50 protein-coding genes and 3 tRNA genes (1 of these 53 cut by a window edge) are annotated in these 55,621 nt (G+C 73.5%); 30 read left to right on the top strand and 23 right to left on the bottom strand.

Annotated elements, in window-relative coordinates:
* Both ACGF07_RS28055 and era read left to right on the top strand, forming a co-directional pair.
* Positions 1-120, top strand: the 3' portion of a protein-coding gene (locus ACGF07_RS28055; protein WP_392903135.1) for a hypothetical protein. It extends 39 nt beyond the left edge of the window; only the last 120 of its 159 coding nucleotides appear in the window; the start codon falls outside the window, past its left edge; it ends in the stop codon at positions 118-120.
* 58 nt (positions 121-178) lie between these two features.
* Positions 179-1,108, top strand: coding sequence for a GTPase Era (era, locus tag ACGF07_RS28050; protein ID WP_350741391.1), 930 nt, complete (start codon positions 179-181; stop codon positions 1,106-1,108).
* Between the two features lie 144 nt (positions 1,109-1,252).
* Here era and ACGF07_RS28045 read toward each other — a convergent pair whose 3' ends face one another.
* Both ACGF07_RS28045 and ACGF07_RS28040 read right to left on the bottom strand, forming a co-directional pair.
* Positions 1,253-1,519: a protealysin inhibitor emfourin gene (locus ACGF07_RS28045; protein ID WP_350749078.1), complete on the bottom strand. Its 267-nt coding sequence runs from the start codon at positions 1,517-1,519 to the stop codon at positions 1,253-1,255.
* A gap of 106 nt (positions 1,520-1,625) precedes the next feature.
* Entirely contained in the window at positions 1,626-2,648 is a 1,023-nt protein-coding gene (locus ACGF07_RS28040) for a M4 family metallopeptidase (RefSeq protein WP_392903131.1), read from the bottom strand.
* A 333-nt stretch (positions 2,649-2,981) separates the two neighbouring features.
* Here ACGF07_RS28040 and leuA point away from each other — a divergent pair, with 333 nt between their 5' ends.
* The 4 genes from leuA (at position 2,982) to ACGF07_RS28020 (ending at position 7,525) form a co-directional block, all read left to right on the top strand.
* Complete coding sequence (leuA, locus tag ACGF07_RS28035; RefSeq protein ID WP_392903128.1) at positions 2,982-4,778, top strand: 2-isopropylmalate synthase; 1,797 nt, start codon at positions 2,982-2,984, stop codon at positions 4,776-4,778.
* 235 nt (positions 4,779-5,013) lie between these two features.
* Positions 5,014-5,685 carry a TerB family tellurite resistance protein gene (locus ACGF07_RS28030; protein ID WP_350749069.1) on the top strand — a complete coding sequence of 224 codons (672 nt, stop codon included), beginning with the start codon at positions 5,014-5,016 and terminating at the stop codon, positions 5,683-5,685.
* Between the two features lie 255 nt (positions 5,686-5,940).
* Entirely contained in the window at positions 5,941-6,687 is a 747-nt protein-coding gene (gene recO / locus ACGF07_RS28025) for a DNA repair protein RecO (RefSeq protein ID WP_350749066.1), read from the top strand.
* A 4-nt stretch (positions 6,688-6,691) separates the two neighbouring features.
* The gene (locus ACGF07_RS28020) at positions 6,692-7,525 is read left to right on the top strand and encodes an isoprenyl transferase (RefSeq protein ID WP_350749063.1); all 834 of its coding nucleotides are present in this window, start codon (positions 6,692-6,694) and stop codon (positions 7,523-7,525) included.
* A 189-nt stretch (positions 7,526-7,714) separates the two neighbouring features.
* Here the strand turns inward: ACGF07_RS28020 and ACGF07_RS28015 are convergent, their stop codons facing one another.
* From ACGF07_RS28015 to ACGF07_RS28000, 4 genes are read right to left on the bottom strand one after another with little or no spacing between them, the layout of a single operon-like run.
* Positions 7,715-8,125 carry a Fur family transcriptional regulator gene (locus ACGF07_RS28015; protein ID WP_350746150.1) on the bottom strand — a complete coding sequence of 137 codons (411 nt, stop codon included), beginning with the start codon at positions 8,123-8,125 and terminating at the stop codon, positions 7,715-7,717.
* Between the two features lie 35 nt (positions 8,126-8,160).
* The gene (locus ACGF07_RS28010; RefSeq protein ID WP_392903123.1) at positions 8,161-9,171 is read right to left on the bottom strand and encodes a metal ABC transporter permease; all 1,011 of its coding nucleotides are present in this window, start codon (positions 9,169-9,171) and stop codon (positions 8,161-8,163) included.
* Positions 9,168-9,932 (bottom strand): metal ABC transporter ATP-binding protein, encoded by a 765-nt coding sequence (locus ACGF07_RS28005; RefSeq protein WP_350746145.1) that lies wholly within the window; start codon positions 9,930-9,932, stop codon positions 9,168-9,170. Before ACGF07_RS28005 ends, ACGF07_RS28010 begins: the two co-directional genes overlap by 4 nt.
* A gap of 14 nt (positions 9,933-9,946) precedes the next feature.
* Positions 9,947-10,981: a metal ABC transporter substrate-binding protein gene (locus ACGF07_RS28000; protein ID WP_392903121.1), complete on the bottom strand. Its 1,035-nt coding sequence runs from the start codon at positions 10,979-10,981 to the stop codon at positions 9,947-9,949.
* A 182-nt stretch (positions 10,982-11,163) separates the two neighbouring features.
* Between ACGF07_RS28000 and ACGF07_RS27995 the strand changes: the two genes are divergently transcribed.
* Complete coding sequence (locus tag ACGF07_RS27995; protein ID WP_350746140.1) at positions 11,164-12,546, top strand: glycine--tRNA ligase; 1,383 nt, start codon at positions 11,164-11,166, stop codon at positions 12,544-12,546.
* Between the two features lie 137 nt (positions 12,547-12,683).
* Here the strand turns inward: ACGF07_RS27995 and ACGF07_RS27990 are convergent, their stop codons facing one another.
* Positions 12,684-13,769 carry a hypothetical protein gene (locus ACGF07_RS27990; protein WP_392903118.1) on the bottom strand — a complete coding sequence of 362 codons (1,086 nt, stop codon included), beginning with the start codon at positions 13,767-13,769 and terminating at the stop codon, positions 12,684-12,686.
* A 165-nt stretch (positions 13,770-13,934) separates the two neighbouring features.
* On the bottom strand, positions 13,935-14,513 hold the full coding sequence (locus ACGF07_RS27985) for an NADAR family protein (protein WP_350746134.1): 579 nt from the start codon (positions 14,511-14,513) through the stop codon (positions 13,935-13,937).
* A 137-nt stretch (positions 14,514-14,650) separates the two neighbouring features.
* Between ACGF07_RS27985 and tsaA the strand changes: the two genes are divergently transcribed.
* The 5 genes from tsaA (at position 14,651) to ACGF07_RS27960 (ending at position 19,085) form a co-directional block, all read left to right on the top strand.
* Complete coding sequence (gene tsaA, locus ACGF07_RS27980) at positions 14,651-15,067, top strand: tRNA (N6-threonylcarbamoyladenosine(37)-N6)-methyltransferase TrmO (RefSeq protein WP_350746131.1); 417 nt, start codon at positions 14,651-14,653, stop codon at positions 15,065-15,067.
* Positions 15,068-15,221: 154 nt separating this feature from the next.
* The gene (locus ACGF07_RS27975; RefSeq protein ID WP_392903116.1) at positions 15,222-16,154 is read left to right on the top strand and encodes an alpha/beta hydrolase; all 933 of its coding nucleotides are present in this window, start codon (positions 15,222-15,224) and stop codon (positions 16,152-16,154) included.
* Positions 16,155-16,187: 33 nt separating this feature from the next.
* Positions 16,188-16,901 (top strand): helix-turn-helix transcriptional regulator, encoded by a 714-nt coding sequence (locus ACGF07_RS27970; protein WP_392903113.1) that lies wholly within the window; start codon positions 16,188-16,190, stop codon positions 16,899-16,901.
* Positions 16,902-17,088: 187 nt separating this feature from the next.
* On the top strand, positions 17,089-18,360 hold the full coding sequence (locus tag ACGF07_RS27965; RefSeq protein ID WP_392903110.1) for an MFS transporter: 1,272 nt from the start codon (positions 17,089-17,091) through the stop codon (positions 18,358-18,360).
* The gene (locus ACGF07_RS27960) at positions 18,357-19,085 is read left to right on the top strand and encodes an SDR family oxidoreductase (RefSeq protein WP_392903108.1); all 729 of its coding nucleotides are present in this window, start codon (positions 18,357-18,359) and stop codon (positions 19,083-19,085) included. Before ACGF07_RS27965 ends, ACGF07_RS27960 begins: the two co-directional genes overlap by 4 nt.
* Before the next feature lie 97 nt (positions 19,086-19,182).
* Here ACGF07_RS27960 and ACGF07_RS27955 read toward each other — a convergent pair whose 3' ends face one another.
* From ACGF07_RS27955 to ACGF07_RS27945, 3 genes are all read right to left on the bottom strand, one after another.
* Entirely contained in the window at positions 19,183-19,770 is a 588-nt protein-coding gene (locus ACGF07_RS27955) for a DUF5825 family protein (protein ID WP_392903106.1), read from the bottom strand.
* A gap of 1 nt (position 19,771) precedes the next feature.
* Positions 19,772-21,616: a RiPP maturation radical SAM C-methyltransferase gene (locus ACGF07_RS27950; RefSeq protein ID WP_392903104.1), complete on the bottom strand. Its 1,845-nt coding sequence runs from the start codon at positions 21,614-21,616 to the stop codon at positions 19,772-19,774.
* Between the two features lie 248 nt (positions 21,617-21,864).
* Positions 21,865-22,659 (bottom strand): ferritin-like domain-containing protein, encoded by a 795-nt coding sequence (locus ACGF07_RS27945; RefSeq protein WP_392903102.1) that lies wholly within the window; start codon positions 22,657-22,659, stop codon positions 21,865-21,867.
* A 296-nt stretch (positions 22,660-22,955) separates the two neighbouring features.
* On the opposite strand from ACGF07_RS27945, the gene ACGF07_RS27940 reads away from it, so the two are divergent.
* Both ACGF07_RS27940 and ACGF07_RS27935 read left to right on the top strand, forming a co-directional pair.
* On the top strand, positions 22,956-23,885 hold the full coding sequence (locus tag ACGF07_RS27940; RefSeq protein ID WP_392903099.1) for a phosphatidylinositol-specific phospholipase C: 930 nt from the start codon (positions 22,956-22,958) through the stop codon (positions 23,883-23,885).
* 28 nt (positions 23,886-23,913) lie between these two features.
* Positions 23,914-24,507: an alpha/beta hydrolase gene (locus ACGF07_RS27935; RefSeq protein WP_392903097.1), complete on the top strand. Its 594-nt coding sequence runs from the start codon at positions 23,914-23,916 to the stop codon at positions 24,505-24,507.
* A 64-nt stretch (positions 24,508-24,571) separates the two neighbouring features.
* Here the strand turns inward: ACGF07_RS27935 and ACGF07_RS27930 are convergent, their stop codons facing one another.
* The 3 genes from ACGF07_RS27930 to ACGF07_RS27920 all read right to left on the bottom strand — a co-directional run bounded on the left by ACGF07_RS27930 (position 24,572) and on the right by ACGF07_RS27920 (position 26,953).
* Positions 24,572-24,997 carry a type II toxin-antitoxin system VapC family toxin gene (locus ACGF07_RS27930; protein WP_392903095.1) on the bottom strand — a complete coding sequence of 142 codons (426 nt, stop codon included), beginning with the start codon at positions 24,995-24,997 and terminating at the stop codon, positions 24,572-24,574.
* Positions 24,994-25,287 (bottom strand): type II toxin-antitoxin system Phd/YefM family antitoxin, encoded by a 294-nt coding sequence (locus ACGF07_RS27925; RefSeq protein WP_392903093.1) that lies wholly within the window; start codon positions 25,285-25,287, stop codon positions 24,994-24,996. Before ACGF07_RS27925 ends, ACGF07_RS27930 begins: the two co-directional genes overlap by 4 nt.
* Positions 25,288-25,501: 214 nt before the next feature.
* A complete protein-coding gene (locus ACGF07_RS27920) occupies positions 25,502-26,953 on the bottom strand; it encodes an MFS transporter (protein WP_392903091.1) in 1,452 nt (483 codons plus the stop codon).
* A 110-nt stretch (positions 26,954-27,063) separates the two neighbouring features.
* On the opposite strand from ACGF07_RS27920, the gene ACGF07_RS27915 reads away from it, so the two are divergent.
* Complete coding sequence (locus ACGF07_RS27915) at positions 27,064-27,942, top strand: helix-turn-helix transcriptional regulator (protein ID WP_350745600.1); 879 nt, start codon at positions 27,064-27,066, stop codon at positions 27,940-27,942.
* 371 nt (positions 27,943-28,313) lie between these two features.
* Here ACGF07_RS27915 and ACGF07_RS27910 read toward each other — a convergent pair whose 3' ends face one another.
* Positions 28,314-28,871: a hypothetical protein gene (locus ACGF07_RS27910; protein WP_392903089.1), complete on the bottom strand. Its 558-nt coding sequence runs from the start codon at positions 28,869-28,871 to the stop codon at positions 28,314-28,316.
* Positions 28,872-29,006: 135 nt separating this feature from the next.
* Between ACGF07_RS27910 and ACGF07_RS27905 the strand changes: the two genes are divergently transcribed.
* From ACGF07_RS27905 to ACGF07_RS27880, 6 genes are all read left to right on the top strand, one after another.
* The gene (locus ACGF07_RS27905) at positions 29,007-30,239 is read left to right on the top strand and encodes a histidine kinase (RefSeq protein ID WP_392903087.1); all 1,233 of its coding nucleotides are present in this window, start codon (positions 29,007-29,009) and stop codon (positions 30,237-30,239) included.
* Positions 30,227-30,871: a response regulator transcription factor gene (locus ACGF07_RS27900; protein WP_350745578.1), complete on the top strand. Its 645-nt coding sequence runs from the start codon at positions 30,227-30,229 to the stop codon at positions 30,869-30,871. The genes ACGF07_RS27905 and ACGF07_RS27900 overlap by 13 nt, the downstream gene beginning before the upstream one ends.
* Complete coding sequence (locus tag ACGF07_RS27895; protein ID WP_350745575.1) at positions 30,868-31,650, top strand: DUF4097 family beta strand repeat-containing protein; 783 nt, start codon at positions 30,868-30,870, stop codon at positions 31,648-31,650. The genes ACGF07_RS27900 and ACGF07_RS27895 overlap by 4 nt, the downstream gene beginning before the upstream one ends.
* 83 nt (positions 31,651-31,733) lie before the next feature.
* The gene (gene dusB / locus ACGF07_RS27890) at positions 31,734-32,903 is read left to right on the top strand and encodes a tRNA dihydrouridine synthase DusB (protein WP_350745573.1); all 1,170 of its coding nucleotides are present in this window, start codon (positions 31,734-31,736) and stop codon (positions 32,901-32,903) included.
* Between the two features lie 564 nt (positions 32,904-33,467).
* Complete coding sequence (gene ppdK, locus ACGF07_RS27885; RefSeq protein ID WP_392903084.1) at positions 33,468-36,176, top strand: pyruvate, phosphate dikinase; 2,709 nt, start codon at positions 33,468-33,470, stop codon at positions 36,174-36,176.
* Positions 36,177-36,405: 229 nt separating this feature from the next.
* The gene (locus ACGF07_RS27880) at positions 36,406-36,912 is read left to right on the top strand and encodes a ribonuclease (RefSeq protein ID WP_392903082.1); all 507 of its coding nucleotides are present in this window, start codon (positions 36,406-36,408) and stop codon (positions 36,910-36,912) included.
* 55 nt (positions 36,913-36,967) lie between these two features.
* Here ACGF07_RS27880 and ACGF07_RS27875 read toward each other — a convergent pair whose 3' ends face one another.
* A complete protein-coding gene (locus tag ACGF07_RS27875) occupies positions 36,968-37,963 on the bottom strand; it encodes a hypothetical protein (RefSeq protein ID WP_350746302.1) in 996 nt (331 codons plus the stop codon).
* 113 nt (positions 37,964-38,076) lie between these two features.
* Between ACGF07_RS27875 and ACGF07_RS27870 the strand changes: the two genes are divergently transcribed.
* Complete coding sequence (locus ACGF07_RS27870) at positions 38,077-39,339, top strand: ADP-ribosylglycohydrolase family protein (RefSeq protein WP_392903079.1); 1,263 nt, start codon at positions 38,077-38,079, stop codon at positions 39,337-39,339.
* Here ACGF07_RS27870 and ACGF07_RS27865 read toward each other — a convergent pair.
* Positions 39,329-40,063 carry a GNAT family protein gene (locus tag ACGF07_RS27865; protein WP_350746296.1) on the bottom strand — a complete coding sequence of 245 codons (735 nt, stop codon included), beginning with the start codon at positions 40,061-40,063 and terminating at the stop codon, positions 39,329-39,331. The genes ACGF07_RS27870 and ACGF07_RS27865 overlap by 11 nt on opposite strands.
* A gap of 676 nt (positions 40,064-40,739) precedes the next feature.
* Between ACGF07_RS27865 and ACGF07_RS27860 the strand changes: the two genes are divergently transcribed.
* From ACGF07_RS27860 to ACGF07_RS27840, 5 genes are all read left to right on the top strand, one after another.
* Complete coding sequence (locus tag ACGF07_RS27860) at positions 40,740-41,684, top strand: PAC2 family protein (protein ID WP_392903077.1); 945 nt, start codon at positions 40,740-40,742, stop codon at positions 41,682-41,684.
* A 191-nt stretch (positions 41,685-41,875) separates the two neighbouring features.
* A complete protein-coding gene (locus tag ACGF07_RS27855) occupies positions 41,876-42,871 on the top strand; it encodes an SGNH/GDSL hydrolase family protein (RefSeq protein WP_392903075.1) in 996 nt (331 codons plus the stop codon).
* Positions 42,872-43,065: 194 nt separating this feature from the next.
* Positions 43,066-44,376 carry a deoxyguanosinetriphosphate triphosphohydrolase gene (locus tag ACGF07_RS27850; protein WP_392903072.1) on the top strand — a complete coding sequence of 437 codons (1,311 nt, stop codon included), beginning with the start codon at positions 43,066-43,068 and terminating at the stop codon, positions 44,374-44,376.
* Positions 44,377-44,501: 125 nt separating this feature from the next.
* A complete protein-coding gene (gene dnaG / locus ACGF07_RS27845) occupies positions 44,502-46,406 on the top strand; it encodes a DNA primase (RefSeq protein ID WP_392903069.1) in 1,905 nt (634 codons plus the stop codon).
* 154 nt (positions 46,407-46,560) lie between these two features.
* Positions 46,561-47,751, top strand: a complete 1,191-nt coding sequence (locus ACGF07_RS27840; RefSeq protein WP_392903067.1) for an RNA polymerase sigma factor — start codon at positions 46,561-46,563, stop codon at positions 47,749-47,751.
* On the opposite strand, the gene ACGF07_RS27835 is transcribed toward ACGF07_RS27840, so the two are convergent.
* The 4 genes from ACGF07_RS27835 to ACGF07_RS27820 form a co-directional block, all read right to left on the bottom strand.
* Positions 47,739-48,950, bottom strand: coding sequence for a DUF2690 domain-containing protein (locus ACGF07_RS27835; protein WP_392903065.1), 1,212 nt, complete (start codon positions 48,948-48,950; stop codon positions 47,739-47,741). The two genes, ACGF07_RS27840 and ACGF07_RS27835, sit on opposite strands and share 13 nt — an antisense overlap.
* A 389-nt stretch (positions 48,951-49,339) precedes the next feature.
* Complete coding sequence (locus tag ACGF07_RS27830) at positions 49,340-50,743, bottom strand: glutamate decarboxylase (RefSeq protein ID WP_392903062.1); 1,404 nt, start codon at positions 50,741-50,743, stop codon at positions 49,340-49,342.
* A 194-nt stretch (positions 50,744-50,937) separates the two neighbouring features.
* The gene (locus ACGF07_RS27825) at positions 50,938-52,374 is read right to left on the bottom strand and encodes an FGGY family carbohydrate kinase (protein ID WP_392903060.1); all 1,437 of its coding nucleotides are present in this window, start codon (positions 52,372-52,374) and stop codon (positions 50,938-50,940) included.
* Positions 52,375-52,481: 107 nt separating this feature from the next.
* On the bottom strand, positions 52,482-52,787 hold the full coding sequence (locus ACGF07_RS27820) for a hypothetical protein (protein ID WP_392903058.1): 306 nt from the start codon (positions 52,785-52,787) through the stop codon (positions 52,482-52,484).
* 229 nt (positions 52,788-53,016) lie between these two features.
* On the opposite strand from ACGF07_RS27820, the gene ACGF07_RS27815 reads away from it, so the two are divergent.
* Positions 53,017-53,089: transfer RNA gene (locus ACGF07_RS27815), tRNA-Asn, on the top strand.
* Between the two features lie 62 nt (positions 53,090-53,151).
* Positions 53,152-53,224: transfer RNA gene (locus ACGF07_RS27810), tRNA-Asn, on the top strand.
* Between the two features lie 163 nt (positions 53,225-53,387).
* On the opposite strand, the gene ACGF07_RS27805 is transcribed toward ACGF07_RS27810, so the two are convergent.
* Complete coding sequence (locus ACGF07_RS27805) at positions 53,388-54,134, bottom strand: trypsin-like serine peptidase (RefSeq protein ID WP_392903055.1); 747 nt, start codon at positions 54,132-54,134, stop codon at positions 53,388-53,390.
* Positions 54,135-54,306: 172 nt separating this feature from the next.
* Positions 54,307-55,167 carry a trypsin-like serine peptidase gene (locus ACGF07_RS27800; RefSeq protein ID WP_392903053.1) on the bottom strand — a complete coding sequence of 287 codons (861 nt, stop codon included), beginning with the start codon at positions 55,165-55,167 and terminating at the stop codon, positions 54,307-54,309.
* Positions 55,168-55,359: 192 nt separating this feature from the next.
* Here ACGF07_RS27800 and ACGF07_RS27795 point away from each other — a divergent pair.
* Positions 55,360-55,436: transfer RNA gene (locus tag ACGF07_RS27795), tRNA-Ile, on the top strand.
* Positions 55,437-55,621: the final 185 nt, after the last annotated feature.

The following is a 55,621-nucleotide window of genomic DNA, read 5'->3' as shown; positions in this document are numbered from 1 at the left end:
GTGATGGGGATGGGCAAGTGGCAGGAGACCGGCTCCCCCGCCTGGCTCTGGGGTTCGATCGGCTTCCTGGTGCTGCTGGTGGTGTTCTCGCTGACCGGGCGTGGCGGTGACCGGGGCTGAGCGGGGTGCGCACCGGGCCCGGACGGCGCCGCTCCGGTGATCAGGGAGAATGGAGCCCATGAATGCCCCTTCCTCCTCGTACCGCTCCGGGTTCGCGTGCTTCGTCGGCCGCCCCAACGCGGGCAAGTCGACCCTGACCAACGCCCTGGTGGGGACGAAGGTCGCGATCACCTCCGACCGCCCGCAGACCACCCGGCACACCGTGCGCGGCATCGTGCACCGCCCGGACGCCCAGCTCGTGCTGGTCGACACCCCCGGCCTGCACAAGCCGCGCACCCTGCTCGGCGAGCGCCTCAACGACCTGGTGCGCACCACCTGGGCCGAGGTCGACGTGATCGGCTTCTGCCTCCCCGCCGACCAGAAGATCGGCCCCGGCGACAAGTTCATCGCCAAGGAGATCGCCGGGATCAAGAAGACCCCGAAGGTCGCCATCGTCACCAAGACCGACCTGGTCGACTCCAAGCGCCTGGCCGAGCAGCTCATCGCGGTCCAGCAGCTCGGCGTCGAGCTGGGCTTCGAGTGGGCCGAGATCATCCCGGTCTCGGCGGTCGGTGACAAGCAGGTCGAGCTGGCCGCCGACCTGCTCACCAAGCTGCTGCCGGAGGGCGGCCAGCTCTACCCGGAGGGCGACCTCACCGACGAGCCCGAGCAGATCATGGTGGCCGAGCTGATCCGCGAGGCCGCGCTGGAGGGCGTGCGGGACGAACTCCCGCACTCGCTGGCCGTCGTGGTCGAGGAGATGCTGCCGCGCGAGGGCCGCCCGGCGGACCGCCCTCTGCTGGACATCCACGCCAACGTCTACATCGAGCGGCAGAGCCAGAAGGCGATCGTGATCGGCGCCAAGGGCGCCCGGCTCAAGCACGTCGGCAGCACCGCCCGCAAGCACATCGAGGCGCTGCTCGGCACGCCCGTCTACCTGGACCTGCACGTCAAGGTGGCCAAGGACTGGCAGCGCGACCCCAAGCAGCTGCGCAAGCTCGGCTTCTGACGCGAGGTCGGATGGGGGGCTCGCGAGGGCCCCGGAGGAACACCCGCAGGCCCGCCCGGACGTCGTGCGTCCGGGCGGGCCTGCGCCGTCGCCGGCCGGCGGGCGCCGGCGCGCGGGAGGCCCGCACCGGCCCGGTGCGCCGGCTCAGGCGCCCTCGCGCAGCACCAGCGACACCAGTTCGCGCTGCGAGTCGGTGAGCTTGGGGTCGGCGCAGTACACCGTCCGGCTGTCGACGGTGATCTCGTAGTGGAAGCCGTCCGGCACCCCGTACGAGGGGGCGCGCAGCCCGCCCGCGACGGCCTCGCGGGCGAGCGCGTGGACGTGCGGGGCGTCCACCCGGTCGGCGGTGTCGAGCTCCGCGCTGCGGACGATGCCGGCAAGGCCGCCGGTCCGGGTCACCTGGATACGCATGGTGTCCATGGTGCTACCCGGCGGGGGCCGGTGCGGCGCTTTTCCCGGACCGTGACCTTCGGGCCCGCGCCCGGAGGCACGGTCCGCGCCCGCGCCGGTGGTGCGGTCAGCCGGGGCTGATGCCCACCTGGGCCCAGGAGGCCGTCACGGTGTCCGCGACCGAGGAGTCGTCGGGGTAACGGGCCCTGGCGGCGGCCACGGTGGCCCGGGCGAAGGCGGTGAAGTCGGCGTCGGAGGGCAGCCGGCCGCCGGTCAGCGCGTCGTACCAGATCCGGCCGGCGCGGTCCCAGGACCGGCCGCCGAGGGCGGTGGCCAGCAGGTAGAACGCGTGGTTGGGGATGCCGGAGTTGATGTGCACGCCGCCGTTGTCCTCCGAGGTCCGCACGTAGTCCCGCATGTGCGCGGGCTGCATGTCCTTGCCGAGCCGCGGGTCGTCGTAGGCGGTGCCGGGCGCCTTCAGCGAGCGCAGCGCCACGCCCTGGACGCCGGGGGCGAGCAGTCCGGCGCCGATCAACCAGTCGGCGTCGGCGGCGTCCTGGTGCAGCACGTACTGCTTGACCAGCGAACCGAAGACGTCGGAGACCGACTCGTTGAGCGCGCCGGGCTGGTCCCGGTACTCCAGGTTGGCGGTGAACTGGGTGACGCCGTGGGTGAGTTCGTGGCCGATGACGTCGACGCAGGCGGTGAAGTCGCCGAAGACCTCGCCGTCGCCGTCGCCGAAGACCATCCGCCGGCCGTTCCAGAAGGCGTTGTCGTAGTCGTGGCCGTAGTGCACGCTGGCGTCCAGGCGCAGCCCGCGGCCGTCGATCGAGTCGCGGCCGAAGACGTCGGCGTACAGCGCGAAGGTGTCGCCGAGGCCGTCGTAGGCGTGGTTGACGGAGGTGTCGGCGACCGGGGCCCGGCCCTCGGTGCGGGCGGTGCGGCCGGGCAGCCGCTCGCTGTGGCCGCAGTCCGCGATCACCCGGTGGAGGTCCGGGTGCGAGGCGGCGGGCGGGGGAGGGGCCAGGCGGGCCGCGCGGTGCGCGGCGTCGAGGGCGAGGGAGCGGACGGCGGGTTCGTGACCGGCCTCGGCGAGGCGGTCCAGGACGTACGGCGGGACGATCGCGCAGACCGGTACCGATTCGTTCATGTGGCCCAGAGTGACGCTTCGATGACTCTTTGTCACTAGCTCGGACGTGACCAGCCACCGTCTCAAGGGGTGGAACGGAAGCCCGGATCACTTCGGGGGCGCGCGGCGCTGGGTTACGCTGGGGCATCATGCGCAACGGGCTGCTTCTTCTTAGCTGCCGCGTCGAGGGCCTGTAGTCCACAGGGCCGGCTCCCTCGCCGCGGGGAACGAGCTGTGCGCGGAATTCGGCGGTGCGACGGCGCATCGCGAGCGGCAGCAGAGGCCGGCCAGTCGGTGTTGATCCCTCCCGACCCGCCCGCACCACGCACCCACAGGAAGCCGAGAGTTTTCTCCATGACCGAGCAGACCTCCGCCGCGTCCGTCCCCGCCGCTCGCGCCTTCGTCGACCGGCCCACCCCGATCACCGCCTCCACCGTCCGCCAGCAGCCCTCGGGCATGCGGTACGGGCGCTACCTGCCGTTCGGCACCGTCGACCTGCCGGACCGCACCTGGCCGGAGAAGGTCATCACCAAGGCGCCGCGCTGGCTCTCGACCGACCTGCGGGACGGCAACCAGGCGCTGATCGACCCGATGTCCCCGGCCCGCAAGCGCAAGATGTTCGACCTGCTGGTGCGGATGGGCTTCAAGGAGATCGAGGTCGGCTTCCCGTCCTCCGGCGCCACCGACCACGCCTTCGTGCGCTCGCTGATCGAGGAGGGGGCGATCCCGGAGGACGTCACCATCTCGGTGCTGACCCAGGCCCGCGAGGAACTGATCGAGAAGACCGTGGAGTCGCTGGTGGGCGCCCCGCGGGCGACCGTCCACCTGTACAACGCGACCGCGCCGCTGTTCCGCCGGGTGGTGTTCCGCAACGACAAGGCGGCCACCAAGGCGATCGCCGTCGACGGCACCCGGCTGGTGATGGAGTACGCGGAGAAGCTGCTGGGCGAGGACACCGTCTTCGGCTACCAGTACTCGCCGGAGATCTTCGTCGACACCGAGCTGGACTTCGCGCTGGAGGTCTGCGAGGCGGTGATGGACGTCTGGCAGCCCGGCGAGGGCCGCGAGATCATCCTGAACCTGCCGGCCACCATCGAGCGGGCCACCCCGAACGTCCAGGCCGACCAGTTCGAGTGGATGTCGCGCCACCTGTCCCGCCGGGAGTTCGTCTGCCTGTCCGTGCACCCGCACAACGACCGCGGCACGGCCGTGGCCTCCGCCGAACTGGCCTACATGGCCGGCGCGGACCGGATCGAGGGGTGCCTGTTCGGGCAGGGCGAGCGGACCGGCAACGTCGACCTGGTGACGCTGGGGATGAACCTGTTCTCGCAGGGCATCGACCCGCAGATCGACTTCTCCGACATCGACGAGGTGCGCCGCACCGCCGAGTACTGCAACCAGATGGAGGTGCACCCGCGCCACCCGTACGCCGGTGACCTGGTGTACACCTCCTTCTCCGGCTCGCACCAGGACGCCATCAAGAAGGGCTTCGACGCCCTGGAGGCCGACGCGAAGGCGGCCGGGGTGCCGGTGCAGGAGCACACCTGGGGCGTGCCGTACCTGCCGATCGACCCGAAGGACGTCGGCCGCACCTACGAGGCGGTCATCCGGGTCAACAGCCAGTCCGGCAAGGGCGGCGTGGCGTACGTCCTGAAGAACGACCACAAGCTGGACCTGCCGCGCCGGATGCAGATCGAGTTCTCCCGGATCATCCAGGCCAAGACCGACGCCGAGGGCGGCGAGGTCACCCCGGCCGAGATCTGGCGGGTCTTCGAGGACGAGTACCTGCCCACCCCGGCCAACCCGTGGGGCCGGCTGTCGCTGACCGGCTCGCGCACCCTGACCACCGAGGACGGCCGGGACGCGCTGACCGCCGAGGCCGTGGTGGACGGCGTGACGGTGACGCTGAACGGCACCGGCAACGGCCCGGTCTCGGCCTTCGCGGACGCGCTGGCGCGGATCGGCGTGGACGTCCGCGTGCTGGACTACGCCGAGCACGCCCTGAGCGAGGGCGGCGACGCCCAGGCGGCCGCGTACGTGGAGTGCGCGGTGGACGGCAAGGTGCTGTGGGGCGTGGGCATCGACGGCAACACCGTGCTGGCCTCGCTGAAGGCGATGATCAGCGCCGTCAACCGCTCGCAGCGCGGTTAATTCGTACGGGTGGTACCCGAAGGGCCGTCCCGTGGGGCGGCCCTTCGTCCGCGCCCCCGCTGTGGCCTGCGCCACATTTTTTCGGGTCCCGAGCCGTTCGAGGTACTGACACGTGCCGGTAACCATGGCAACATCGATCCACCGGAAAGCCGGGTCGATGGGACGGCCTCGGTGTCCGGTCGCGTGACCTGCCCATAGTTGTGCAGGCCGCCTGCCATGTCTGGGGAGTGGCGCCGTGACCAGGTTGTGGGGTGTCCGCCCGCGGTGGCGGACTGACGTTCTCGGTGACTTCTTCTGCCCCGGCTGCGGCGGGGACCGCAACTACCGCCGCCAGCACGGCCGGCGGTGGCTGAGGCTCCTCGGCGCCCCGGTGCTCCCGCTCGGACCGGTGATCGGCAGCGTGCAGTGCACCGGCTGCCACGGCCGGTACGGCGTCGAGGCCCTCGAGCAGCCGACCAGCGTCCGCCTCGGCGGCATGCTGCGGGACGGCCAGTACACCGTCGCGCTGGCCCTGCTCGCGGCCGGCGGCACCGCCCACCGGGCGGCCCGCGAGGCGGCCTGCGCCACGGTGCGCGAGGCCGGCTTCGAGGACTGCGGCGAGGCCCAGGTGCTGGCCGCGCTCGCCGCGCTGTCCGGGCTCGGCGGCGAGCTCCACGACGCCCACGGCATGGCCGGCGGCCTCACCGTGGAGCTGCACGCGGTGCTCGAACCGCTCGCCCCGCACCTGGCCCGCGAGGGCCGGGAGCGCCTGCTGCTGCAGGGCGCCGCGATCGCCCTGGCCGACGGGCGGTACCTGCCGCAGGAGCGCGAGGCGCTGGCCGCGGTCGGACGCTGCCTGGACCTGCCGCAGTCCCGGGTCACCGCGCTGCTGGAGGCGGCGACCCGGGCGCCGTACGAGAACCTGTAGCGCCCCGGGCACCCGCCGCGCCTGCCGGCCCCCGCCGAGAAGGCTTTCCGAATCCCCCACAAACGGGCCCGACCCCGCCCCCCGGCCCCCGGCCGGGTGGCGCCCCCCCACCCGGGCCCGCCGTGACCCGCACCGCAGTGGTCCTCCCCCACGGCCCCGGTGCGGGCAACACGGCTGCCCGGCACCGGGCGCTGCGTCCGGCCCCGGCGAGCGGGGGAGACCGGCGGCCCCCGCGACTGGGGGAGAATGGACCCCATGAGTCTTTTCCGGGACGACGGCGTCGTGTTGCGGGCGCAGAAGCTCGGCGAGGCCGATCGGATCATCACCCTGCTGACCCGCCAGCACGGCAAGGTACGGGCGGTGGCGCGCGGGGTGCGCAAGACCAAGTCCAAGTTCGGCGCCCGCCTGGAACCGTTCTCCCACGTGGACGTGCAGTTCTTCAGCCGGGGGAGCGAGCTGGTCGGGCGCGGTCTGCCGCTGTGCACCCAGGTGGAGACCATCGCCCCGTACGGCGGTTCGATCGTCACCGACTACGGCCGCTACACCGCCGGTACGGCGATGCTGGAGACCGCCGAGCGCTTCGCCGAGAACGAGGGCGAGCCGGCCGTGCAGCAGTACCTGCTGCTGGTGGGCGGCCTGCGCACGCTGGCGGCCGGGCTGCACGAGTCGCACCTGGTGCTGGACGCCTTCCTGCTGCGCTCGCTCGCGGTGAACGGCTACGGCGCGAGCTTCACGGACTGCGCCAAGTGCGGCCTGGAGGGGCCGAACCGTTTCTTCTCCCTCCCGGCGGGCGGGGTGCTCTGCGCGGACTGCCGAGTGCCCGGATGTGCCGTACCCTCCCCTGAGACACTGGTACTGCTCGGGGCGCTGCTGTCGGGGGACTGGCCGACGGCCGACGCCTGTGAGCCGCGGTACTGGCGGGAGGGCAGCGGCCTGGTCGCGGCCTATCTGCAGTGGCACCTGGAGCGGGGCATCCGCTCGATGAGATACGTGGAGAAGTGAGCACATGGCAGCGCGACGGCTCTTCGGCGGTGGCAAGCAACGGGAGTACGTTCCCCCGGCCCCGCACCCCAGCGGCGCACGGCCCCCGAAACTCCCCGGCGAGCTGGTGCCCAACCACGTCGCCATCGTGATGGACGGCAACGGCCGTTGGGCCAAGGAGCGCGGACTGCCGCGCACCGAGGGCCACAAGGTCGGCGAGTCCGTCGTGCTCGACGTCCTCAGGGGGGCGATCGAGCTCGGCGTCAAGAACATCTCGCTGTACGCGTTCTCCACCGAGAACTGGAAGCGCTCGCCCGACGAGGTGAAGTTCCTGATGAACTTCAACCGGGACGTCATCCGCCGCCGCCGCGACGAGATGGACGCGATGGGCGTGCGGATCCGCTGGGCGGGCCGGATGCCCAAGCTCTGGAAGAGCGTCGTGCAGGAACTGCAGGTCGCCGAGGAGCAGACCAAGGGCAACGACGCGGTGACGCTCTACATGTGCGTCAACTACGGTGGCCGGGCCGAGCTGGCGGACGCGGCGCAGGCGATCGCCCAGGACGTCGCGGCCGGCAGGCTGGACCCGAAGAAGGTCAACGAGAAGACCCTGGCCCGGTACATGTACCACCCGGACATGCCGGACGTGGACCTCTTCCTGCGCCCCAGCGGCGAGCAGCGCACCTCCAACTTCCTGCTCTGGCAGTCTGCTTACGCCGAGCTGGTGTTCCAGGACGTGCTCTGGCCGGACTTCGACCGCCGCGACCTGTGGCGCGCCTGCGAGCAGTTCGCGATGCGCGACCGGCGCTTCGGCGGGGCGATCCCGAACGAGGTCACCACGGGGCTGCCCACCCAGCGTTGACGCCGCTGCGCCGGTGCTCGCCGCGCCGCGGCGCACGAGCACCGGCGTTCGTGCGCCGGCGTCCGCTGCACCGGCGTCGGCGCACCGGCGCCGTGAACGGCGCAGGGCCCGCGGGGACGATCCCGCGGGCCCTGCGCCGTTCTTTCGCCGTGGCGTCGTCCGTACGGGCTGCCCCCGCACGGGCCGCCGTCAGGCCTTCTTCGCGCACTCCGCGCAGGTGCCGAAGATCTCCAGGGTGTGCGCGATGTCGCTGAACCCGTGCTCGGAGGCGACGGAGTTGGCCCAGCGCTCCACCGCGGGGCCCTCCACCTCGACGGTCGCGCCGCAGTGCCGGCAGACCAGGTGGTGGTGGTGCCCGCTGCTGCACCGGCGGTAGACGGCTTCGCCGTCGGCGGTGCGCAGCACGTCCACCTCACCGGCGTCGGCGAGCGACTGGAGCGTGCGGTACACCGTGGTGAGACCGACGGAGTCCCCGCGGTGCTTGAGCAGGTCGTGGAGCTCCTGCGCGCTGCGGAAGTCCGCGATCTCGTCCAGGGCCGCCGATACGGCGGCACGCTGCCGGGTCGATCGGGCGCGCGGCGACGGGCCTGCGGTGGTCACCGTGGGTCCTCCTGGGGTCGTGGGCGTCTCGCACCTCATTGTGCCAGTCCGGCCCGTCGCTCCGGAGTGCCCGCGTCGGAGGGGGTGTTTTCGGCGGTCAGGTCGGGCATCCGGTCCCGGGTCCGGCCGCCGCTCCGGTCCGCCGCCCGGTCGACCGTCCGGTCGCGGGTCGGGCCGGGGATCCGCACGTCGCAGACCGTCGGCCCGCGGGCGGCGTCACCGCGGCGGCGGTGGCGCCGCCGGGCCAGCGGTGCGGCGATCACGCTGAACACCGCGAAGACCGCGATGGCGAGCAGCACGATGGCGGGGCCGGACGGCACGTCGAGCTGGTAGGAGCCGGTGACGCCGGCCAGCGAGACCCCCACGCCGAGCGCGACGGCGGCGGCCTGGGTGGCGGCGAAGGAGCGGGTGAGCTGCTGGGCGGCGACCACCGGAACCACCATCAGGGCGCTGACCAGCAGCAGTCCGACCACCCGCATGGCGACGGTGACGGTGACGGCGGCCATCACCGCGAGCAGCAGGTTCAGGGTGCGCACCGGCAGGCCGGTGACCCGGGCGAAGTCCTCGTCCTGGCAGATCGCGAAGAGCTGGCGGCGCAGGCCGACGGTGACCGCGATGACGACCGCGCCGAGCACCGCGATGGCGCTGAGGTCCGCGGGGGCGACGGTCAGGATCGAGCCCCACAGGTAGCTCTCCAGCGAGCCGGCCCCGGCCTGGGCGGAGAGCGAGACGAGCAGCTTGCCGCAGGCCATGCCGCCGTAGAAGAGCATCGCCAGGGCGATGTCGCCGCGCTGGTTGCCGCGCGAGCGCACCAGCTCCATGGTGACCGCGCCGAGCACGCAGACCAGCACGGCCATCCAGACCGGGCTGGTCTGGAAGACGAAGCCGAGGCCGACCCCGGTCATCGCGACGTGGCCCATGCCGTCGCCCATCAGGGCCTGGCGGCGCTGCACCAGGTAGATGCCGACGGCGGGGGCGGTGATCCCGACCAGCACGGCGGCGAGCAGGGCGCGCTGCATGAAGTCGTAGGAGAGCATCTCGGTCATGCGAGCAGCCTCGGCGGGGTGAGGTCGGCGTGCGGGTGGACGTGGTCGTGGCCGGGCAGGGCGTGCAGGCCGGTGTTGGGCACGGGCGGCCCGTCGTGGGCGACGCAGCCGTCCCGCAGCACCACGACGCGGTCGATCAGCGGCTCCAGCGGCCCGAGTTCGTGCAGGACGAGGAGGACGGAGGCGCGGCGGGCGACCTCCCCGCGCAGGATGTCGGCGAGCACCTGCTGGCTGGCCGCGTCCACGCCGGCCATCGGCTCGTCCATGATCAGCAGGTCGGGCCGGCCGACCAGGGCGCGGGCGATCAGCACCCGCTGCTGCTGGCCGCCGGACAGGTCGGCGACGCCGTCCCCGGCCCGCTCCAGCATGCCGACGGCGGCCAGCGTGCGGTCCACCGCGTGGCGGTCGGCGCGCCGGAAGGGCAGCAGCCGGTGCTGCGGCAGCCGGCCGGTGGAGACCACCTCGCGCACCGTCGCCGGGACGCCGGAGGCGGCGGTGGTGCGCTGGGGGACGTACCCGATCCGGTGCCAGGCACGGAAGGAGGCGTACGGCGTGCCGAACAGCTCCAGGGCGCCCTGCTCCAGGGGCACCGCGCCGGTCACGACCTTGACGGTGGTGGACTTGCCGGAGCCGTTGGCGCCGAGCAGCGCGACGACCTCGCCGGGTTCGACGGTGAGGTCGACGCCGCGCAGCACCGGTCGGCCGCCGCGGGAGGCGACGGCGTTCCGCAGGCGGACGGCCGGGGGCATCGGATCGGTCATGGTGCCGCCTCCTGTCAGCTGGTCGCGGTCGCGGTCGCGGTCGCGGTCGCGGTGGCGCCGGTGGTCGCGTCGGTGGTCGCGGTGGCGCCGAGGGCGGCCTGGAGGTTGGCCAGGTTCTGCTTCATGACGGTGAGGTAGTCGTCCTTGGACGGGTCCTTGACGCCCTCCAGCGGGTCCAGCACGGCGGTCTTCAGGCCGAGGTCCTTGGCGACGGTCTCGGCGAGCTTGGGGCTGACCAGGGTCTCGAAGAAGACGGTGGTGACGCCGTTGTCCTTGGCGGCCTTCTGCACCTCGGCGAGGCGGGCCGGGGTCGGCTCGGACTCGGGGTCGACGCCGTTGACGGCGACCTGGGTCAGGCCGTAGTGGTCGGCGAGGTAGCCGAAGGCGGCGTGGCTGGTGACGAAGGTCCTGGTCCTGGTGGACTTCAGCCCGTTGGCGAAGTCCTGGTCCAGCGCGGTGAGCTTGGTGACCAGCTCGTCGGTGTTCTTCCGGTAGTCCTCGGCGTGGGAGGGGTCGGCCTTGGCGAACTCGTCGCCGACGCTCCTGGCGATCGCGGCGTAGCGGGTCGGGTCGAGCCAGACGTGCGGGTCACCGGCCGGACCCTCGCTCTGGTGGCCGTCCCCGGAGGTCTCGGCGTCGAGGTGGTGGTCGACCAGCGGGCTGACGGCGGTGGCATCGACCTTGTGCTTGCTGGAGGACTGGCCGACGGCCTGGTCGACGGTGGGCTGCAGGCCCTTGAGGTAGAGGATCGCGTCGGCCTTCTGGACGGTCGCCACCTGCTTGGCGGTGAGCTCCAGGTCGTGCGGCTCGACGCCGGGCGCGGTGAGGTCGGTGACCGAGACGTGGTCCTTGCCGATCTGCTGGGCCAGGAACTCCATCGGGTAGAAGGACGCGACGACGTTCAGCTTGCCGTCCGTGCCCTCGGCGCTGCTGCTGCCGCCGCAGGCCGTCAGGGCGAGGGAGGCGGTCAGGGCGGCGGCGGCCAGGGCCGCGGTGCGGCGGGCACGGAGGGTGCGACGGCGAGACTGTCCGATCATCATGAAAATCATTCTCAACTTATTTGGGAATGATTGTCAACTCACTCCGACGGGTGAACGGCGGGTGGCCGGGAGCGGGGGCCGGCGGACGATACCGATTTGAACCCCGTACCCATCAGGCCGGTAACCTGAGGTATTCGGGTACGCGCAACCAGCCGTGCCCTGACCGTGCCGTACGTACTGAAGAGAGCACTGTGGCCGCCGACAAGATCGACACGATCGTCAGCCTGAGCAAGCGCCGTGGCTTCGTCTACCCCTGCAGCGAGATCTACGGCGGCACGCGTGCCGCCTGGGACTACGGGCCGCTGGGTGTCGAGCTCAAGGAGAACATCAAGCGCCAGTGGTGGCGCGCGATGGTGCAGGCCCGTGAGGATGTCGTCGGACTCGACTCGTCGGTGATCCTCGCCCGTGAGGTCTGGGAGGCCTCCGGCCACGTCGCCACCTTCAACGACCCGCTGACCGAGTGCCTCTCCTGCCACAAGCGCCACCGGGCGGACCACCTGGAGGAGAAGTACGAGGCCAAGCACGGCTTCCCGCCGCCGAACGGCCTCAAGGACGTCAACTGCCCCGACTGCGGCACCAAGGGCCAGTTCACCGAGCCCAAGGACTTCTCGGGCATGCTGAAGACCCACCTCGGCGTCACCGAGGAGGCCAGCGGCCTGGCGTACCTGCGCCCCGAGACCGCCCAGGGCATCTTCACCAACTTCAAGGCCGTCCAGACCACTTCGCGCAAGAAGCCGCCGTTCGGCATCGCCCAGACCGGCAAGAGCTTCCGCAACGAGATCACGCCCGGCAACTTCATCTTCCGCACCCGCGAGTTCGAGCAGATGGAGATGGAGTTCTTCGTCAAGCCGGGCGAGGACGAGCAGTGGCACGAGTACTGGCTCCAGCAGCGCTGGGACTGGTACGTCGACCTCGGTCTGCGCACCGAGAACATGCGCTTCTTCGAGCACCCGAAGGAGAAGCTGTCCCACTACGCCAAGCGCACCGTGGACATCGAGTACCGCTTCAACTTCGGCGGCTCCGAGTTCTCCGAGCTCGAGGGCATCGCCAACCGCACCGACTACGACCTGACGGTGCACAGCAACGCCTCCGGCCAGGACCTGAAGTACTACGACCAGGAGAGCGGCGAGCGGTACTTCCCGTACGTCATCGAGCCGGCGGCCGGCCTCAACCGCGCCATGCTGGCCTTCCTGATCGACGCCTACTTCGAGGACGAGGCGCCGAACGCCAAGGGCGTCATGGAGAAGCGCGTCGGCATGCGGCTCGACCCGCGCCTGGCCCCGGTCAAGGTCGCCGTCCTGCCGCTGTCCCGCAACGCCGAGCTCTCCCCGAAGGCCCGCGGCCTGGCCGCCGACCTGCGCACCGCGTGGAACGTCGAGTTCGACGACGCCGGGGCGATCGGCAAGCGCTACCGCCGCCAGGACGAGATCGGCACGCCGTTCTGCGTCACGGTCGACTTCGACACCCTCGAGGACAACGCGGTGACCGTCCGCGACCGCGACAGCATGTCGCAGGAGCGCGTGTCGCTCGACCAGGTCAAGGCCTACCTGGGCGCGCGGCTCATCGGCTGCTAGTCCGGTCCTGCCGGCTCGGGGAGCCCCCGTCCGCCCTGGTCTCCGGGGCGGACGGGGGCTTCCTGCTGCGCGGGGAGCGGACAGCGGGGAGACGCGAGGGTGCCGCCTGCCGCAGGCCGCCTGCCGTACCGACCGTCCTACCGCCGGCCCCAGCGGGAGCGGGGGGTGGCGGGCGGCGCGGTCGGAAGGCCGGCGGTGCGGAGGGCGGCGAGGGTGGTCCGGTGGCGGCCCCCGTCGGCGAGCAGGGCGCCCAGCAGGTGGCCGTAGAGGTCCGGGGCGTCGGCCAGGGCCGCGGCCAGGCGGACCACTTCGGCGGGCGGCCGCAGGGCCGCCAACTCGGTCAGCAGGAGGGCGGCGAGCGCGGCCGGGAGTTCGACGACGAGGTCGGCGAGGTCGGCGGTGGGACGGCCGGCGGCCTGGCGGAGCAGGGTGCGGACGTCGCCGGAGCGGCCGCACTGCTGGAGGCAGGCCGCGAGGGCGGTCAGTTCGGCGGTCGGGGCGGAGCCCCACTCCCAGAGCAGGGTCGCACCGTCCGCGTGCAGCCCGGCCCGCTCCAGTGCGGCGAGGAGGTCCGGTACCGCGGCCGCCGGATAGGCCCAGAAGGCGTGGAACAGTTCCGCCGCCTCCTCGCCCAGCCCCAGTTCGCGCAGCTCCGCCAGTACCGCGACGGCGTGGTCCGGGGCGCTGCGGGCGCTGCACCCGGCGAGGTGCAGCGAGGCACCGGTCGGGCCGCGCTGGGCGAGCATGCCGACCAGGAGGGCGGTGTCGGCGGGTTCGAGGTGGGCGGCGGCCCGGTTCAGCAGTTCCTCGGCCTCGGGGACGGAGCCGCCGCGGTGGAGGGCCGTGATCCGCTCGGTGAGGCCGCCCAGGTCGGGCCTGGCGGGCGGTGGTGGCGGCGGGGCCTGCCACGCCTGTGGCGCCGGTTCCTCCGGGGAGGCTTGCCGGCGTCTGAGTCGAATCTCCAACGCCTCCAGCTCATCGCTCAGTCGGAGGCAACGGGCGCCCAGGCCGGCGCGGAGGGTGCGCACCTGGGCGAGCTGCCGCAGCAGGTCCCCGTCCGGACGCCGACGGCCCGGGGCCGCCCGTATCGCCTCGTTCAGCCGCCGTTCGCGTTGGCTCGCGTAACGGCTCGCTCGGAGTAACTCGTCCAGCTCGGCCCGGAGTTCGGCGGCCCCGAGCTCGTCCTCCGGCTGCTGCCCCGTGGATCCTTCCGTCGACCGCATGCGCATGATCGCCCCAACCCGTCCATCCAGACCCTGATTGCGGGACATCCTCGCGTCGTTATGTGGCTGGGGAGTTAAGGGAGCACGACCAGTCGTGTGCGAGTGGTGTCAAGGGGCGCGCAAGGGGCGGATGTTGTGGAAAGCGCGCCGGTGGGTCTCCGGGCGTCACCGCGCCAGCCGCGCCCGCGCCTCCATCAGGGCGAAGCCGAGCAGGTTCAACCCCCGCCACTCCACCGGCCGTTCGGCACGGACGTCGTCCGCGGCCAGCCCGATGCCCCAGATCCGGTCCAGCGGACTGGCCTCGACCAGGACGCGGCCGCCGGTGCCCAGCAGGTAGGCGCGCAACGCCTCGTCCTGGCTGAACTTCGCGACGTTGCCCTCGACCACCAGGTCGAACCGTCCGGCCGCCCACACCTGGTCGTCGAAGCCCCTGACCAGTCGGCCCAGCTTCTTCGCCTCGGCGGGCGTGCGGGCCGCGAGGATGCGCTGCTCGACGGCCTCGTCGCCGAACATCCGGGCCTTGCCGGCCATCATCCAGTGCTCGGCGGACGGGTACGCCACCCCGTCGACGGTGAACCGGCAGGGCCACCACTGGCTCAGGCACTCCTGGTTCGTCCCACCGCCCTTGCGCGGGGTGTGGCCCCAGAACATCACCCACTTCGGCTGCGCCCCGGCGGCCATCAGGGCGGCCAGGTCCTCGCGGTTGCGGACGTCGGCGAGCTCCCCCGCGTACTGATCACTCATATCGTCATTCTGACACGAAGCCCGGTGGCGGCCCACCGGATTTCGGGTGGGGCCGCCGGTGAGCCGGTGCGATGATCGGCGGAGGAGCGGAGCGGCACCGAACGGAACCGGCACCGGTGAGGGACGGGAGGAGCGCGATGGCGGACCAGGACTACCGGGTCAGGGTGATCGGCCGGGTGGAGTCGCCGCTGACGGACCGGAAGGACGCCCCCAAGCAGGGCGACGAGGGCGGACCGGACGCCTGGCTGGTGTTCGACCCGGCGGTCGAGCGGGCCCTGCGGGACCTGGCCGAAGGACAGCAGGTGCTGCTGCTGACCTGGCTCGACCGGGCCGACCGCACCGTGCTCGCCGTCCACCCGCGCGGCGACCTCTCCCGGCCGGAGACCGGCGTCTTCGCCACCCGCTCGCCCGACCGCCCCAACCCCATCGGCCTGCACCCGGTGACCATCCTCGCCGTGGACGGCCTGCGGATCCACGTCAGCGGTCTGGAGGCGATCGACGGCACGCCGATCCTGGACGTGAAACCCGTGCTGCCCCGCGGCGGCGAGCGCTGACGGCCGGCGAGCGCCGACGGCCGGCGGTGGCGGGTGGTCGGCCGGTCGCGGCGGGCCGGCCGGTGGCGGGTGGTCGGCCGGTGGCGGCGCTGTGGCGCAGGTCACCGGAAAAGGGTGACACGGCGTTGTCGCGGACTACCGCCACCATCGACGCATGATGATCACCGACGAAGACCTCCTCACCGAAACCCTCGCCTTCAACGCCCGGTTCGAGGCGGCCGTCGCCCTCCGGCCGGCCCGTGACCGGCCCCTCGATGCGGCCACCATGGCGGAACTGCGCCGCAACAGGCTCGGCGGAGACGCGCCCCCGGTGCGGCTGGCCCAGGGGCAGGACCGCGTCCTGCCCTCCGGAGTGGCGGTCCGCGCGTTCGTGCCCCCGCGCGTCGAGGGCGTCTACCTCCACATCCACGGCGGCGGCTGGGCGTTCGGCTCGGCGGACGGGCAGGACGAGAAGTTGTGGCGGCTCGCCGAAGGAGCCCGACTGGCCGTGGTGAGCGTCGACTACCGCCTGGCGCCCGAGCACCCGTTTCCCGCCGGCCCCGACGACTGCGAGGCGGCCGCCCGGTGGCTGGTCGAGCACGCCGAAGCCGAGTACGGCACCCGCCGGCTGCTGATCGGCGGCGAATCGGCCGGCGCCCATCTGTCAGTGCTGACCCTGCTCCGCCTGCGCGACCGGCACGGCGTCACCGGTGCTTTCCGCGCCGCCCACCTGGCCTTCGGCCCGTACGACCTGTCGATGACGCCGAGCCAGCGGCTGTTCGGCTCGCGGCCGCTGCTGAGCAACTCCGACTCGCTGCGCCGCACCTACGAACTCTTCACGCCGGGACTGACCTCGGAGCAGCGCCGCGACCCGGAGGTCTCTCCGCTGTTCGCCGACCTGCACGGCCTGCCACCCGCCCGGATCGTGGTCGGCACCGAGGACCCGCTGCTGGACGACTCGCTCTTCCTCGCCCAGCGGTGGAGGGCCGCCGGGGCGCCCGTACAACTCGATGCCGTCGCCGGGGCGATGCACGGCTTCACGCTGTTCCCGCTGGCCGTCACGGCGCGCGAACAGCGGAGGGAGCAGGACTTCCTGGCCGGCGCGTGAGGGCGCTCGGCTCGTGCGGGTAGCGTCGTCCGCATGAACCGCACGCCCCGGCTCTACGCCCTGGTCGAAGAGTTGCGCGCGGCGGCGCCGCGATCGTTGACGGTCGCCGCGCTCGCCGCGCGGTTCGAGGTGAGCACCCGCACCGTCCAGCGGGACCTCCAGGCACTGATGGAGTCGGGCGTCCCCGTGCGCGCCGTCACCGGTCGGGGCGGCGGCTGGGCCATCGATCCGGCGACGACCCTCCCACCGATCCGGTTCACCCCCGAGGAGGCCTCCGCCCTGGTCGCCGCGCTCGCCGTGGCCGACTCCTCGGCCCCCTACGCCGGCGCCGTCCGCACGGCCGCCCAGAAGATCGCCGCCTCGATGACCGGCCCCGCCTCGTCGGCGGCCCAGGACCTCGCAGGCCGGATCGTCGCTCTGCCGCCCCGTACCGGGGAGCCGGTCCGCACCGCCGTGGAACGGGCCCTCACCGACGGCACCGTGCTGCGGCTGTCCTACGCCGACGCGGCCGGGCGGGAGAGCGACCGCACGGTGGAGCCGGCCGGGCTGCTCACCGCGGACGGCAAGTGGTACCTCATCGCCTGGTGCCGCACCCGTCAGGCGGGCCGTGGCTTCCGCCTGGACCGCATCACGGCCGCCACCCCGACCCCCGAACCGGCGCCGCCCCACGACCTGGCAGCCCTGCTGCGCGGTTCCGCCGGCGCCGCCGCGCTGCGGCCCACCGCTCTGGGCCCGCTCGCGCCCTGAGCGGTCGGCCTCCGGGAGTGGCGGGCTCACGGCCCTGCCGGCCTCGTCCGCCGATTCCCCGGTTCCGGGCCGGATCCCTTCCTCCGGGCCGGTGCTCCTTCTCCTCCGCGCTCGACCGTGGTCCGGCCGAACCGCCCGGGCGGGTGCGTGCTTCTGCGCCTCGGCGTGATGAAGTAGCTTGGGGGACATGACAGATGAGGATGTGGGAACCGTCCCGGTGGCCGCTCCTCCCTCTCCGTCCCGCAGAGCCGTCCCCGCCCTGATGTTCTCGCAGGGGGTCAGCGTGGCGGGTACCCAGGTCACGGCGCTGGCGCTGCCGACCCTGGCGATCCTCCTGCTGGGCGCGGGCCCGCTCGCCGCCTCGCTGCTGTTCGCCCTGGAGTACGGGGTGCAGGGCCTGACCGGGCCGTTCGCCGGGGTGCTGGTCGACCGGGTCCCGGCGCGGCGGCGGCTGCTGGTCACCGTCGACCTCGTCCAGCTCGTGCTGATCGCCACCGTGCCGCTGGCGCACGCCGCCGGCGCGTTGACGCTGGTCCACCTGTACGCGGTGGCCACGCTCTCCGGTGCGCTCGGCGGGCTGTCCGCCATCGCGGTGCCGACGGTGGTGCCCGCCTTCGTGCCCGCCGAGGGCCTGGTCGCCGCCAACGCCAAGCTGGCCGGGGCGCGTTCGGTCGGCCAGATCGCCGGCCCGGGGCTGGCCGCGGGGCTGGTGCAGGCGGTGGGTGCGGCCACCGCGATGGTGGCCGACGCGGTCAGCTACGGGTTGTCCGCGCTGGCCCTGAGCCTGCCCAGACTCCGGCGCGACCCCGCCCCGGATGCCCCGGCCGCGCGGCCGGGGATCGCCGAGTCCCTGCGTGAGGGCGTCGGGGTGCTGCGCGACCAGCCGGTGCTGGCGCGGCTCGCCGTGGCCGCCGCCGCCCTCAACTTCGGCGGGGCCGGGCTCGGCGGCCTGTACGCGTACTTCGCCTACGAGGTCGCCGACCTGGGCCCCGGCGAGGTCGGGGCCAGTACGGCCGCCTTCAGCGTGGCGGCGGTGACGGCCGTCCTCACCGCCAGGAAGGTGATCGCGCGGGTCGGTCTGACCAGGGTGATCCCGCTCTTCGGCCCGGTCGCGGCCGCCGCCCTGTTCCTGATCCCGGTGGCCTCGCTCGGCTTCGCGCTGCCGGTGCTGATCACCTACCAGCTGGTGTTCGGCTTCTGCGCGACGGTCTGGGCCGTCAGCTCGGTGACGCTCCAGCAGCTGCTCTCCCCGCCGGACCAGCTCGGCCGGGTGCTCGGCCTGTCCCGCTCGCTGGGCCAGCTCGTCATGCCGGTCGGCGCGTTGCTGGGCGGCACCCTGGCCGGCGTGGCCGGCACCACCGGGGCGCTGGTCGTCTTCGCCTCGGTCGCCCTGGCCGGGACCCTCGTGGTCGCCACGACCCGGCCCCGAACCGTTCTGCCGGAGGAGAACCGGACATGACCAAGCGCAGGACCGCCCTCGTCACCGGTGCCACCAGCGGCATCGGGCGCGCCACCGCCGTGCACCTCGCCGGACGGGGCTACGACATCGCGGCGGTCGGACGGCGGGGCGACCGGCTGGCCGCCCTGCGGGGCGAACTGCCCACCGCGTGCCTGCCCTTGCCCGGGGACCTGAGCGAGGCGGGGGTCGCGGAGCAGGTCGTCTGCGAGGCGCTGGAGGCCTTCGGCGGCCTCGACGTGGTGGTCGCCGCGGCCGGGCACGGCCGGGGGTACGGGCCGGTCGGCGAGGCCGACCACCGGGTGTGGCCGGCCGCCGTCGCCCTCAACCTCACCGCGGCCATGCAGCTCACCGCGGCGGCCGCCGAGCCCCTGCGCGGCAGTGGCGGGACGCTGGTCCTGATCGGCTCGGTCTTCGGGGTGGACCCGGCCCCCGACTACGCCGCGTACGCGGCCGCCAAGCACGGACTGCGGGGCTTCGCCCGGTCGGTGCGCCGGGAGAAGGGGATGGACGGGGTGCGGATCTGCCTGATCAACCCCGGCACGACGAACACCGAGTTCGCCTCGGTGATCCGCGGGGACGGCGAGCCCATGGTGCACGACCCCTCGGTGTGGGGTTTCGAGCCGCTGCTCCCGGAGGACGTCGCGGCGGCGGTCGGCTGGGTGGTCGACCAGCCGGCGCACGTGAACGTCGAGGAGCTGACCCTGCGGGCGACCCGGGACCGCTGACGGCGGCGGGCCGGTCCGTCGGGGCCGGTCCGCCGGGTGGCCCGGCGCCGCGGCCGGGCCACCGCACGGCCGGCCGCGGCCCGGCCGGCGCGCCCGCTCAGACGGCGATGTACGGCACCGGCCAGTTCCGCATCCGATACGGCAGCACCAGCACCGTGTCGTCCGCGACGACGGCGAGCTCCGCCTCCACCGCGTCGTCCACCGCCGCCCGCGCCGCCGGGTCGAGGTCCGCCAGGGTGGTGGCCCGGGCCATGGCGAGGAAGTGCTCGGAGCCCTCGTCGATCACCAGCCGGCCCATCTCGTGCTCGGGCCGGACGTCCTTCACGGCGACGAAGCCGGGCCCGTGCCGGTAGTAGAACAGCCCGTACCGGTACTCGCCCGCCCAGGCCCGTGCGTAGCGTTCGGCGTCGGCCCCGACTCCGCCTTCCGGGGGGACGAGGTGCGCCAGGGTGCCGACGGGCAGGTGCGGGACCCCGCCGAGGGTCCAGCGCAGCCGGACGGCGTGGCTGGTCGCCTCCCGGAGCAGGCGCAGCCAGCGCAGGTCGCGGGCGGGGGACACGCCGAACGGGATCGGCTCGGGCACGTGGACGACGCGGGTGGACAGCGCGGCCGGTTCGACGCCGCGCAGCGCGAACTCCTCGTGGTCGAGCGCGAGCCGGGTCGCCGGCAGGGTGGTCGCGGCCATCTCAGACCGCCACCTTGATCGGCTCGATCGAGGTGGCGAGGGTGATCCAGCGCCCGTGCTCCTCGAACACCAGCCCGTCGTCGGCGAGTCGGCCGAGCCACTCGGCCAGTCGGTCGGGGGCCACGTGGTGCCCGAGTTCGGCGAGCCGCTCCCGCAGGGCGGGCGCGGACCGTCCGGCCTCGAGTTCCCGGTAGGCGGCGACGAACTCCGGCGCCTCGATCCGGTGCGTCCGCTCCGGCCAGCCGGTCCGCCGGTCCTCGACGACCAGCGCGCCGTCGCACTCCGTGCAGGACAGCGAGCTGTCGTGGTAGGCGTCCGACCAGGCGTTCAGCTGGTCGTGCAGGGCCTTGACCTGCTCGTCGGTGATGCCGGCCGGCTCGGTGTCGAACAGGTACACCATGTCCTGGAGCCGTTCCTCCGGCAGCGCGTACACGTGCCGGTAGGCGGCGGCGGTGGTGCGCCCGGGGAAGCCCAGCTCCGGCCGTTCGAAGTACGGGCTGAAGCGTTCCAGCAGGATGCGTGCGGCGCCGGCGGGCGGTTGGAGGTGCACCAGCGCGGGCAGTTGGGCGATCACCCGCTCGTAGTCCTGGATCCGCTCGTGCGGGAAGCCGTAGAGCCAGTTCCACGACACGGTGAGGCCCTGGGACTCGCAGTCGCGCAGGGTGCGGACGTTCTGGACGCCGGTGACGCCCTTGTCCATGATCTTCAGGACGGGGGAGACCAGCGACTCGATGCCCGGCTGCACGTGGACGGCGCCGACCCGGCGCAGCGCGGCGATCTCGGCGGGCCGGAGGTTGGACTTCACCTCGTAGTGGATCCGCAGGTCCCAGCCGCGCTCCTCCAGCATCGGGAGCACCGTCCTGAAGTACCGGTTGTCGATGATGTTGTCGACCATGATCACGTCGAGCACCTGGTGGCGCTCGATCAGCGAGCCGATCTCGTCGACGATCGTCTCCGGCCGCTTGGAGCGGAACTCCATCAGGGTGCCGTTGAGCCCGCAGAAGGTGCAGTGGTGCTTCTCGCCCCACCAGCAGCCGCGAGCCGCCTCCAGGACGAGCTTCGGCTCCACGAAGGACTGGACGGCGGACTCGTCGAGCCGGGCGAACCAGTCGTCGAAGTCGGGCACCAGCAACTCGCCCGGTGCCAGTGGGCGCGGCTGGGGGTTGACGGCCTGGCTGCCGTCGTGGGCCCACCAGCACAGGCCCGGGACCTCCGACAGGTCCGAGCCGTCGTCCAGTGCCGCCAGCAGCGCGGGGAAGGCCTTCTCGCCCTCGCCCCGGACCACGTAGTCGACGTACGGGAAGTTGCGCTGCAGCGCGGCCCCCATCGGGCCGTCGCAGTTGCCGCCGCCGAACAGGACGGCGATCTCCGGCGCGCGCGCCCTGAGCCGCCGGGCGACCGACAGGCTGGGAACGTTCTGCATGAAGGTGGTCGAGAAGCCGACCAGGTCGGCCTCCAGCGCGAGGAGCTCCTCCACCACCAGGTCGACGAACGCGTCCGCGTGCTCGCGCATCTCCCGGACCAGCCCGATGTCCAGGCCGCGCTCCGTCGCGTACGCCTCCAGCGCGGCGACCCCGAACTCCGGGTCGTCGTGCAGGACTCCCGCGAACGCCCAGTCGCCCAGGCCGTGGAACAGTCCGTTCTCGGCGATCTCGTGGTAGTCGGCGACACCGATCGCGCCGTCGGTGCGCTCCATCAGGAACTCCGCCCAGCGCAGGTTCCCGTAGTACGTCATCGGCGCCTCCCGCCCCGCGCGGACGGCGGCGCTGCGCAGCAACCCCAGTGGCAGGGAGGGGGATTCCAGGGACTGCCAGGGCATCGACACCAGGCAGACGGCGAGCGCCACAGCCGACCAACTCCATCGTGAACGGGTGAACTGGTGAACGGGGCAACGGGTGAGCGGGGGCAACCGGCGGGCGTACGGACGGAAGCGCCGGACGCCCGGGCGGGGCGGCGGGCCCCGCGGCGCGGGGCGTCGGGCGGCGCGGGAGGGCTCCCGCCCCGCCCGACGGCCCCGTCCGGGTCACTTCTGGGTCGAGACGACGTACTTGCAGGTACCGGCTGTGACCTGCTTCAGAACCACCTTCTTGATCTTCATGTCGATTCACCCCCCTCCGTGGCCTCGACGGTGATCGCGTGCAGACGGGCCGCCTTGAGGCGGGCCCGGTGACGGCGGACGAACCATCGCTCGACGGTCTCCGCGTCACGTCCGACCAGGGGGCCGAAGAACCGCGAGATGGGCTCCAGCGAGCAGAGGGCGAACCCGGTCCGGTGCCACTGCTCGCCGTGCGCCTCGAATTCCTCCCGCCGCCCGGGTGTCCGGGTGGCCCGGCCGAGGTAGTTCAGGCCGATCGCGACGTGCCGCACCTCGTCCCTGCGGACGTGGTGGTAGATCCGACCCAGCGAGTCGCCGGAGAAGACCTTCTCCAGCAGGAGGAACTCGTCCGCCGCCGCCCCCTCGAGGATGGTGTGGACGAGCATCCGGCCCATGTGCGGCAGCTCGGTGAGCGTCCGGTCGAGCGGTTCGAGGAGTTCGGCGCACGGCTCCAACTCCCGGTCCAGCGTGCGGGCGTACTGGTAGAAGGCGTCCGCGTGCCGGGCCTCGTCGCCGACGGCCGTGGCGAACGCCAGGCGCAGCGGGGCGTCGTCCGTCGCGGCCGCCAGCGTGGCGGCCGCGACCAGCCCGGCCTGTTCCGCGTAGTAGCCGCGGGAGGCGACCCGCCAGGCCAGTTCGGCCCGCTCGTCGTCCGCCGGGGTGACCCCGAACTCCCGGATCAGCCGTTCCGCCCGCCACGGCTCCTGGTCCCGGCCGAGGCCGAAGATCCGGTACCCCAGCGCCTCGGTCTCCAGTGCCTCAGGACCTATCAGGGCCACCTGTCGCCATCCCATGGGTCGTTCCCGTCAAGTACCGTCGATCGCCGACTACTTGACCGGAGGCCGTCAATGGTTGCGCGTTCTCGATGGTACGCGGCGGGCCATCCCCGTCAAGGTCACCAATGGAACAGCCGGCCGATGTCGATTCAGCCGCGATTCGGACCCGGACCGTCCGGTACCGGCACCGGGAGCGCTGCGGCGTCCCGTCGCGTCCCAGGGGTTTCGCGACCGGTCGACCGGAGCAAACCCGATGGAGCACAAGCCAGTTGGAGGACACGCCCGTACGAGCTCGGCCGAGCCGAAGGAGCGCCATGAGCAGCCCCACCCGTCGAGACGTCCTGCGTTGGGGAGCCGCCGCCCTGCCGGCCGCCGGCGGACTCCTCCGGCCGGCAACGGCCCGAGCCGCCGCCGTGGACCCGTCGGCCTGGATGGCCGCCCTGGGCGACGCCACCCCGCTGACGGCCCTGACCATCCCCGGCACCCACGACTCCTGCTGCACCGACCCGTGGCACGGCACCGAGTGGTCCCACACCCAGAACTGGGGCGTGCCCGAGCAACTCCTGCGCGGCATCCGCTTCCTGGACATCCGCTGCAACGGCCTGGCCGGCACCGCCGACGAACTCGGCATCTACCACAGCGACGCCTACCAGTACCTGCGCCTCCAGGACGTCCTCGACCAGTGCCGCGCCTTCCTCGCCGCGCACCCGGGCGAGGTCCTGGTCATGCGGCTCAGGAACGAGTACGCGGGCGGCAACCGGCTCGAGGCACCCGAGTTCCAGCGCCGGGTCAGCCACTACCTGGACGACCTCGGCTACCGCCCGCTGTTCTGGACCGCCCCCTCCTGGCCCACCCTCGGCCAGGCCCGCGGCCGCGTCGTGCTCGCCGCGGACTTCGCCAACCCGTGGTCGGTCATCCAGTGGTCCAGCGGCACCAACCCGTGGTTCGCGACCCAGGACACCTTCCAGGGCATCAGCCTGGCCGCCAAGGCCCGGGCCGTCACCGACTGGTTCGACCGCGCCTACGGCGACCAGGGCTCGGCGCGGATGTACGTCGACTTCACCAGCTACGCCAACGGCGGCTGGCCCAAGGTCAACGCCGACGCCATCCTCCCGCCCGTGCGCGACTACCTCGCCGCCCGCAGCCGGCAACCCGCCCACCTCGGCATCGTCCCGATGGACTTCCCGGACTTCCACACCGACGTGCTGCAGCTGCTCCTCGACAAGAACTTCGTCCCCCGCTGACCGCCCGGCCCGCGGGTACCATGCGGCCATGCCCGACTCCGCTCCGTCGAGCCTGCCCACCCGTTTCGCCGGTGACCCAGCCCGTGTCGCACTCGTCCTGCCCGGCGGCGGCTACTCGCCCGCCCGGCCGCTGCTGCACTTCGCCCGCGCCGTGCTGCTCCGGCACGGCTGGACGGTCCAGGAACTGTGGTGGCAACTCCCGGACGGTTTCACGGACTTCGGGGCGGACGGGCAGGTCGCCTGGGTCGAGCGGCAGGTCGCCGAGGCCGTCGACGCCGAGCGCGGCGCCTGCCGGCTGCTGGTCGGCAAGTCCCTCGGGTCCTTCGCCGCCGGTCCGGCCGCGGACCGGGGGCTCGCGGCGGCCTGGCTGACGCCCGTTCTCACCCTCGACCACGTGGCCCGCGCCCTCGGCCGGGCGCAGGCGCCGACCCTGCTCGTCGGCGGCGGCGCCGACCGGCTGTGGGACCGCCGGACCGCCGACGCGACCGGGCACGAGGTGCTGGAACTGCCCGGCGCCGACCACGGTCTGGAACACGACGGGGATCCGCTCGGCTCGGTCGACCTCCTGCGGCAGGTCGTCGAGCGGCTGGACCGCTTCGTCGGCTCGCTCGCCGACCGCTGAGCCCCGGGCCCGGAGCGGCGGCCCGGGACGCCCCTGGCGTACAGCGGTCCGGCGGCGCCCCAGCTCATGCCTCCTGGGTGGCGACCGAAACCGAGCCCGGCGAGATCACCGGCAGATCGCGTTCCTCAGCCGCGGAGGCAAGACGCTTGTCGTAGGTGACGAAGGCCGTGAGCGCGTGCTCCAGGTGCTCGGCACTGGCGAGGTGGATGGCGTCCAGCGTGCGCGGGTGCTGGGTGGGGAACGCGCTGGCGGCCCGCAGGATAGGGTCGGCGAGTCGAACCCGGAGCAGCCGGTCGAGCAGGTCCGCCGATGCGTCCAACAGTGATTGCGGCGCGCCGATCCGCAGGAGCGCGCGCGGTACCTCGACCTGGGCCAGTGCGCTGGTCGCATGGCCTTCGGAGCCGTGCGAGGAGAGGAAGGTGCACAGCGCGGTGGATTCGGACTCCGACACGAGGAGCGTGAGGATGGCGCAGGAGTCGAGGTAGATCAACGGTCCTCTTCCTCGCGCATCGCGTGGAGGGCTTCGGCGGCCGAGGGGAGTGGGACGTCGAGCACGGGCGGGGTCCGGTCGGCCAGGCCGCGTGCGCCGGCGGCGTTCTCGGGATCGATGGTGCCGTCACGGACGAGGTCCTCCAGGACCCGTTGTTCGGGATCCGGCGGCGACAGTACGGCGATCAGGCGCCCGTTGCGGGTGATCTCCACACGCTCGCCCGCAGCGACCCGGTCGATCAACTCGCTGGCGTGCTGCTGGAGCTGGCGGATGGGGACTCTGGCTGTCATGCGACCCACGCTAGAACGGATCGTGCGGCGATCGAGAGTGGTGCGCGGCGTTTTCCCGCGAAGGAGTGTCCGGCCGGTCGGTGCCCGCCGGGGGCCGCACGCGGAACCGCCCCGCGCGCGGCGGAGTGCCGTTCGCGGGGCGGTTCGCCGTGTGCCGTTCGCCGTGTCCAGTTCGCCGTGCGCCCTGCGGCCGGGCCCGGTGGGGCCGACCGGATCAGCCGATGGTGCGGGGGAGGCGGGTGGTCAGGTACAGGATGGTGAAGGAGCCGAGCAACTGGATGCCCAGGCACAGGGCGAGCGCCCTGTCCATGCCGAGGGTGGGGGAGAGGGACAGGTAGAGGGTCCCGAGGGTGGCGACGCCCAGGGCGAGGCTGGACTGCTGGCTGGTGGCGAGGACGCCGCTGCCGACGCCGGCCCGCGCGGCGGGGACCTTGGAGAGGACGACCCGGAACAGCGGGGTGCCGATCAGGCCCTGGCCGATGCCGGCGAGGGCGACGCCGGGGGCCATCCGCAGCGGGGAGAAGTGGGACCAGTCGGCGAGGATGGTCAGCGCGAGGGTGGCGAGGCCGGTGGCCTGGATCACGGCGCCCGCGCTGAGCACCCGGCTGCCCCAGCGGCCGATCAGCCGGGGGCCGGCCAGCGAGGCGCTGAAGTAGCCGACGGCCATCGGGACGAGCGCCCAGCCGGCCGCGACCACGCCGAGGTGGAGGCCCTGCTGGATGGCGACGGCGATGTTGAACATGAAGCCGCCGAAGCCCGCGAAGTAGGGGAGCGCGATGCCGAGGCCGCGCCGCATCTCGGGGATCCGCAGCAGGGTCGGCGGCACCAGCGGGGTCTCCCCGCGCCGCTCGGCGCGGCTCTCGACCAGGGCGAAGGTGACGGCCAGCACCGGGAACAGCGCCAGCAGCAGCCAGGACCAGAGCGGCCAGCCGGCCGCGCGGCCCTCCATCAGCGGGATGAGGAGGGCGAGCAGGGTGGCGGTGAGCAGGACGGTGCCGAGCACGTCGACCCGGGCCGCCCGGGCGGCCTTGCTCTCCGGCACGTACCGGACCGCCAGCACCACGGCGAGCAGCGCGAACGGCACGTTCAGCAGGAAGACCGAGCGCCACCCGGTGCCGAACAGGTCGGCGGCGACGAGCATCCCGCCGAGCACCTGGCCGATCACCACGGAGATCCCGCCGACGGCGCCGTAGACGCTGAGCGCGCGGCCGCGCCGGGCGCCCTCGGTCGCGGCGGTGATGGTGCCGAGGACCTGGGGGATCAGCAGTGCGGACGAGGCGCCCTGGGCGGCCCGGGCGGCGACCAGGGACCACGCGTCGGGGGCGAGCCCGCAGGCCAGCGAGGTGAGGGCGAAGGCGACCGCGCCGGCGACGAAGAGCTTGCGGCGGCCGTAGATGTCGCCGAGGCGCCCGCCGAGGACGAGCAGGACGGCGAAGGCGATGCCGTAGCCGGCGGCGACGAGTTCCAGGACGGCCGGCCCGGCGGCCAGGTCCTCGTCGATGGTGGGAAGGGCGACGTTGACGATGAAGAAGTCGAGCATCGGCAGGAAGGCCCCGAGCAGGACGGTGACCAGCCCGGCGGTGCCGAGGGCGGGGGTGCGCGGGGTGGCCGCGGCGGTGTTCCGGGTCAGGGTCGGGGTCGGGGCGACGGCGAGTCGTTGAGTCACGGGTCATACGATCCGCCTGTTCGTACCCTGGTACCAGGAGGTGGTTATCCAGGTATAAGAAGTACCTGGCAACAGGATCCGGGCTGCCGCATGCTGGGACCATGAGCCTGATGACCCCGGTCGCGCAAGCCCGTCCCGGTTCGGCCGGGACGCCGCGCAGCACCTCCGACGACGCCCGCCGGCACGACCTGGCGGCGTTCCTGCGCAGCCGCCGGGAGCGGATCGCACCCGAACAGGTGGGCCTGCCGATGACCGGCCGCCGCCGCACCCCCGGGCTGCGCCGCGAGGAGGTGGCGCAGCTCGCCGCCGTCGGGGTCACCTGGTACACGTGGCTGGAGCAGGGCCGGGACATCCAGGTGTCCACCCAGGTGCTGGACGCCGTGGCCCGGGCGCTGCTGCTGGACCCGAGCGAGCGGGCGCACCTGTTCACCCTGGCCGGCGCGGAGGATCCGGCGCCGATCCCCGAGTGCCCCTCGGTGACGCCGAGCGTGCGGCTGGTGCTGGACCAGCTGTCGCCGTACCCGGCCGTGGTGCTCAACGCCCGCTACGACGTGCTGGCGTGCAACGCGCAGTACACCGGCTTCGTCGGTGTGCTGGACGACCTGCCGCCCGAGGACCGGAACCTGATGTGGCTGGCGTTCACCGACTCGCGCTTCCGCGAGGTGCTGATCGACTACCGCACGGAGCGCCTCGGCATGGTGGCCCGGTACCGCGCCGCGATGGCCGACCACTCCGCCGAGCCGGCCTGGAAGGCGCTGCTGTGCCGGCTGCGCAAGGCGTCCCCGGACTTCGAGGAGGAGTGGCAGCGGCACGAGGTGATGCGGCCGGGCAACGGGATCAAGCGCTTCCAGGTGCCGGGTGTGGGCCTGCTGCGCTGCGAGTACACCAACTTCTGGCTCGGCCCCCGGCTCGGCACCCGGATGGTCACCTACACCCCGCTGGACGACGAGACCCGCGCGCTGATGGACGAACTGCCCGCCACCCTCTAGCCGTTGCACCGCCTCCCGCCCGAGCAGCAGGCACACCGCGGCCAGCGGCAGCTCGACGAGGAACGCCATCGCCAGGGCGGCCGGCGCCGCGGGCCCCGGCCCGGCGAGCGCCGTGTCGGCCAGCGCGTCCCCGGCGAGCAGCAGGGCCACCGCCGCGCCCGCCCACGGCGCGGCGGGGCTGCGCCGGAGCAGCAGGGTGTCCAGCGAGAGCAGACCGGCGAACTCCGCCAGGTCGAGCACCACCCACGGGGTCTCGTGGCCGGCGGCCAGCACCATCAGCCACGGCAGCAGCCCGACGGCCGCCAGCCGCGGCACCCGCCGCAAGCGCTCCGGCAGGGCGCTCGCCGGAGCGCCCTGGACGACGGCGGCGGTCACGCCGCACCCCCGCAGCCCGGGACCTGCCGCGCCCGCACCCGCCGCAGCGGCAGCCGCTCGGCCCGGCCGCCCGCCGGGTGCTCCACCACCACCGCGTCGAACGGCCCGCGCGCCCAGGCCAGCCAGAAGCACCCGGCCACCGTGACCACCTCGGCGGGGGCCGTGCGGACCGTACGGAACAGCCGCCGCCCGCCGGTGAACACCACCGAGGGCACCGCGCCGTCGAGCGGCAGTCGCCCCCAGACGAGCACGTGGGAGCGGCCGCCCGCGGCCGGGCTGCGCCGGGCGCCGCGCACCAGCTGCGGCACGAGCCGGGCGGCGACCAGGACGTCCGCCAACTCGCCGTGCTGGTAGAGCTCCAGCGCGGCCCGGCCGCGCCCGGACCCGGCGACGCTGCGGACCGACCAGGGCCCGGCGCCGGCCGGCAGCGTCCCCGGCACCCCGGACCCGGACTCCGGCACCGGGACGGCTGCGCCCCCGGGAGCACCCCCGTGGCTCCCGGGGACGGGCCGCCCGTGCGGCGGAGTGGCGGAGTGCGGTGCAGTGCTCGTCATGCCGTCAAGCCTTCCGCTCCGACCGGCCTCCTGTCGGTGGTGCCCCGCACCGAATCGGGGGTGTACCTGGCTACACCCCCGCCGGGCACCCCTCTTCATGGCGGTCCTTGATCACCGCGCCCTACGCTGTCCGCCATGTCCTCCAGTACGCCCTCCCCCACGTGGCGCCGAGCGCTCGTCAGGAGCCTGCGGCGCCCCCCGTGGTCGCCGGAGGCCTGGCGGGACGCGCGCTTCATAGCCGCCGGAATACCCCTGGCCCTGCCCGTCTGGGGGGCCGTCACCACGTCGTCGCTGCTGTTCCCGGTCCTCGCGGTCGTGCTGGTCTGCACCCACTGGCTCACCGCTGTCCAACGCGGCCGGCTGCGCGTCCTGCACGGAGTGGAGGTGCCGCCCCCCGGCGTCCCCGCGAGCGGGCGGCTGCGTCGGCTGAGGCTCGTCCTGGGCTGGCGTCAGATCGCCTACCACCTGCTGGTCGGGCCGGCGCTGGCGGCGGGCGCGCTCGCCGTCGTCTACCTCTGGGGCGTCGCCCTGGTGCTGACCACCCTGTACGCGTGGGTCTGGATGCTGCCGCTCGAGGCGGAACTGCGCAGCCGGCTGGCCGGGCTGGACGTGGTGCTCACCGGGATCGGCGTACTGCTGCTGGTGGTGACGCCGTGGCTGGCGACGCTGGCCGCCTGGCTGGAGGTCCGCTCGGCGCAGGTCCTGCTCGGGCCCAACCGGGCCGAGAAGCTGGAGCGGCGGGTCGAGGAGATCGCCGAGTCCCGGGCCGGCCTGGTGGACGCGGTGGACGCCGAGCGCCGCCGGATCGAACGCGACCTGCACGACGGCGCCCAGCAGCGCCTCACCTCCCTCGCGATGAACCTCGGCCTGGCCCGGCGCACCCTCAAGGACTGCCCGCCCGACGCCATGCAGGTGATCACCGCCGCCCACGAGGAGGCGCAGGCGGCCATCGACGAACTCCGCGACCTGGTCCGCGGCCTGCACCCGGCCGTCCTGGAGGACCGCGGCCTGGACGCGGCGCTGTCCGGCATCGCCGCCCGCGCCCCGCTGCCGGTCCGTCTGGACGTCGACCTGGCCGAGCGGATCGCCCCGACCGTCGAGGCGGTCGCCTACTTCACCGTCTCCGAGGCGCTCACCAACGTCGCCAAGCACGCCCGCGCCTCCGTCGTCGACGTGTCGGTGCGCACGGCCGGCGGCCGGCTGCGCCTGGTCGTCAGCGACGACGGCGTCGGCGGTGCGGACGCCTCGCGCGGCACCGGGCTCACCGGCCTGCGCAAGCGCGCCGCCTCGGTCGACGGCACGCTGTCCGTTCTCAGCCCCCTCGGGGGCCCCACCACCATCACTGTGGAGTTGCCGTGCGTGCTGTGATCGCCGAGGACTCGGTCCTGCTCAGGGTCGGCCTGGTCAAGGTCCTGGAGGCGGTGGGCTTCGAGGTGGTGGCCGCCGTCGGGGACGCCCAGGAGCTGCTGGCCGCGGTCGAGGAGCACCGCCCCGACGTGGTGGTCGCGGACGTCCGGATGCCCCCGGGCTTCCACGACGAGGGCGTCAAGGCCGCGATGGTCATCCGCCGGCAGTGGCCCGAGGTCGCCGTGCTGCTGCTCTCCCAGTTCGTGGAGGAGCGCTACGCCGCCGACCTGCTGGCCGCCAACACCAGCGGCGTCGGCTACCTGCTCAAGCAGCGGGTGGCCAACGTGGACGACTTCGTGGACGCCCTGCAGCGGGTCGCCGAGGGGGGCACCGCACTGGACCCGGAGGTCGTCGCCCAGCTGCTGGTGCGCCGCAGGAGGGATCCGCTGGAGAAGCTGACCCCGCGCGAGCGGGAGGTCCTCGGGCTCATGGCGGAGGGCCGGTCCAACGCGGCCATAGCCGCCGCCCTGGTGGTCAGCGACAGCGCGGTGGCCAAGCACATCAACTCGATCTTCACCAAGCTCGACCTGCCGCCGGCCGACGACAGCCACCGCCGGGTGATGGCGGTGCTGCGCTTCCTGGAGATCGCGTGAGCGCCCGGGCCGTCAGGGCCTGGCGGCTCACCGGCGTCCTCACCGTCGTGTTCGTGGTGGTCATGGGCGGGGCGCAGACCCTGGCCCTGGTCGCCCGGCAGGAGCGGATCGAGCAGGAGACGTACACCACGCCCGTCCACCGGCTGGAGCTCGCCACGACCAGCGCGGCCGTGCGGATCACGGCGGGTGCGCAGGGCCGGGTCGTGGTGCGGAAGAACCTCGACTGGACGGTCTCCGAGCCGCAGGTGCGCGCCGACGTCGCCGGCGACACGATGACCGTCGGTGTGACGTGCCGGCGCTCCCTGCCCTTCTACAACTGCGGGGCCTCCATCGAGCTGGAGGTGCCGGCCGGCACCGCGGTCTCCGGCTCGCTGACCTCGGGGGCGGTGGAGGTCACCGGCCTCACCGGGGAGGTCCGGCTGAACAGCACCTCCGGGGCGATCAGGCTGCGCCGGCTGTCCGGACCGGTCGTCGCCGACACCACCTCCGGGCTGGTGCAGGGAACGGACCTCGCCTCCGCCCGGGCGGACGTGGCCAGCACCTCCGGCGCGGTGGACCTGGCCTTCACCTCGGCGCCGCACGACGTCAGGGTGAGCACCGTCTCCGGCGGGGTGACCATGGCCGTGCCGAGGGGCAGCCACTACCGGATCGACAGCCGGGCGGGCTCGGGCGACAGCGACATCGACCCGGCCCTGGGCGACGCCGCGAGCACGAACAGCCTGGAGGCCGAGGTCGGCTCGGGCTCGCTGCGGATCGGCTACCGCTCCGGCTCGGAGTAGGCGGCCCGGGCCGGGGGACGAGGCCGCTCACCCGGGTGGGGGACAATGGAGAGTCCCGTCCCCCTACCCGAGGTCAGCCGCGCATGACAGCCACGCCCGCACCCACCGCGCCCGACACCGAGTTCGCGCCGCTGGACATCGGCCCGATCCAGGTGTGGCCCCCCGTCGTGCTGGCACCGATGGCCGGCATCACCAACGCGCCGTTCCGCACCCTGTGCCGCGAGCAGAGCGGCGGCAAGGGGCTGTACGTCTCGGAGATGATCACCACCCGGGCGCTGGTCGAGCGCAACGCCAAGACCATGCAGCTGATCACGTTCGACCCGAGCGAGAAGCCGCGCTCGATCCAGCTGTACGGGGTGGACCCGGTGACCGTCGGCAAGGCCGCCCGGATGATCTCGGACGAGGGCCTGGCCGACCACATCGACCTCAACTTCGGCTGCCCCGTCCCCAAGGTCACCCGCAAGGGCGGCGGCTCGGCGCTGCCGTACAAGCGCAACCTGCTGCGCGAGATCCTGCGCGAGGCGGTGGCCAACGCGGGCGACCTCCCGGTGACCATGAAGATGCGCAAGGGCATCGACGACGACCACCTCACCTACCTGGACGCCGGCCGGATCGGCGCCGAGGAGGGCGTGGCCGCGATCGCCCTGCACGGGCGCACGGCGGCCCAGCACTACGGCGGCACGGCCGACTGGTCGGCGATCGCCAGGCTGCGCGAGTCCGTCCCGGCGCACGTGCCGGTGCTGGGCAACGGGGACATCTGGTCGGCCGACGACGCGCTGCGGATGATGCGCGAGACCGGCTGCGACGGCGTCGTGGTCGGCCGCGGCTGCCTGGGCCGGCCGTGGCTGTTCCGGGACCTGGTGTCGATCTTCGAGGGCGACGTGGACTACGCGCGCCCCGACTTCGGGTACGTCGCCCGGGCGATGGTGCGCCACGCGCAGCTGCTCGGCGAGTGGCTGGGGGACGAGACCCGCGGTGTGATCGACTTCCGCAAGCACGTCGCCTGGTACACCAAGGGCTTCTCGGTCGGCTCGGAGCTGCGGGTGCGGCTCGCGAACGCCTCCTCGCTGGCCGATCTGGCCGAAACCCTCGCCCAGGTGGAGCAGGACCAGCCCTGGCCGATCGGTGCGGACGGCCCGCGCGGCCGCACCAGCGGCAACAACCGGGTGGTCCTGCCCGAGGGCTGGTTGGACGATCCGTACGACTGCGCCCGGCCGGGCTCGGACGCCGAATCGGACACCTCTGGCGGATGACCTGTCCGTAGTGGTGAAAAAGGCCTTCCGGGGTCGATTGCCGATCGGTCCCTGCCCTCTTGTCCATCCTGGACAGGAGGGCTCCTTTTCGGCGCCCGCTCGTGACGCAGGGCGCGGATTCGGCCACTCAGTGCGACGATCGACGCGAGAGGTTTACGTTCGACTCGCGAGATGTGCTGGTGACGCTTGCCACACGCGGTGGCGACTGACACCGGGTCAGTGGACGAAATGGACAGGTGGGGCGTGAATCGCTTCCCGAAGCCGACCGGCCGGAGAACGGCCGATCCGGTTGCAGGAAATCAAGCCGGGGCAACGCCATGGACGCGTGCCCGCTACCCAGCGTCCGGATCAAGCGATCTCCAGGTTTCGTTGTGTTCAAGACTTGAAGGCAGGCTCGCGTCAGGAGGACGATTTCACCAACAGAGGTGAACGCCTTTATGTGCTTTCGATCTAGCGGGTTACCTCTCGGTACCGGCCTCGGGTGGCCTATTCAGGGCAGAGAAGTGCCTTCGAAATGGGTATGTTCTCCGGCGTCAGGGCAACCGCGTACGAGGAGACCGACCCGTGCCGTCCCAGCAGAAGTTTGTTTACTCCTTCACCGAAGGAAACAAGGACCTCAAGGATCTTCTTGGCGGCAAGGGCGCGAACCTGGCCGAGATGACCAACCTGGGCCTCCCGGTCCCCCCGGGGTTCACCATCACCACCGAGGCCTGCAAGGTCTTCCTGGAGACCGGCAGTGAGCCCGCCTCGCTGCACGAGGAGATCAGCGCCCACCTGGACGCCCTCGAACAGCAGATGGGGAAGAAGCTCGGCCAGGCCGACAACCCGCTGCTCGTCTCGGTCCGCTCCGGGGCCAAGTTCTCGATGCCCGGCATGATGGACACCGTCCTCAACATCGGCCTCTCCGACACCTCGGTGGCCGGCCTCGCCGCCCAGTCCGGCAACGAGCGCTTCGCCTGGGACTCCTACCGCCGCCTGGTCCAGATGTTCGGCAAGACCGTGCTGGGCGTCGACGGCGAGCTGTTCGAGGAGGCCCTGGACGAGGCCAAGCACGCCAAGGGCACCGTCAACGACCTGGACCTGGACGCTTCCGACCTCCGGGAACTCGTCGAGGTGTTCAAGGGCATCGTCCAGCGCGAGACCGGCCGGGCCTTCCCCCAGGACCCGCGCGAGCAGATGGACCTCGCCATCCACGCCGTCTTCCACTCCTGGAACGGCGACCGCGCCCGGCTGTACCGCCGCCAGGAGCGCATCCCGAACGACCTCGGGACGGCCGTCAACGTCTGCACCATGGTCTTCGGCAACCTCGGCGAGGACTCCGGCACCGGCGTCGCCTTCACCCGCGACCCCTCCACCGGCGCCCAGGGCGTGTACGGCGACTACCTGTCCAACGCCCAGGGCGAGGACGTCGTCGCCGGCATCCGCAACACCCTGCAGCTGGCCGAGCTGGAGAAGCTCGACAAGAAGTCGTACGACGAGCTGATGGCGATCATGCAGAAGCTCGAGAACCACTACCGCGACCTCTGCGACATCGAGTTCACCATCGAGCGCGGCAAGCTGTGGATGCTGCAGACCCGCGTCGGCAAGCGCACCGCCGCGGCCGCCTTCCGGATCGCCGTCCAGCTGGTCGACCAGGGCCTGATCGACCTGGACGAGGCCCTGATGCGCGTCACCGGCGGCCAGCTGGCCCAGCTGATGTTCCCGCGCTTCGCCCCGACCGCCGAGTCCAAGCAGATCGCCTGGGGCCTCGCCGCCTCGCCCGGCGCCGCGATCGGCAAGGTCGTCTTCGACTCCTACACCGCCGTCAAGTGGTCCCGCTCCGGCGAGAAGGTCATCCTCGTCCGCCGCGAGACCAACCCGGACGACCTGGACGGCATGATCGCCGCCGAGGGCATCCTCACCTCGCGCGGCGGCAAGACCTCGCACGCCGCCGTCGTCGCCCGCGGCATGGGCAAGACCTGTGTCTGCGGCGCCGAGGAGCTGGAGGTCGACACCAAGTCCCGCCGCTTCACCACCTCCGACGGCCTGGTGGTCGAGGAGGGCGACGTGGTCTCGATCGACGGCGCCACCGGCAAGGTCTACCTCGGCGAGGTACCCGTGCTGCCGTCCCCCGTCGTCGAGTACTTCGAGGGCACCCTGCACGCCGGCGCCGACGTCCAGGGCGGGCTGGTCCAGGCCGTCCACCGGCTGATGTCGCACGCCGACGGCCGCCGCCGGCTCGCCGTGCGCGCCAACGCCGACAACGCCGAGGACGGCTCGCGCGCCCGCCGCTACGGCGCCCAGGGCATCGGCCTGTGCCGCACCGAGCACATGTTCCTCGGTGAGGAGCGCCGCAAGGAGGTCGAGCACCTGATCCTCGCGGACAACGACAAGGACCGCGAGCAGGCGCTCTCCACCCTGCTGCCGCTGCAGAAGAGCGACTTCGTCGAGCTGTTCCAGGCGATGGACGGCCTGCCGGTCACCGTCCGCCTGCTCGACCCGCCGCTGCACGAGTTCCTGCCGAACATCACCGAGCTGTCGGTGCGCGTCGCCCTCGCCGAGGCCCGCAAGGACCCGAACGAGAACGACCTGCGCCTGCTCCAGGCGGTGCACCGCCTGCACGAGCAGAACCCGATGCTGGGCCTGCGCGGCGTGCGCCTCGGCCTGGTCATCCCCGGCCTGTTCGGCATGCAGGTCCGCGCCATCGCCGAGGCCGCCGCCGAGCGCAAGCTGGCCGGCGGGGACCCGCGCCCCGAGGTGATGATCCCGCTGGTCGGCACCGTCCAGGAGCTGGAGCTGGTCCGCGACGAGTGCGAGCGGGTGCTCGCCGAGGTCGCCCAGTCCACCGGCGTCCAGCTGGACATCAAGCTCGGCACCATGATCGAGCTGCCGCGCGCCGCCGTGACCGCCGGTCAGATCGCCGAGGCCGCCGAGTTCTTCTCCTTCGGCACCAACGACCTCACCCAGACCGTCTGGGGCTTCTCCCGGGACGACGTGGAGGCCTCGTTCTTCACCGCGTACCTGGAGAAGGGCATCTTCGGGGTCTCCCCGTTCGAGACCATCGACCGCGACGGCGTCGGCTCCCTGGTCAAGCACGCCGTCGAGGCCGGCCGGGCCACCCGCCCCGACCTCAAGCTCGGCGTCTGCGGCGAGCACGGCGGCGACCCGGACTCGGTCCACTTCTTCCACGAGGTGGGGCTGGACTACGTCTCCTGCTCCCCCTTCCGGATCCCGGTGGCGCGCCTGGAGGCCGGCCGCGCCGCCATCGAGTCGGCGGGCAGCGACTCGCGCTGAGAGGGTAGGCATCCCCTACTCGAGCGCGGGCACGACTGACCGCTCACCCTCCCGTCGGGAGGGCGTACACCGGAGCTCGGCGCAGGAGAACCGGCGTACGTGACACGGCTGGGCGGGGACGGACAACGGCGTCCGTCCCCGCCCGGCCGTACGTTCGTCCGGCCCCGGGCACCGGGTTCCCGGGGGTTCCCGGGCCGGCCGGGAGCCAGGGCCTGCCAAGCTGGACCGCATGACCAGAAGCAAGAGCCCGCTCGTCGTCGTGGCCGTCCTGATCCTGGCGGTGCTCGCCGGAGCCGGCTACCTGCTCGCCGACAGGGGCGGCAGCGGCCACCCCAAGTCCCCCGCGAGCGCCGCCGCGAGCGCCACCGGCGCGACGAAGTCCTCGGCCCCCAAGCCGTCCCCGCCCTCCGGCGGCGCCACCGCCGCCGGGACCTGGGTCCCCGCCGACCCGGCGCTGGCCGACGTCTGCCGCAGCAAGCTCCCCAGCCAGGCCCAGGACACCCTCGCCCTGATCGCCAAGGGCGGCCCCTACCCGTACAACCGCGACGGCATCGTCTTCGAGAACCGCGAGAGCCGGCTGCCGAGGAAGTCCGGCGGCTACTACCACGAGTTCACCGTCGTCACCCCGGGCTCGAACGACCGCGGCACCCGCCGCGTCGTCACCGGCACCGGCGGTGAGCAGTACTGGTCGCCGGACCACTACGCCACCTTCCAGGAGATCGACCCGCGCTGCTGAACCCGCTGCCCGGTCACCGCGCCCTGGCCCCGTTCCCGCCGGTCAGCTGCCCGGGTCAGCGCGCCCGGCGCCAGGTGATCCGGGCGTGCGGGCCGTGCGGCCCGGTGGTGACCAGGGCGGTCAACTCGTGCAGCACCGGGGCCGGGTCGCGCCGCAGCTGGACCGGAGTGGTGCGGACCACCGGCAGCCCGGCGGTGGTGAGGCGGTTGGCCCGGGCGAGGCCGCGTTCGTGGTCGGCCGGGCGCAGGTGGTAGGCGCGGGAGTCGATCTCCAGGGCCACGCAGGCGTGCGGCCAGTAGGCGTCCGGGACGGCGAGGAAGCGGCCGTCGAGGAAGAGCAGCGGGTTCCAGAGCGGTTCGGGCAGGCCCGCGTGGGCGAGCAGCTCCCTGGCCTCGCCCTCCACCACCGAACGCACCCCGGCGGTCAGGTCCTCCACCACCCGGGCCACCTGCGGCAGGGCGAGCGCCCCCGGCCGGGCGAGCAACTGGTCCAGCAGCTCGCCGAGTTCGCAGTGCCGCCGCTGCACGGCCTCGGCGCACAGCGCCCGGAACAGGCGCGGCGGCACGCCCCGCGGCGCGAGGTCCGCCAGCGCCCGCGCGACCGTCGCGCTCCACAGCCCGTCGTCCCGCTCGAAGCCGCCGGGCATCGCCCCGGACGCCCGGTGCACCCGCACGAACTCCCTGTCGCCGACCCGCCGTTGGGACGGAATCAGGACGTCCACCGCCGCCACGTCCGCGGGGTGCCCGGCACTCGGCAGCCCGGCGTCGGCCAGTACCGCCAGTCCGGTGAGCAGCACCTCCCCGGACTGCGGCTCCCGGCCCTTCGGGCTCGCGTACGCCAGTGCGGCGCGCAGCCGCTGATGCACCGTCAGCCTCCCGCTCTGCAGGCAGATCACCCGTGGCAGCACCTGCTGCCACGGGCCGCCCGGCCGCAGCCGGTGCGCGATCGTGCCGGAGGGCACGCCGAGCCGGCGCAGCTGCGCCCTGGTGGCGATGTGCTGCTGGTCGGCGCCGAGCAGGGCGACGGGGTCGAGCGGGTTCGCGCGGGTCATACCCCGGTGCTGCCCCACCCGGATCGGAGGTATGCGAAACATCCCCCTTCGGGGGCGCCGGAGCAACGGTGTTGACGAAACGGCGGCAGAACCGGTGGGCTTGGGTGCACATGATGACCGAACCCGACCGCTCCGCGCTCGACGCGCTCGACGGCCTCTCCGTCGGCGACGCCCTCGGCGCCCAGTTCTTCGTCCCGGCCACCGCCCGGGCCCACTTCGACTCCCGCACCGAACCGCCCGGCCCCTGGCCGTGGACCGACGACACCGAGATGGCCTGCTCGGTGTACGCCGCCCACCGCGAACGCGGCACGATCGACGCCTTCGACCTCACCCACGCCTTCGCCGGCCGCCACGACTTCGACCGGGGCTACGGCCCGGCCGCCAACCGGATGCTCCGGCTGATCCGGGAGGGCGGTGACGCCGCGGCGCTGGCCGCCGGACTCTTCGACGGGCAGGGCTCGTACGGCAACGGCGCCGCGATGCGGGTCGCTCCGCTGGGAGCGGCGTACGCCGAGGACCTGGACGAGGTCGTCCGACTGGCCGCCCGGACGGCGGTGATCACCCACACCCACCCGCAGGCGGTGGCCGGGGCCGTCGCCGTCGCGGTGGCCGCGGCCCTGGCCGTCCGGGCCCGGACCGGCGGCACGACGCCCGCGGACCTGCTCGCCGAGGTCGGGCACCGCACCCCGTCGGGCGCCGTCCACGACGGCCTCACCGAGGCGATCGGCCTGCTGGACGAGCCGGACGTCCGGGTCGCCGCCCGGGTGCTCGGCAACGGCAGCCGGACCTCCGCGGCCGACACCGTGCCGTACGCCCTGTGGTGCGCCGCCCGCAGGCTCGCGGACTACCCGGCCGCCGTGCGGGACGCGATCGCGGCCGGCGGTGACATGGACACCGTGGCCGCGATCACCGGCGGGGTGGTCGCCTCGTACACCGGCGGCGACGGGATCCCCGCGGGCTGGCGGGCCGCCCGCGAGCCGCTGCCCGACTGGGCGTTCCCCGAACCGGGGTCCGTCAGCGAAGGGCGGGGCCGAGCGGACATGCTGGTCCCGCGTCCGCACCCGGTCCCCGACGTGCAGTGGAGCGACGAGCAGTGGCAGCGCATCCGGACCGCGCGGCACACGGACGCGCTGGACGGCCGCTGGGCCGTGCACACCCACGAGGGCGCGGTCAGGATCTGCCGCGCGCCGGACGGCCGTCCGGTCTGGGAGGTGGCGGTCGCCCGGCTCCGCGGTGGCCGGCGCCCGGTGTCGGCGGTCGTCGAGACGGGCCGCGACCGCCGACCGGGCCCGCCCGACGACTCCCGCGACCAGGCGGTGCTGGCCTGGATCCTGGAAACGGCCGCCACCGGCCGGAGGGTGCCGTTCAGGCCGTGATCATCAGCTGCCCGGCGCCGCTGCCGCCGTGTCTAAGGCACTCCTGGTTGATCGCCGGATCCGGGGCGCTGGGCGAGGTGGCGGCGGCGATCCGCAGCTCGATGATGTCCCGGACGGCCGGCCATTCGGAGTCCAGGATCGAGTAGAACGCCGTCGAGCGCACCACCCCGTCCAGGCCGCGCGAGTGCGCCCGGCGGACACCCTCGGAGGTCGCCCCGAGCCGCTCGATCGCGGCCCGCGAGCGCATGTTCCGGGCGTCCGCGCGCAGCGAGATCCGCTGCACGCCCCAGACCTCGAAGGCGTGTCGCAGCATCAGCAGCTTGGCCTCGGTGTTGATGCCGGTGCCCTGGGCGCGCGGCGAGAGCCAGGTGTTGCCGATCTCGGCCGCGTCCGGGACGGCCGTCTCCGGATCGCCGAACGGCACGCCCGGCACCGGCGGCCACACCAGCGGGCCCTGCCAGTAGTCGAGTTCCAGGAAACGGGTGGAGCCGACGACCCGGCCGTCCGCGACGCTCACCGTCGCGAACGGCAGCGACCGGCCCGCGGCCTGGTCGGCCAGCGCCCGCGCGATGTAGTCGCGGGCGGCCTCCAGACCGTGCGGGACGGGGGTGAAGGCGTAGGTCGTACGGTCCTCGGCGCCGGCCTCGGCGATGGCCTCGGCGTGGTGCGCGGCGAGGGGCTCCAGCCGCACGGTGCGGCCGGTGAGGATGACAGGTACGGGCACGGAACCTTCGGTCCTTCATCGGTCGTAGGGTGCCTCCCGCGCCGGGGTGCGGCACGGGGTGCGGTGGACTCGGACGTCCCGGGCCGGTCCCCGCCCTCCGGGTACCCGTGCATGCCGGAGGCTTCCGGTCGGGCGGTGCGGGGGGCGGCGGCCCGGAACGGGCGGCGCGGGTGCCGGAACGGACACGGATCCTCGGACCGGTCCGGCGGGAAGAGCGAGGGGACAGTGTGCGTCCGCGAAATGGCCGAGAAGGAGACGAGTGCGCGAAGGGAAGCAGGCGGCCAGGTGAAGGCAAGATGCGTCGTGGGTGGCTGCCGGAGCATCGATCCGGGACGTGGCCGACGGCGTTACGGACGACGTGACGACGACGCGACGATGCGAGGCAGCGAGAGGACGATACCCGCCAGAAGGCGGTGCGTCACTTCGCGGCACGCGAATGGCGGCTCGGGCCTGCACGGCGCGCTCGGGACGGGGCGGCCGAACACCCGTGACCAGGGGCTTTGCCGCCGGGTGCGATCATGGTTCGCGGGATCGTCCGGCGGGCCGTGCGGCGGGTGCCGCCCCGGGGCGTCCGGCGGCCCGTTCGCCGCGGCGGGAATTCCGGCGCCGCCCGGCGCGCTGGACAGGACGACAGGCCGGACGGATCGGGTCGAGCGGAGAACGGGGATGGGTGCGCGTGCGTGACTTCCAGGCGCTGTACGAGCTGGACGAGCAGGGCGTGGCCGCGGTGGCCGCGGCCGCCGCGGAGTTGCGCGACACCGGCGCCGGCCTGGTGCTGCTCCACCACTTCGAGGGCTTCATGGACGCCGGTGAGGCCGGCGGCCAGGTGGTGGCGCACCTCCTGGAGACCGGATCGCCGCAGGTGGTGGCCCGTTTCGACCACGACCGCCTGGTCGACTACCGGGCCCGCCGCCCCGCGATGGTCTTCGACCGCGACCAGTGGACGTCCTACGACCCGCCGGAGATCCTGCTCCGGCTCGTGCGCGACGCCGCCGGCGCGCCGTTCCTGCTGCTCAGCGGCCCCGAGCCGGACGTCGAGTGGGAGCGTTTCACCCGGGCCGTGCGCGAGCTGGTCGAGCGCTTCGAGGTCCGTCTCGCCGTGGACTTCCACGGCATCCCGATGGGCGTCCCGCACACCCGCCCGGTCGGCCTGACCCCGCACGGCAACCGACTCGACCTCGCGCCGGGCTACCCGCAGTGGTTCGAGCAGGCGCAGGTCCCGGGCAGCGCCCAGGCCCTGCTGGAGTACCGCCTCGCCGAGGCCGGGCACGACGTGCTGGGCTTCGCCGTGCACGTCCCGCACTACGTGGCCCGCTCGGCCTACCCGGCCGCCGCCGTGCTGATCCTGGAGGCGGTGCAGTCCGCCACCGGCCTGGTGCTGCCGGGTGAAGCGCTGCGCCGGCGGGTCGGCGAGGTCTACGCCGACATCGAGGAGCAGCTGGCCCAGGGGGACGGCGAGTTGCGCTCGGCGATCCGTGGCATGGAGGGCCAGTACGACGCGGTGGTGGGCGCGGAGGGTCGGGAGAGCCTGCTCGCCGAGCCGGTGGACCTGCCCTCGGCGGACGAGCTGGGGCGGCGCTTCGAGGAGTTCCTCGCCGAGCACGAGCGCGGCGCCGAGTAGCCCCGGGGGCTCACGAAGGCGCCGCGCAGCGCCGGAGCCCAACACGGCGTCGTGGCGGCGGAGTCGGCCGGGCGGGTGGTTCCGCCCCGGCCGGGAGTCATCGGCCGCCGCCCGCGCGTTGCACCCTGGGGTGCCCGGGGGACGGGCCGCCGTACGGAGCTGCCCGCGACTCGTACCCCCGGGGGGACACCATGCCGAGGACCACACGTCCGACCGTCGCCGCGACGGCCGGGCTGGCCGCGCTGCTGCTGGCCGGGTGCAGCGGCGGGGGCGGTCCGGGCGGGGCGGGGCCCGGCTTCGCCGGCGCGCTGCCCGGGCGGACGGCCGCCGCGGCCACCCCGACGCCGACCCCGACCCCGGTGCCCACCGGGCCGTACGTGGCGCTCGGCGACTCGTACACGGCCGGGATCAGGATCGCCCCGCAGGTCGGCGAGCCGAGCGGCTGCCTCCGCTCCGGGGTCGACTACCCCGCACTGGTGGCGAAGGCGCTCGACCTGCCGCCCTCGCAGTTCCGGGACGTCAGTTGCAGCGGCGCCCGCACGGGGGACCTGCGGGCCCCGCAGAGGACCGACGGCGGGTCCAACCCCGCCCAGCTGGACGCCCTCTCCCCGGCCACCCGGCTGGTCACCGTGGGGATCGGCGGCAATGACGCGGGCTTCATGGAGGTGCTCACCGAGTGCGCCAAGGACAACCTGGTGGACGCGGTGAAGAGCCTGGTCGGCGAGGAACGCGGGGGCGCGCCCTGCCGGGACCACTACTCCTCCGGCGGCCACGACCAGCTCCGGGCCAGGGTGGACGCGGCCGGCGAGCAGGTCTCCCAGGTCCTCCAGGACATCCGGCGGCGCTCGCCGCAGGCCCGGGTCTACGTGGTCGGCTACCCGGCGCTGCTCCCGGCCGATCCGGCGAGCTGCGTGCCGGTGCTCGGCACCACGCTCGCGCCGGCGGACCTCGGGTTCCTGACGGAGAAGGAGCAGCAGCTCAACGCGATGCTCAAGCAGCGCGCGGAGGCGGCCGGGGCGGTCTTCGTGGACACCGTCGGTTCCTCCGCCGGGCACGACATGTGCGCGGGCGAGGGCGCCCGCTGGATCGAGCCGCCGCTGCCGGCCGGGGGGTTGGCGCCGGTGCACCCCAACGCCAGGGGACAGGAGGGGATGGCCGCCGCCCTGCTCAAGGCCGTCCGGGGCTGACCGGAGCGGACCGGCCCCCGAGGCCGTGGCAAGGCTGGCCGGCCCCCAGCGGCTGGGGGAACCGGGCCGTCCGGGTACGAGCGGTTCGCGGGAGGCGGGCACCGGCGCGCTGCCCGCCGTTCACGCCCCGGCCCGCGCTCCTTCGCGCGCGGCACACCCCGCGTGTCGGAGGTGCGGCGTACCGTGAATGTCATATGGATGACACCACGCACCGCCTCGCCGCCCCGATCGCGTACGACCACACCGCCGAGGCCCGCTGGGTCCCCGAACCGGACAAGCGCCCCGGCCGTACGGCGTTCCAGCGCGACCGCGCCCGGGTGCTGCACTCCGCGGCGCTGCGCCGACTGGCCGGCACCACCCAGGTGGTCGCCCCGATGCGCAGCGACTTCCCGCGCACCCGGCTCACCCACTCCCTCGAATGCGCGCAGGTCGGGCGGGAGTTGGGCGCGGCCCTGGGCTGCGACCCGGACCTGGTCGAGACCGGCTGCCTGGCCCACGACATCGGCCACCCGCCCTTCGGCCACACCGGCGAGGAGGCCCTCGACCAGGCCGCCGAGGCCTGCGGCGGCTTCGAGGGCAACGCCCAGTCGCTGCGCATCCTCACCCGGCTCGAACCCAAGCGCTTCGCCCCCCGGGGCGAGCAGCCCGCCGCCCGGCTCGCCCCCTGGCCCGGCCGCAGCGTCGGCCTCAACCTCTCCCGGGCCGCCCTCGACGCCGCCACCAAGTACCCCTGGACCAAGGGGGCCCACCCCACTGACCCGGCCTCGCACAAGTACGGCGTCTACGCCGACGACCTCCCGGTCTTCCGCTGGCTGCGAGCCGGCTCCCCGGCCGGGCGCAAGTGCTTCGAGGCCACGGTGATGGACTGGTCCGACGACGTCGCCTACTCCACCCACGACGTGGAGGACGGCCTCCAGGCCGGCCACATCCACCCGGACGCGCTGCGCGCCCCGAGCGAGCGCGGCGAACTGTTCAAGGTCGCCGAGCGCTACGCCCCGGACGCCGATCCCGAGGAGCTGGCCGCCGCTCTGGACCGGCTGCTCGCCCAGGAGTGGTGGCCGCGCAGCTACGACGGCACGGCGCGCGCCCGGGCCGGGCTCAAGGACCTCACCAGCCAGCTGATCGGCCGCTTCTGCCTGGCCGCCGAGCAGGCCACCCGGGCCCGCTACGGCCCGGGCCGGCTCACCCGCTACGCCGCCGAACTGGTGGTGCCGAGGGAGGTCCGGCTGGAGTGCGCGGTGCTCAAGGCCGTCGCCGTCCGCTTCGTCATGCAGCGCGACGAGCAGGCCCAGCTGCGGGCCCGCCAGCGGATCGTGATCGCCGAGCTGGCGTACGTCCTCACCCAGCGAGCCCCCGAGGGGCTGGACCCGGTCTTCGCCGCGATGTACCAGGAGGCCGAGGACGACCGCGCCGCCCTGCGCACGGTCATCGACCAGATCGCCACCCTGACGGACGCCTCGGCGCTCGCCCTGCACGCCAAGCTCGTCGGCACCGCCTGGGTGTAGCGGCCGGCCTCCGGGCCGGTAGCGGCCGGCCACCGGGCTCCCGGCCCCGGGCTCCCGGCCCCCGGCCGCCGACAGCGGGCCGGGAGCCCGGCCGGAAACCCCGGCCGCCCCAGTAGACTTCCGGGGTGGCCGGGCGGATCAGGGACGAAGACGTACAGGCGGTGCGCAACGCGCTGCCGATCGACGCGGTGGTCGGCGACTACGTACAGCTGACCAACGGTGGCGGCGGCGAGTACAAGGGCGTCTGCCCCTTCCACGACGAGAAGTCCGCCTCCTTCTACGTGAACCCCGCCAAGGGCGTCTTCCACTGCTTCGGCTGCCAGGAGAACGGCGACACCATCGCCTTCCTGATGAAGATCGAGCACTTCACCTTCGCCGAGGCCGTCGAGCGGATGGCCGCCCAGGCCGGGATCACCCTCCGCTACGAGGAGGGCGGCTACAGCCCCCGCCACCAGCAGGGCGAGCGGACCCGCCTGGTCGAGGCCCACAAGGTGGCCGCCGCCTACTACCAGGAGCAGCTGGCCTCGCCGGAGGCGGAGATCGGCCGCCGGTTCCTGGCCGAGCGCGGCTTCGACGAGGAGGCCGCCAGGACCTTCGGCGTCGGCTACGCCCCCGCGGGGTGGGAGCACCTGGTGCGCTTCCTGCGCGGCAAGGGGTTCAGCGACAAGGAGATCCTGGTCGGCGGCCTGGCCTCGCAGGGCCAGCGCGGCGGGCTGATCGACCGCTTCCGGGGCCGGCTGGTCTGGCCGATCCGGGACATCGCGGGCGAGGTGGTCGGCTTCGGCGCCCGCCGGCTGCGCGAGGACGACAACGGCCCGAAGTACCTGAACACCCCCGAGACGCCGATCTACAAGAAGTCCCACGTGCTGTACGGCATCGACCTGGCGAAGAAGGAGATCGCCCGGTCGGGCCGGGCGGTGGTGGTCGAGGGTTACACCGACGTGATGGCCTGCCACCTGGCCGGGGTCACCTCGGCGGTGGCCACCTGCGGCACCGCCTTCGCCGAGGACCACATCAAGATCATCCGACGGCTGCTGATGGACACCTCGCAGTACCGGGGCGAGACGGTCTTCACCTTCGACGGTGACGCGGCCGGCCAGAAGGCCGCGCTGCGCGCCTTCGAGGACGACCAGAAGTTCGCCGCCAAGACCTCCATCGCGGTCAGCCCCGGCGGCATGGACCCCTGTGAGCTCCGGCTCGCCCAGGGCGACGAGGCGGTCCGGCAGCTGATCGACAACCCGGTCCCGCTGTTCGAGTTCGCGCTGAACTCCGTGGTGGCCCGGCACCGGGTCGACACCCCCGAGGGGCGCTCGGCGGCACTGGAGGAGGCCGCCCCGATCGTCGCCAAGATCAAGGACCGCTCGATCCAGCACGAGTACGCCGTCCGCCTGGCCGGCATGCTCGGGATCCTGGACGAGCCCTTCGTGGTCCGCCGGGTCTCCCAGCTGGCCCGCTGGGACCGCGAGCGCCAGCAGAACCCGCGCGGCGCGGGCGCCCGCCGCCCGGAGCCGGTCCAGCCGCAGCGCCCCGCCCAGCCCGCCTTCCGGCTCAACCCGCGCGACCCGGCCCAGTTCGTCGAGCGTGAACTGCTCAAGCTGGCGCTCCAGCACCCCGACCTGGTCAGCCCGGCCTTCGACCACTACGGCGAGGACGAGTTCCCGACCCCGCCGTACGCCGCCGTCCGGCAGGCCATCGCCAAGGCCGGCGGCGCGACGTACGGGGCGACCCTGCCCGACTTCACCAGCGCGGTGCGCGAGGCGGCCCCGGACGACCGGGTGCGCTCGCTGGTGACGGAACTGACCGTCGAACCGGTGCGGTCGCGCCGCAAGGCCGACGCGATCTACGCGGGCGAGTTCCTGGTCAAGCTGCGCCTGCTGGCGGTCGACCGCCGGGTGAACGAGGTCCGCGGCTACCTCCAGCGGCTCGGCCCCCGGGCCGACGCCGAGCAACTGCGCGCGGTGCAGACCGAGCTGTGGCAGCTCCAGCAGTACGGGCAGCAGCTCCGCAGCCGGGGCGCGGCCGCGCTGTAGGCCCGGGCGGAAGCCCGCCGTGCGACGGGCGGAAGCCCGCTGCACAGAAAGTCGGCGCACGAGTCTCGGCCGCGGAGTGTGGCGTACCGCACACTGGAGGGCGTCCTGTCTCCGACCAGTGCGGGTCCGACACAGTCGCGCCCGCCCCGAGGGGATGCCCGTGGAGGAAGGCCTCGCCGCAGCGACCACCGCCAGTAGACGAACCCAGCCCGCCGAACCGGCCGCGGCGCAGGAGACGGACCACGGCCGGGCCGGGGTGGCGCTCCCGGGCGGTGCCCGGATCCCCACGCAGGGCCTGCCGGAAGGCCACCCCGACAGCCTGGACCCGGTCGCCGAGCCGGAGCCGGAGCCGGAAGCCGAGGAGTCCGACGGCCCGGACGAGGCCCTCGAGCCCGCCGACTCCGCCGACTCCGCCGAAGCCGCCGGAGGCGTGGCCCCGTCCGCGGACCTGCTGCGCCAGTACCTGCGGGAAATCGGCCGGATCCGGCTCCTCACGGCCGCCGAGGAGGTCGAGCGGGCCCGCCGGATCGAAGCCGGCCTCTTCGCCGAGGAGCGGCTCGACGGCGACCCTCCGCCGCCGGACGCACTGGCCCGCGAACTGGACACCCTGGTGGTCCTCGGCCGGATCGCCAAGCGCCGTCTGATCGAGGCCAACCTGCGCCTGGTGGTGTCCGTCGCCAAGCGGTACGTCGGCCGCGGGCTGACCCTGCTGGACCTGATCCAGGAGGGCAACCTCGGCCTGATCCGGGCGGTCGAGAAGTTCGACTACGCCCGCGGCTACAAGTTCTCCACCTACGCGACCTGGTGGATCCGGCAGGCGATGAGCCGGGCGCTGGCCGACCAGGCCCGGACGATCCGGGTGCCGGTCCACGTGGTCGAACTGATCAACCGCGTCGTCCGGGTCCAGCGCACGCTGCTGCAGGAACGCGGCCTGGAGCCGACCGCGGCCGAGATCGCCGCCGCCCTGGAACTCACCGAGGAGCGGGTGCGCGAGCTGCTCCGGCTGGCCCAGGAGCCGATCTCGCTGCACACCCCGGTCGGCGAGGAGGACGACCTCGCGCTCGGCGACCTGATCGAGGACGCCGACGCCGCCTCGCCCGCCGAGTCCGCGACCTTCCTGCTGCTGCGCCAGCACCTGGACGCGGTGCTCGCCACCCTCGGCGAGCGGGAGCGCCAGGTCGTCAAGCTCCGCTACGGCTTGGACGACGGCCGCCCGCGCACCCTGGAGGAGATCGGCGCGGTGTTCGGCGTGACGCGGGAGCGGATCCGCCAGATCGAGTCCAAGACCCTGGTCAAGCTCCGCGACCACGCCTACGCCGACCAGTTGCGCGGCTACCTGGACTGAGGGGCGGACGGGCTCGGCGAGGCCTGGGCCGCGTCGTTGGCCGGGGACCGGGTGGAACCCGCCGGGTCGGCTTGACCGGTCGAAACGGCCGGGCCGGTCGGGCCGGTCGGGTCGCCCGCCGTTGCCGTCGCCGTCGCCGTAGCCGTTGCCGCCGCCGTGGCTCCGGTGCCCGGGGGCGGTGAGGCGGGGCCGATCGGGATCGGGGTGGAGGCCACCACCGAGGCCAGGTCGGCCACGGTCCCGGTGCAGTCGTGTCCGGCCGGCTGGTAGCCGCAGACCTGGAACCCGACCGCCGGGTCCGCCGCGTTCAGCATGGCCGAGTAGTTGTCGTAGCCCCAGTGGATCATGGCCGTCTCGCTGTCCCCGGTGCTGTCGGTGATCACCGCGTAGTCCTTGGGCTCGCCCTCGGTGATCGCCGCCCAGGCGGCCTGGCAGGTGCGGCTGTACCGGAGGTAGACGACGACCTTGCCGACGACCTGGGTCTGCAGCGTCCGGGCGTCCTTGCCGCAGCCGGTGGTCTTGGGGTCCTTGTGCGCGCAGCCGACGGCCCGGCAGACGGGCGCGGACGGGACGGGCTGGGCGCTGGGGACGGCGGGCGGGGCCGGGGCGTCGGCCGCCGAGGCCTGCTCGTCGTGCCGGGTGACCCGCAGGCCGACCAGCACCACCAGCAGCGCCACCACCACCGCGCCCGCGGCCAGCGCCGCCCGGCTCCGCCACCAGGGGAGGGCGGGCCGGACGGCCTCCTCGGCCTCGGTCTGCTCCGCCTGCTCGGCCCGCTCGGCCTGGTCGTTCCGGTCGTCCGGGCGGCCCGGTTCGGCCGGGTCAGCGGGATCGGCCGGACCAATGGGATCAACCGGGTCGACAGGATCAGCCAGGTCGACGGGATCAACCGAGTCCAACGGATCAGCCGGAGCGGTCCGGTCGGCCGGCGCGCCCACGGGCTCCACCGCCAGTCGCCACAGCCGCCGCAGCTCCGCCGCGTCGCACTCCACCGACGCGACCAGGGCCTCCAGTGCCTGCTCGGTCACCACCCGCTTGCCGTTCAGCCAGCGCTCCCAGGAGGCCCGGCTGTAGTGGGTCCGGCCGGCCAGCTCCGCCAGCGAGAGTCCGGTGGCGTCCTTGAGGGCGCGGAGTTCATCCGCCAGCCGTCGGGCGGCTGGGGGCAGCTCCTCGGGCAGTTCCTTCCAGGCGGAAGCCAATGCGGCCCTCCAACGGTCGCGAGACGGGACACGGGGACGGGGCGGGAGAGTGCGCCCGGCCCGGGCCGTTCGGTGTCTCTCCTTCTCCAACCTCAGCGGCCTGGTGTCCCAAACACCAGGTCATGGCGTTGAGACGGACGGAAGTGTCTCACAACCCCCGGGAGCGCTCGAACACTTAAGTGCTCGTCGGGCAGAGTGCTCTGGTCGGCGCGGTTCGCCGCTCCGGCCGCTTCGCTCGGGCCCCGGCCGACCGGCCGGGATCGGCCCGGCGCGAGTCCCGGACGCCCCCACCGGTCGGGGCAGCCTCGCGGGGGGAGGCTGCCCCGACCGCCGGGACCCCGGTGGGAGGCGCTTCGCCGCGCCCTCCCACCGGGAACCGCGGGCCCGCCTCAGTGGTGGAAGCCCTCGCTGACCGGCACCCCGAGCTCCTTGAGCGGGACGGGCTGGCGCCGCAGCTCCGGCAGCAGCCGGTTCAGGTCGGCCAGCAGCAGGTCGGCGAGGTCCCGCGAGAAGCCGTTGCGGCAGACCACCCGGAGCACCGAGAGGTCCTGCCGGTCCGCCGGGAAGGTGTACGCGGGCACCTGCCAGCCGCGCTCGCGCAGCCGTCGCGAGACGTCGAACACGTCGAAGGGCGTTCCCTCGGCGGTGGTGAAGGCGAACACCGGCAGTTGGTCACCGCGCGTCAGCAGCCGGAAGCAGCCCAGCTTCCCGATCTCCTCCGCCAGGTAGCCGGCGACGTCCCGGCAGGCGCCCTGGACCGCCTTGAACCCCTCCCGGCCGAGCCGCAGGAACACGTAGTACTGCGCCGCCACCTGCGCGCCGGGCCGGGAGAAGTTGAGGGCGAAGGTCGGCATCTCGCCGCCCAGGTAGTCGACCCGGAAGACCAGTTCCTCCGGCAGCGACTCCTTGTTCCGCCACAGCGCCCAGCCGACGCCCGGGTAGACCAGCCCGTACTTGTGCCCCGAGGTGTTGATCGAGGCGACCCGGGGCAGCCGGAAGTCCCACACCAGCTCCGGGTCGAGGAACGGCGCCACCATGCCGCCGGAGGCGCCGTCCACGTGCACCGGGATGTCCAGGCCGGTGCGCTCCTGGAGCTCGTCGAGCGCGGCGCAGATCTCCGCGATCGGCTCGTACGAGCCGTCGAAGGTGGAGCCGAGGATGCCGACCACGCCGATGGTGTCCTCGTCGCACAGCGCGACCGCCTGCTCGGGGCCGAGGTGGAAGCGCTCGCCCTCCATGGGCGCGGTGCGCGCCTCGACCTCCCAGAAGGTGCAGAACTTCTCCCAGCACACCTGGACGTTGACGCCCATCACCAGGTTGGGCCGGGCCCCGGCCGCGTAGCGCTCGGCGTTGCGGCGCATCCAGCGGTGCTTGAGCGCCATCCCGGCGAGCATGCAGGCCTCGCTGGAGCCGGTGGTGGAACAGCCGACCGCGGCGTCCGGGTCGGGGGCGTGCCAGAGGTCGGCGAGGATGGCCACGCAGCGCCGCTCCAGTTCGGCGGTCTGCGGGTACTCGTCCTTGTCGATCATGTTCTTGTCCAGGCACTCGGTCATCAGCCGGGTCGCCTGCACCTCCATGGAGGTGGTGACGAAGGTCGCCAGGTTCAGCCGGGCGCTGCCGTCGAGCATCAGCTCGTCGTGGACCAGCTGGTACGCGGTGTCCGCCGCCACCGGGCCGTCGGCGAGCCGGTGCACGGGCGGGGCGAGTTCCATCGCGCCGAGCGGGTCGGTGACGCCGAGGAACGGGCTGACGCTCAACCGGCGGCCGTCGCCGGCTCCCTTGTGCAAGGCCATGGGAACTGCCGCCCTTCGCGCTCGGTGTCCGTGTTCCGGACCCACGCTGCCACCGGGCGCCGGGTGACGCATCTTCAGCGGCGGACTCCGGCCAAGGCCCCGCCGGGGTTTCGGGGACTGGTCCGAACCGCCGGGACGGAAGCGACGAGGCGACGAAGCGGCGAAGCCGCCGAGCGAAGGCTGCGAAGCGAGGGCTACGAGGCCGAGGCCTCCGGGTGGACCTGGTCGCGGGCGGCGCGGTACTGCCGGCGCACCGCGGCACCGATCGCGAGGTCCTGCTCGTCCTCGGGCTCGACCGTCTCGGCGTCCGGCAGCTCCCACTCCGGCGGCTCCGGGGTGCCCGCCAGCGCCCAGGCGGCCTGCCGGGCGGCCCCGCGCGCGGCGTGGGCGGCCGGCGGGGGCACCACCACCGGGACACCGAACAGCATCGGGGCGATGTGCCGGACGGCGGGCAGCCGGCCGGCCGTGCCGAGCAGGAACACCCGCTTGATCCCCACGCCCTGGGTGCGCAGTACGTCCAGCGCGTCCGCGATGTTGCAGAGCATGCCCTCGACGGCGGCCCGGGCCAGGTGCTGGGGCGTCATCGCCTCGGCCCGCAGGCCGGTCAGGGTGCCGGCGGCGTGCGGCAGCGCGGGGGTGCGTTCGCCGTCCAGGTACGGCAGCAGCACCAGGCCGTAGGCGCCGGGGGAGGAGTGCAGGGCGAGGTCGCTCAGCCCGTCCAGGTCCCGGCCGAGCAGGGCGGCGGTGGAGCGCAGGACCTGGGCGGCGTTGAGGGTGGCGACCATCGGCAGATGGCGGCCGCTGGCGTCGGCGAAGGAGGACACCAGGCCGGAGGCGTCCACCACGGCCTGCTCGTGCACCGCGAAGATCGTCCCGGCGCTGCCGAGCGAGACCACCGCGTCGCCCGGGCCGAGGCCCAGGCCCAGCGCCGCGGCCATGTTGTCGCCGGTGCCGGCCGAGATCAGCAGACCCTCGGGGGTGTGCCCGGCGGGCTCGGCGGGGCCGAGCACCTCGGGCAGCTTGAGCCCGTGGCCGAGCGCCAGCTCGACCAGGTCCTGCCGGTACTCGCCGGTGATCGGGGACCAGTAGCCCGTCCCGGAGGCGTCGCCCCGGTCGGTGGTGCGGCGCTTGGGGTGGCCGAGCAGCTGCCAGACCAGCCAGTCGTGCGGCAGCAGCACCTCGGCGATCCGGCGGGCGTTGGCCGGCTCGAACTCGGCCAGCCAGCGGAGCTTGGCGATGGTGTACGTCGGGCCGGGCACCGCGCCGATCGCGGCGGTCCAGGCGGCCGGGCCGCCGAGGGCGTCCAGCAGCTTGGCCGCGGCACCGCCGGCCCGCGGGTCGTGCCACAGCATCGCGGGCCGGACCAGCACCCCGCCCGCGTCCAGGCCGATCATGCCGTGCTGCTGCGCGCTGACGCCGATCGCCCGGACGCCCTCCAGCAGGCCGCCGGCCGCGGCGTCGCCGAGCGAGTGCAGCCACATCTGGGGGTCGGCCTCGCCCGCGCGCAACTCCAGGCTCTCGGGGACGGGATGGGGGGCCTTCCCGGAGCGCAGGACGGCGCCGGTGTCGGTGTCGCACGCGACGATCCGGGTGCGGTTGGTCGAGCTGTCTATCCCCGCGACGATGGCCATGTCGAGATCATGCCTCAGCCCGGCCCGGGACGCGTCCGGGCCGGGTGAGTCTTTGCCGGTTCGGAACGCCCCGCCGGGCCGTCCGTCGCGCCGGTCTCACCGCCCGGTCACGGGCGGAAGGTGCCCCAGCCGTCGTCCTCCGACCGTGAGCGGTTGAAGTACGGCACCCGTTCGGTGACCGCGGTCGGCAGCCGGTCCCCGACGCGGTCCGCGACCGCACCGGCGGCCTTCCCCGCGACGGCGCCGGCCTGCTGCCGGGCCCGTTCCGTCGCCCCCTGAACCGTGGGGCTCTGGGTGATCTGCCGGGTGACCTTGGCGATCTGCTCGTAGCGCTGGCGCCCGGCCCGCGAGCCCAGGACGTAGCCGGCCGCGAAACCCACGGCCAACGACACCTTCCACATGATCGGATCCACCCTCTCCTGGCGGCCTCTGCCGCATTGCCCTACCCGTTGGTCGGGACGGCGAACCGTCCGCGCCCCCAGCATCCCCGGGGGACGTCGCGGGCGCGCGGCGGGCGCGCCGGGACGGCCGTGCCGGGCGGCCGGGGAAAGCGATTGGCGGACCACCCCCCCGAGTGCGCTAATGTATGTCCCGCAGCGAGCGCCGAGGAGCCCGGGTCACGGGAGCCGGAGCGGAAGCCGATCCCCCATAGCTCAATTGGCAGAGCAGCCGACTGTTAATCGGCAGGTTATTGGTTCGAGTCCAATTGGGGGAGCTCGGGAGAGGGCTCTTCAGGAGCCCGTTTCCTGTGCGTGATACCGAAGTCGAGTAGCACGATCCCGCATAGCTCAATTGGCAGAGCAGCCGGCTGTTAACCGGCAGGTTATTGGTTCGAGTCCAATTGCGGGAGCTGCACCGGGTCCGCCCGGTGACTGCTCAGAGCGAAGGCCCCTCGGACGACCGGGGGGCCTTCGTGTTGGCCCGGGCGCTTGTTGCGTCCGTCACCCCCGCCTCGGCTCCTCCCGTCATCAACACCCCTTCGTCACCTCCTCGTCTCCCATCACCCGGCGCCCTCAGGTGGTCGCCCGCCGGTAGAGGTCGGCGACCCGCTGGTCGAAGGCCACGCTGTAGGAGGTGCCCGGGCTTTCGCCGCCCTCCTGGTAGCCGCCGATCACACCGATCACCGTCCCGCTCGCCGTCACCCACGGGCTGCCGCTGGTGCCGTCGGTGTAGCCGCCGCAGTCGAAGCGCTCCTGGGTCGAGCCCTGCGAGCGGGTCCGCACGGAGCAGGTGATCGGCTCGTCGCTCTCGTTCGGGTAGCCGGTCACCGAGACGGTCAGCCCCACGCCCTGGTCCGTCCCGATCGGGTTGCCGCCGACCGCGTCCTCGATCTCCCGGCCGTCCACCGGGCGGACGGTGATGAACGCCACGTCGTAGTCGGGGTCGTCGTCCTGCGCCCAGCGCGGGTCCACGGTGATCGACTGCACCGGCCAAGTCCCGTACGGCGTGTACCCGTTGCGGTAGCCGGGGGTGAACACCAGCCCGTCCAGCAGGCCGATCCGACGGTTCTGCACGCAGTGCGCCGCGGTGACCAGCAGGTTGCGGCGGGGGCTGTGCACCACGCTCGCGGTGCACGCCCGTGGGCCCTGCGCGGAGTGGATGGACAGGGTGCCGATCCGGTCGCGGACCGGGCTCGGCTGGGCGACCTCGGCGTTGGGCGGGGCGTCCGACCCGCCGCAGGCGGTGCCGGCGGCCAGCAGCAGGGCGGCCAGCGCGGTCACCCTCGCCGTGCGCGCACGCGGTACCGGGCGGGGCGCCATCGGGTGCTCCGTCTCGTTCCTCGGGGCGGGCATCCTGGCCGTGCGTTCCGCCGTTCGTGAGGAAGATCTACCAGGCCGCGCCCGCGAACGCCACTGCCGGGTGCACGACCGGTGCGGAACGCACCCGGTGCGGGGCGGGGCTCAGGCCGCGCGCAGTCGGGTCAGGTGCGGCTCAACCGGTGGCCCGGTCGTAGAGCGCCTGGACCCGGTCGCCGAAGTAGCTGCTGTAGGAGGTGTCCGGGCTGTCTCCGCCCTCCTGGTAGCCGCCGATCACGCCCACCACGGCGCCGGTCCTGGACGCCGGGTCGAAGTCCGTCACCCAGGGGCTGCCGCTGGTGCCGCCGGTGTAGTCGGGGCAGTCGATCCGCAGCTGGGTCGGGCTCTGCTCGGTGGTGGTGTTGGCGCAGGTGATCGGGACGTCGCTGCTGCCGGGGTAGCCGGTGACCCGCACCGGGAGTCGGTAGCCGCGGTTGACGCCCAGCTTGTTGGCGCCGAGCACCTCCTGCACCTGCCGGCCGTTCTGGGCCTGGACCACGGCGAAGGCGACGTCCACGTCCGGATCGGCGTGGTCCTTCCAGCCGTCGTCGACCGTGACCGCCAGCAGCGGCCAGACGCCGCTGGGGGTGTCGCCGTTGCGGTAGCCGGGGACGAACACCAGGTCGCTGCGCTGGCCGAGCTTCGGGTCCCAGACGCAGTGGGCGGCGGTGACGATCAGGTTGAGCCCGGCGCTGTCCACCACGCTGGCGGTGCAGAAGTGGTCGCCGTCCGCGTTGCGGGTGAACACCGCGCCGACCAGGCCGTTGAGCACGGTGGGCTTGGCGGTCCGGGTGACCCCGGTGTGCTTGCCGATCGCCCCCTTGAACCGCTGCTTGGTCCAGCCGTGGGTGTCCGTGGAGCCGGCCCCGGAGGCGGAGGGGAAGGCCGAGGTGACGGTCGGGACGACCCCGCCGGAGCGCGTCGCGGTGGTGCAGCCGGTCGCGGCGAGCGCCAGCAGCAGGGCCCCGGCCGCCGCTCCCCTCCCACGCATCGTCATCAGCCCAGGCTGCCCCCGACCGGGGCTCGCACGCCAGCCGGACTGCGCCGCCCGGAGAGGCGCGCGCCCTCCCGCACCCAGGTGCGCCCCCGGCGCGCACCACGGGTGATCGACCGGCTATGCTGCCCGGGACGGCCTCGCGGGGCCGTCTGCTGCTGCCGCGGCCGACGAACCGGCGCGCGCGGCGGAACCGGGGCGGTAGCTCAGCCGGTTAGAGCAGGGGACTCATAATCCCTTGGTCGTGGGTTCGAGTCCCACCCGCCCCACCATCAGCGTGATGCCACGTCAGCGGGCGCGCCGCTCTGACCAGGGGAAACGCCCATCCCGGTACGGAGACTGTAAAGCAGGTCCCGGCCGGACTAGGTTCTGTCCGACGGATCATGGTCGGAGCCAGAGACGGATCGCTGCGACGGTGACCGTTCCGTGGAAAACGTAGGCCCGCTTGTCATAGCGG

This window comes from Kitasatospora sp. NPDC048194, from assembly GCF_043202455.1.
Taxonomy (GTDB): Bacteria; Actinomycetota; Actinomycetes; order Streptomycetales; family Streptomycetaceae; genus Kitasatospora.
Note: the sequence above shows the minus strand (reverse complement) of the source record. Positions and strands in the feature narration are given on the sequence as shown.

Coding starts and splice junctions, on each gene's coding strand:
- ACGF07_RS28000 (WP_392903121.1), bottom strand. CDS start 10,981: ATGATTTTCATGATGATCGGACAGTCTCGCCGTCGCACCCTCCGTGCC.
- ACGF07_RS27975 (WP_392903116.1), top strand. CDS start 15,222: ATGATGATCACCGACGAAGACCTCCTCACCGAAACCCTCGCCTTCAAC.
- ACGF07_RS27905 (WP_392903087.1), top strand. CDS start 29,007: ATGTCCTCCAGTACGCCCTCCCCCACGTGGCGCCGAGCGCTCGTCAGG.
- ACGF07_RS27855 (WP_392903075.1), top strand. CDS start 41,876: ATGCCGAGGACCACACGTCCGACCGTCGCCGCGACGGCCGGGCTGGCC.
- ACGF07_RS27945 (WP_392903102.1), bottom strand. CDS start 22,659: ATGGGATGGCGACAGGTGGCCCTGATAGGTCCTGAGGCACTGGAGACC.
- leuA (WP_392903128.1), top strand. CDS start 2,982: ATGACCGAGCAGACCTCCGCCGCGTCCGTCCCCGCCGCTCGCGCCTTC.
- ACGF07_RS28045 (WP_350749078.1), bottom strand. CDS start 1,519: ATGCGTATCCAGGTGACCCGGACCGGCGGCCTTGCCGGCATCGTCCGC.
- ACGF07_RS27805 (WP_392903055.1), bottom strand. CDS start 54,134: ATGGCGCCCCGCCCGGTACCGCGTGCGCGCACGGCGAGGGTGACCGCG.
- ACGF07_RS27800 (WP_392903053.1), bottom strand. CDS start 55,167: ATGACGATGCGTGGGAGGGGAGCGGCGGCCGGGGCCCTGCTGCTGGCG.
- ACGF07_RS27910 (WP_392903089.1), bottom strand. CDS start 28,871: ATGACGAGCACTGCACCGCACTCCGCCACTCCGCCGCACGGGCGGCCC.
- ACGF07_RS27940 (WP_392903099.1), top strand. CDS start 22,956: ATGAGCAGCCCCACCCGTCGAGACGTCCTGCGTTGGGGAGCCGCCGCC.
- ACGF07_RS27875 (WP_350746302.1), bottom strand. CDS start 37,963: ATGACCCGCGCGAACCCGCTCGACCCCGTCGCCCTGCTCGGCGCCGAC.
- ACGF07_RS27970 (WP_392903113.1), top strand. CDS start 16,188: ATGAACCGCACGCCCCGGCTCTACGCCCTGGTCGAAGAGTTGCGCGCG.
- dusB (WP_350745573.1), top strand. CDS start 31,734: ATGACAGCCACGCCCGCACCCACCGCGCCCGACACCGAGTTCGCGCCG.
- ACGF07_RS27830 (WP_392903062.1), bottom strand. CDS start 50,743: ATGGCCTTGCACAAGGGAGCCGGCGACGGCCGCCGGTTGAGCGTCAGC.
- recO (WP_350749066.1), top strand. CDS start 5,941: ATGAGTCTTTTCCGGGACGACGGCGTCGTGTTGCGGGCGCAGAAGCTC.
- ACGF07_RS27955 (WP_392903106.1), bottom strand. CDS start 19,770: ATGGCCGCGACCACCCTGCCGGCGACCCGGCTCGCGCTCGACCACGAG.
- ACGF07_RS27985 (WP_350746134.1), bottom strand. CDS start 14,513: ATGAGTGATCAGTACGCGGGGGAGCTCGCCGACGTCCGCAACCGCGAG.
- era (WP_350741391.1), top strand. CDS start 179: ATGAATGCCCCTTCCTCCTCGTACCGCTCCGGGTTCGCGTGCTTCGTC.
- ACGF07_RS28005 (WP_350746145.1), bottom strand. CDS start 9,932: ATGACCGATCCGATGCCCCCGGCCGTCCGCCTGCGGAACGCCGTCGCC.
- ACGF07_RS27915 (WP_350745600.1), top strand. CDS start 27,064: ATGACCCCGGTCGCGCAAGCCCGTCCCGGTTCGGCCGGGACGCCGCGC.
- ACGF07_RS27850 (WP_392903072.1), top strand. CDS start 43,066: ATGGATGACACCACGCACCGCCTCGCCGCCCCGATCGCGTACGACCAC.
- ACGF07_RS28010 (WP_392903123.1), bottom strand. CDS start 9,171: ATGACCGAGATGCTCTCCTACGACTTCATGCAGCGCGCCCTGCTCGCC.
- ACGF07_RS28040 (WP_392903131.1), bottom strand. CDS start 2,648: ATGAACGAATCGGTACCGGTCTGCGCGATCGTCCCGCCGTACGTCCTG.
- ACGF07_RS27935 (WP_392903097.1), top strand. CDS start 23,914: ATGCCCGACTCCGCTCCGTCGAGCCTGCCCACCCGTTTCGCCGGTGAC.
- ACGF07_RS27825 (WP_392903060.1), bottom strand. CDS start 52,374: ATGGCCATCGTCGCGGGGATAGACAGCTCGACCAACCGCACCCGGATC.
- tsaA (WP_350746131.1), top strand. CDS start 14,651: ATGGCGGACCAGGACTACCGGGTCAGGGTGATCGGCCGGGTGGAGTCG.
- ACGF07_RS27965 (WP_392903110.1), top strand. CDS start 17,089: ATGACAGATGAGGATGTGGGAACCGTCCCGGTGGCCGCTCCTCCCTCT.
- ACGF07_RS27925 (WP_392903093.1), bottom strand. CDS start 25,287: ATGACAGCCAGAGTCCCCATCCGCCAGCTCCAGCAGCACGCCAGCGAG.
- ACGF07_RS27840 (WP_392903067.1), top strand. CDS start 46,561: ATGCCCGTGGAGGAAGGCCTCGCCGCAGCGACCACCGCCAGTAGACGA.
- ACGF07_RS27960 (WP_392903108.1), top strand. CDS start 18,357: ATGACCAAGCGCAGGACCGCCCTCGTCACCGGTGCCACCAGCGGCATC.
- ACGF07_RS27990 (WP_392903118.1), bottom strand. CDS start 13,769: ATGCGGTCGACGGAAGGATCCACGGGGCAGCAGCCGGAGGACGAGCTC.
- ACGF07_RS28020 (WP_350749063.1), top strand. CDS start 6,692: ATGGCAGCGCGACGGCTCTTCGGCGGTGGCAAGCAACGGGAGTACGTT.
- ACGF07_RS27870 (WP_392903079.1), top strand. CDS start 38,077: ATGACCGAACCCGACCGCTCCGCGCTCGACGCGCTCGACGGCCTCTCC.
- ACGF07_RS27880 (WP_392903082.1), top strand. CDS start 36,406: ATGACCAGAAGCAAGAGCCCGCTCGTCGTCGTGGCCGTCCTGATCCTG.